The following is a 54341-nucleotide window of genomic DNA, read 5'->3' on the forward strand; positions in this document are numbered from 1 at the left end:
GCTGTGGCTGGAGCACGGGGAGCTGCGGATGGACGGGCCGACGGCGGAGGTCCTGCGGGAGTACGAGAAGTTCTCGGCCCGCTGACGTCGGCGGAGGCGGGGCCCCGGCCGGCCCCTCCGCCCCGGCGCCACCGCCCGGCCCGCCCCGTGCCCCCACCGCGTGACGGCCGCCCCGTCCCGCACCTGACGCTCCGCCCCAGAAAGGCCCCCGATGTCACGCGAACTCGACCCGGGTTCCACCATCTTCTTCACCCTCACCATCGACGGTGAGAGCCTCGGCTACTTCAACGGGTGCGAGGGGCTTTCGTCGACCGTCGAGGTCGAGACGCGGCAGGAGGGCGGGAACAACGGCTTCGTGTGGCAGCTCCCCTCCCGCGTGACCTTCTCCACGATCCGGCTCACCCGGCCGCTCACGCCCGACACCACCAAGGTCGCCAAGTGGATCTCCTCCGTGACCACCGGGATCAAGCGGCCCACCGCGCAGATCGCCGCGCTCCGCGCCGACGGCTCCGAGGTGGCGCGCTGGGGGCTCATCGACGTCCTGCCGGTCAGCTGGCAGGGGCCCTCGCTCGACCCGGCCAATCCCGGTGTCGCCAACGAGGTCCTGGAGATCACCCACCACGGCTTCACGGACTGAACGGACAGAGGGGACACACGTCATGGCTTCCAGCAGCGGCGCCGGGAAGAGTCTCGTCCGCGCCAGTCTCGCCATCCACGAGCCGCCCGTCGGCGACAGCACCTCGCCGGGCGGGCTCATGAAGACCTTCGACTTCGACTTCAACCCCACGGGGCTCCAGCTCCAGCGCCGCACCGTGTGGAAGGCGACCGCGACCGCCGCCGTGCGCGACGGCGCGACACCGGAGTTCATGGGTCCCGAGCCTCGGGAGATGACTGTCGAGATCTTCCTCGACACCTCCGACGAGCCCGGTTCCAACACCGTGCTGCGCAAGGTCGAGTCGCTGCTCGACTGCTGCGAGGTGACGAGCAAGAGCATCGCGGCGAAGCGGCCCTCGCCGCCCTGGGTCGTCTTCCAGTGGGGATCGTTCTCGACGGCGCGGTTCATCGCGTACGTCGCCGCCGTCGACGTCTCGTACTCGCTCTTCGGCACGACCGGCGTGCCCATCCGCGCCACCTGCCGGGTGACCCTGCACGAGATACCCGGCTCCACCGAGGGCCAGAACCCCACCTCGGGGGCGCTCACGGCGCGCCGCGTGCACCGCGTCGTCGCGGGCGACTCGCTCCAGTCGCTCGCCTGGAACGAGTACGGCAACACCGCCGCCTGGCGCGCCATCGCCGAGGCCAACGACATCGACGACCCCTCCCGGCTGCCCAGCGGCACCGAACTCGTCCTGCCCGCCGCCGAGGAGGTGCGTGCCTGATGACCCGCCCCGCCCACTCCGCCGTCCTCCACGTCACGATCGGCGGCGCCCCGCTGCCCCGCGAGGTCGCGCCGCTGCTCGTCGACGGCTGGGTCGACCAGGGCGTCGGCGTCCCCGCCGCGTTCCGGCTGACCTTCCGCGACCCGTACCACAAGGTCCTCGGCAAGCTCGGCGCCGACTTCGGCACGCCCGTCGTCATCGCGCCCGTCGCCGACGGCAAGGGCGCCTCCGAACCGCTGCTCACCGGCGAGGTGACGGGCCTGGAGGCCGATTACGACGGCACCGGGTCCTTCACCGTCATCCGCGGCTACGACGCCGGGCACCGCCTGCTGCGCCAGCGCCGCGTCGCCGCGTACCGCAACCAGTCCGCCTCCGACATCGTGCGCAAGCTCGCCGGACTCGACGGCGTGCCCATCGGGCGCGTCGAATCGACGCGTACCGTCTACGAGTTCATCAGCCAGGCCAACGTCACCGACTGGGACTTCCTCGCCCGTCTCGCCGACGAGAACGAGATGGTCATGTCGGTCGACGCGAAGGGCAAGCTGCAATTCGTCAAGCCCGACCCGGCCTCCGGGGCGCCGCCCGTGAGCACGCCCGGCGACAAGAGCCCGTACGTCCTGGAGGCCGGCACCGACATCCTGCGGCTGCGCACCTCCGTCACCGCCGCCGAGCAGGTCGCCACCGTCCAGGCGCGCGGCTGGGACGTCACGACGAAGAAGGAACTCACCGCCACCGCGCCCGCGAAGAGCAACCCCGCCATCGGCATCGGCACGACGCCGGGCAAGGCCGCGGGGAAGTTCAAGAGCGCCAAGCTCGTCGACGCGCAGGTCCCCTACGACCGCCAGGCCGAGGTCAAGCACGCCGCCGACGCGCTCGCCGACGACGTCACCTCCTCCTTCGCCGAGCTGGAGGTCGTGGTACGCGGAACGCCCAAGCTGCGCCCGGGACTTCCCGTCGCGCTCGCCGACGTGGGCGCCCCCTTCGAGGGCAAGTACACCGCGACCTCGGTGCGGCACGTCTTCGGCGACGGCAAGCACTACGAGGCGTGGGTCACCGTCAGCGGCAGGCAGTGGCGCTCGCTCTACGGGCTCGCCTCCGGCGGGGGCGGCGGCGACCGGCAGGGGCTCGCGCTGCCGGGGGTCGTCAACGCGCTCGTCACCGACGCACAGGACCCGCTCAAGCAGGGCCGCGTCAAGCTGCGCTTCCCCTGGCTCGACGACACCTACGTCAGCGACTGGACCCGCGTCACGCAGTGGGGCGGCGTACGCGGCGGCTCGATCTTCCCGCTCGACGTGGGCGACGAGGTCCTGGTCGGCTTCGACCGGGGCGCGCTCGACCACCCGTACGTCCTCGGCGGCCTCTACAACGGCAAGGACAAACCGACCAAGGTGACCGACGTGCCCCTGCACGACGGGGCACGGCAGAAGGCCGCCCGCCACACCCTCTCCGACCGCACCGGCAACAGGCTCGACCTGCTCAGCCAGCGCACCGGCGGCAAACAGGGCGTGCGCCTGACGAGCGGGGACGGCAAACTCGTCGTCAACCTCGACCGCGCGCAGACCGAGATCACCGTCGACAGCAGGGGCGCGGTGAAGATCAAGGGGAGCAAGTCGGTCTCCGTGGACGCCGGTACCAATCTCTCGCTCAGCGCCAAGGGGAGACTGAGCATCAGCAGCGGCGGGCCGCTGAGCATCAACGGGAAGGGGCCGGTGAGCGTCCGCAGCCTGACCGCGCTCAACGTGGACGGCGGACCCGCGCTCAGCCTCAGCTCCAAGGGCGTGGCCACGCTCAGCTCCCTGGGCACCCTCCAGGTCAACGCCACCGCCAACCTCGGACTGCGGGCCGCCTCGCTGCTCGTCCAGGGGATCGTCATGGTCAACGGGAAGCCGTACCCGATCCCGTGAGCCACCGGCCCCCCTTCCCCGCACGCCCGACACCCCACGACGAGAGCAGGTGCGTCCTCCATGGCTGAACAATTCGTCGGTTCCGGCTGGGCCTTCCCGCTGCGCATCAGCCCCACCGGGGGCATCGCGCTCGTCAGCGGCGAGCGCGAGGTCGAGGAGGCCATCCGGCTCGTCCTCGCCACCGCGCCCGGCGAGCGGCCCATGCGCCCCGAGTTCGGCTGCGCGATCCACGACCTCGTCTTCTCGCCCGTCAACGAGGCGACGGCAGGGCGCATCCAGCACGAGGTGTACGCGAGCCTCGACCGCTGGGAGCCCCGCATCGAGGTCCAGGAGGTCGACGTCACCGCCGGGGCCGAGCAGAACATCCTCTACATCGACGTGCGCTACTCGATCCGCGGCACCAACAACCCGCGCAGCCTCGTCTTCCCCTTCTACGTCATCCCCTCCCACGAGGAACCGGGCACGACCGGTGACTCCCCCGAAAGCGACCGCTGATGGCACTGCCCTCGCCCCACCTCGACGACCGCCGCTTCCAGCAGTTCGTGGACGACGCCAAGCGCTACATCCAGCAGCGCGCCCCCGAGTGGACCGACCACAACGTCTCGGACCCCGGCGTGACCCTCGTCGAGACCGTGGCCCACATGGCCGACCAGGTCGTCTACCGGCTCAACCGCGTCCCCGAGAAGAACCACCTGGCCTTCCTCGACCTCGTCGGCATCACCCTCTTCCCGCCCGCCGCCGCGCGTACCGACGTCACCTTCCGGCTCTCCGCGCCGCAGGAGGACACCGTCCACCTGCCCGAGGGCACCGAGGTCGCCACCCAGCGCACCGAGAGCGAGGAAGCGGTCGTCTTCGCGACCGAACGGGACCTCGCCGTCGTGCCCTGCACGCTCGGCCACCTCGTCACGCAGCGCCAGGGCGCCTCCTTCAGCGACCGCACCACCGACCTCGCCGAGGAGAAGGACGTCCTCTGCTTCGCCGAGTCCCCGCGGCCGGGCGACGCGATGCTCTTCGGCCTCACCGCCGCCGTGCCGCACTGCGTCGTCGCGCTCGAACTCGACAGCCGCGTCGACGGTGTCGGCGTCGACCCCCGCCAGCCCCCGCTCGTGTGGGAGGCGTGGACGGAGGACGGCTGGCAGGAGTGCGAGATCGACGAGGACGGGACCGGCGGCCTCAACCGCCCCGGGGACGTCGTGCTGCACGTACCCGGCGGGCACGTCGTCTCGCGCTCGGGCGGGCAGCCGGGCGGCTGGCTGCGCTGCCGCGTCACCGAACCCCTCACGAACCAGCCCTTCTACACGACGTCACCGACCGTGCGCTCCGCCGCCGCCTGCACCGTCGGCGGCACCGTGCCCGCCGTCCACGCCGACACCGTCACCGACGAAGCGCTCGGCGAGTCCACCGGCCTCCCGGGCCAGCGCCTGCGCCTGGCCCACGCGCCCGTCGTCGGCGACAACCCGCCGCTCCTGCTCCAGACCGCCGAGCAGGACGGCTGGCAGGACTGGCACGTCGTCCCGCACTTCGCCGCCTCGGGCCCCGAGGACCGGCACATCACGGTCGACGCCACGACCGGCGAGCTCGCCTTCGGCCCCTCCGTACGCGAACCGGACGGGACCCTGCGGCAGTACGGGGCCGTCCCGCCCAAGGGCGCGGTCATCCGCGCCCGCCGCTACCGCATCGGCGGCGGACGCGCGGGCAACGTGGCCCGCGGCGCGGTCCGCGTCCTGCGCACGTCCGTCCCGTACGTCTCCGAGGTCGTCAACCGCGAGGCCGCGCGTGGCGGCGTGGACGGCGAGACCGTGCAGGAGGCGAAGGTCCGCGCGCCCATCACGCTGCGCGCGCAGGAACGCGCCGTGACCCTGCGCGACTACGAGGAACTCGCCCGCCGCGCCGCGCCCGAGACGGCGCGCATCACGTGCCTGGAGGGCGAGGAGAACGAGCACGGGGCCTACGCGGTACGGGTGCTGGTCGTCCCGCAGGCCGTGCCCGACCCCGGCGGGCGGCTCCGCTTCGAGCAGCTGGTCCCGGGCGACGCCCTGCTCCAGCGCATCACGCGGCACCTCGACGAGCGGCGCCTGATCGGCACCCGCATCGCGGTGGGGCCGCCGTACTACCAGGGCGTGACGGTCGTCGCGACGGTGCACGCCTTCCGCGGCGTCGACACCGACCGGGTACGGCGCGAGGCGCACGACGCCCTGTACCGGCACCTCGACCCGCTCACCGGCGGCGCGGACGCCAAGGGCTGGCCCTTCGGGCGGCCCGTGCAGGCCGGGGAGGTCTTCGCCGTGCTCCAGCGCGTGCCCGGCGTCGAACTCGTCGACGAGGTCACGCTGCACCCCGCCGACCCGCTCACGGGCAAGCGCGGCGAGGCCACCGACCGGATCGATCTCCGTGAGCCGGCGCTCGTCTTCTCCTACGACCACCGGGTCCGTGTGATCGGGGGCAATTCCTGATGGCAGACTATGAGTTGATGGGGGAGTGGTGAGAGGTTCGATCGACGGGCTCGACTCGTCCGCGCCGCTCGGCGCCATGCTGCCCGCGGTCTTCGCCGACGACGACCTCGCACAGCGCTTCGTCGGCGGGCTCGACGAAGTCCTCGCGCCGATCCTCAACGTCCTCGACTGCCTGCCCGCCTACTTCGATCCCGCGCTCGCGCCCGTCGACTTCACGCGCTGGCTCGCGGAGTGGGTCGGCGCCGAGACCGACGGCGACGCGCCGGAGGACGCGGAGGCGGAGGCGAGGCTGCGGCACGCCGTGGCCGCCGCGGCACGCCTGCACCGGGTCCGGGGCACCCGGCACGGGCTCGCCGAAGCGGTACGGCTCGCCTTCGGCGCGGAACCGGAGATCAGCGAGAGCGGGGGCGCCGACTGGAGCGCCCGCCCGCTCGGCGCCTTCCCCGGCGAACGCCGTCCCTACCTGCACGTGACCCTCCGCCTCGCGGACCCGAAACCCACCGACACGCATCGCCTCAGCGCTCTCGTCGCGGCGGCCCGCCCCGCGCACATGCCGTACACGGTCAAGGTGACCACGGCCGAAAGGACTCCTCGGACATGACGACGACCCAGAACTGCGCCGAGTGCGGAACGCGCGCGGAGCCAGGCCAGTCGTTCTGCGACGGCTGCGGGGCTGTGCTGCGCTGGAAGGACGGGCGTGCGTCCGGTGCCTCCGGTGCCTCCGGCGGGAGTGCTTCCGGCGGGAGTGCTTCGCGTGGGGGCGCTTCCGGCGGGGCTGCCTCCGACGGTGGTGCGGCGGCCTCCGGCGAGGGTACGAGCGGCGGCGGTGCCGGGGTGCCGCGTTCGCGCGGGGTGCGGATGGACCGGCCGCGCGCGGAGGCGAGCGGTGGCACGGGTGCCCCCGGCGGTACGGGGGCGGGCGTCCCCGGTGCCGGGGAGCAGCCCCGTACCCCCACCGGCATGGTCGAGCAGGTCCCGTGGCCCACGGGGGCCGAGACACCGGGGCGCCAGATAGGCGCCGAGGAACTGGAGCCGTCCGGCGGAGCGACGGGGACCGGGGTGTGGGCCCGCGGCCAGGCGGCCGGGAGCCCGGCACCGGAGACACCGGGCGCGGAAACTCCGGCCCCGCACGCCCCGGTCGCGGACTCGCGGACCCCGGCGCCGCACACCCCCGTCGTGGGGTCGGAGGCCCCGACCCCCAGCACCCCGTTCTCCGCGGGCCCGCTGCCCTCCACCCCGGCCTACTCCACCCCGGCCCACTCCACCCCGGCCCCCTCGGGCCCGGGACCGGAGACGCACGCGCGGGCCCGCAACCTCCTCGTGCCCGTCGCCGACGAGGAGCACCCGACCCCCGTGACGCCCTCCGTCGCCCCGGTCCTGCCGGGCCGCCCCGTCGCCGACCGGCCCACGGTCCGCGCCCCGGGGCCCGAGACCGGCGCCGTGGGCGGCCCGCCCTGCCCCTGGTGCGGCACCCCGAACCGCCCCGACCGGCACTACTGCACCCGCTGCGCCATGCCGCTCGCGCGCGCCGAGGAGGAGCACGAGGCGCGGCTGCCGTGGTGGCGCCGCATTCTCGACGGCCGCCGCACCGCGGTCCCGTGGGCGGGGGAACGCCCGCGCCTGCGCCGCACCTTCGACCGGGTCCTGCGCTGGATCGTCGCCGTCGTCGTGATCGGGCTCGTGGTCTTCCTCGGCATGAAGATCCCGGCCGGGGTGCAGGCGACCCGCGACCACTTCTCGAAGCGGTCGCTCGTCACCCCGGACCACTTCGCCGCCTCGCGTTCCTTCGCCGGCCACAAGCCGGACATCGCCTTCGACGGCCTCAGCAACACGTGGTGGGGCCCCGGGGTCTCGGAATCGGGCAACGGCGAGTGGATCGAGGCCCGTTTCGACGAGCCGACGCGTCTGCTCAACCTGATCATCACCCCGGGCGTCTCCTCGAAGTCCAACCGCATCAGGGAATCGGCCCTCCCGCACCGCGTCACCGCCACGATCACCATGAAGGACGGCAAGACCAAGACCCGTGAACTCGTCCTCGACCAGGGCCCCGGCCCCCAGCCCCGCGCCTTCGCCGTCGGCGAGGTGACCAAGGTCCGCTTCACGATCGACTCGGCCTACGGGGCCAGCAAGAAGAAGCAGGTCGCGATAGCGGAGATCGAGTTCTTCGGCCCGTCCGGCGACAACTGACGGGAGCCGCCGGGGGCTACGGGCGCTGCGGGGCAGGGGCGCTGAGGGGTACGGGCGCGTGCGGCGCCCTCACCCCTCGGCGGCCACCGCGTCCCCCCGCACCCGCCCGCGTCCCCGGCCGCGTCCTCTTCCCGGCAGCAGCAGTACCGGCGTCGCCAGCATCGCGAGGCCCGCGAGGCCGAGGGCGGTGCGCGGGCCCGTCCAGGTCGCGAGCAGGCCCCACGCGGCCGTCAGCGCCGCGATCGCCGTGCTCGTGCTCACCGTCCAGGCGGCGAGGGTGCGGGCCACGAGGTGCGGCGGGGTGAGGTCGAGGCGGCGCGTCGCGAGGAGCGGGTTGAAGATGCCGCAGCACGTGATGAGCCCGAACTCGACGAGCATCACCAGCGCGAGCCCGGCGGCCCCCGGCCCCACGAACGCGAGCCCCACCGGCCAGCACACCCGCAGCACCCCCGTCACGCGCAGCATCCGCCGCACCCCGAACCGCCGCGCGAGCGGTCGCGCCACGCGCGCCCCGAGCAGCCCGCCCAGGCACGGCACGGCGAAGGCGAGCCCGTACTCCCACGGCGCGTAGCCGAGCCGCCCGAGCAGCAGCACGGCGAGCAGCGGTTCCGTCGCCATGATCAGCCCGTTGACCGCGAGGGCGTTGAGGAACAGGGGCCGCAGCGCGGGCTCGGAGAGCAAGTGCCGCCAGCCCGCGAGGAGTTCCGCGGCACGCGTCGCCTTCGCCTCCCGTACGGGCTCCGGCTCCCCGCCGCCGATCGCCCGCAGCCCGAGCGCGGACAGGAGGTAGCTCACCGCGTCCGCGAGCACCGTCGTCACCGGGCCGAGCACGCCGATCGCCGCGCCGCCGAGCGGGGGACCGAGCACGGTCGCGCTCCATGTCGTCGCCTCGAAGCGGCTGTTGGCCAGGAGCAGCCCGTCCGGCGGCACCAGCCACTTCAGGTACGCGCCGCTCGCCGCGCGGAAGGCGATGTCGGCCGCCGCCGTCACGACCGACACGAGCAGCAACTGCCCGAAGGAGAGCACCCCGAACCCGTACGCGAGCGGCACGCTCAGCAGCGCTCCGCAGCGCACGAGATCCGCCGCGACCATCACCGGACGCTTGCGCCGGAACTCCACCCACGGCCCCAGCGGCACCGCGAGCAGCGCCCCCACCGCCCGCCCGGCCGCCGCGAGCAGCGCGACCCGTCCGGGCCCCGCGTCGAGCACCAGCACCGCCAGCACGGGAAACGCCCCGAACCCGAACCCGGTCCCGTACGCGCTCACCGCGTACGCGCCCCACAGCCACCCGAACGACCGCCCCAGCCGGTCTGCCACCGCCGCACCCCTCCCTCGACCCCTGTCCCGACCTGCGGCATCCAAGCGGCCGGAGCACGCGCACGGCAAACAACCACCGGGGGAGCGGCGACAACCGGAGGTTGTGTCCGGCCGGACCGGCTGGGGGGTACGGGGCGGTCCGCGGGATGCGCCGGACCGCCCTGCCCCCGCCCGGCGGCCCCGCGCAGCCCCCGGTTGTCCCGGTAGGCTCCCGTGGGTGGATCTCGATGGGGTGCGGACCTTCGTCGCCGTCGTCGACGGCGGGCGGTTCCGGGACGCCGCGGCCGTGCTCGGGGTGACCCAGCAGGCCGTGTCCAAGAGGGTCGCCGCGCTGGAGGGGCGGCTCGGGGTGCGGCTCTTCGCGCGCGCGGCGCGGGGGGCCTCGCTGACGCCGGACGGGGCGGCGTTCCTGCCGTACGCGCGCGAGCTGCTGCGCGCCGAGACGCGCGCGCTCGACGCCGTACGGGCCGGCCGCCGCCCGCTGCGCGTCGACGTGATCGGCCGCAGGCTCGCCCCCGCCGGGCTGCTGCACGCCTTCTCCCTCGCGCACCCCGAGGTCGCGCTCGACGTCGTGACGCTCGAAGACGCCGTGCCCGCGCTGCGCGAGGGGAGCGTCGACGCGAGCTTCCGCGCCGTCCCCGTACCGCTCGCGGGACTCGCGCACGTCCGCGTCCACGACGAACCCCTCGAACTCGTCACGGGCCCCGCGCACCCCCTCGCCGCCGCGCCCGAGGTGAGTCCCGCCATGCTCGCGGGCCACCGCCTGTGGATACCGGGCATCGTCCCCGGCACCGAGTGGGCCACGTACTACGCCGATCTGGCCGCCGCCTTCGGCCTCACGATCGTCCGCTCGGGCCCGGGCGCCGAACCCCTCCTCGACACCCTCGCCCACGAGCCCGCGCTCGCGACCCTCGTCGGCGCGGGCACCCGCCTCCACTGGCCCCCGGACCTCGGCCTGCGCCGCATCCCCCTCACCGCCCCCACCCCCGTCTACCCCCACGCCCTCCTCCGCCGCCGCACCACCCCCCACCCGGACCTGAGCGTGCTGCGGGAGTGGCTGGCGGGCAGGGACCGGAGCGGGGGCGCGGGGGAGACGTGGGCGCCGGGGTGGGCGTAGCCGGGGCACGGGGTGGCGGGGCCCCGGCCGGCGGCCGGGCGTCCCCGGTTCCCCCGGCGGTCTCCTCCGTCGCCGGCCCCCGTTCCCTCACACGTCCACGGCCAGCCCGTACACCCGTGTCACCTGCTGCGGGCTGCCGTTGTCGTCCGAGAGCAGGTACAGCGGGCGCCTTCCCTTGTACGGTCCGCTCGTCCACGGCTCGCCGAGCGTCATGCCCTCGACGTTGTCGACGAGCGCGTTGCCGACCTTGCCCGGCGGTCGGGCGACCTGGCCCGGACTGCCCGCGGGGCATGCGGCGAGGTCGAGGAGCGTGGTGGCCTCCGCGAAGGACTCGGGCGGGAGGCGGAAGAGGGACTCCTTCTCCGTCACGTCCCCGGCGCCGCGCAGCTCGATCTCCACGACCTTGATGGCATTGCCCAGCCCGGCCGTGTACTGCCTTTCCAGCGCGAGCAGTTGGTGGCTGTTCACCGCCGCGAGGTCGACGAGGCCGAGGCCGTCGCTCGCCATGTACCCGTACTGCCGGTCCGGGGTGTACGTACCGCCCGGCGTGCCCCGGTAGCGCTGGATGCGCAGCAGTCCGCGCCCGCGCGTGTCCCCGTCCGAGGCGAGCTGCGCCTCCCAGCCCGCGTACAGGTAGCGGCCGTCCGGCGAGAGCGCGAGCGACTCGATGGTGCGGCCCATCTGAGCGCTGCCCTCGGGCCAGTAGCGCAGCGGCTTCGGGATCTCCAGGTCCTTGCCGACCTGGTGGCCGCTCGCGATGTCGAAGCGGCGGATGGAGGGGTCGGCCTCGGAGGAGACCAGCATCGTGCGGCCGCCCTTCTCGATCGCGAGGCCCTCGGCGTCGTACCAGGAGGGGAAGGAACCGCCGTCCGCCTTCGTCAGGGCGCGGGCCCCGCGCACCGCGACACGGAGCTTGTCCGCCGGGCCGAGGCGGATCGTGAAGTAGCGTCCCGGTTCGTTGTCGGCGACGGCGATCGCGGTACCGGGCTCGCGCGGCAGAAGCCCGAGGGCGGAAAGGCCCCGCACGGCGTCGTAGTCGTCCTCGTTCTTGTTGAGCGCGTCGGAGTGGTCGAGGAGGCTCGCGCGGGCGGAACACCGGCCCTTCGCCGCCTTCGCGGCCTCGGGGAAGAGCCGGTCCGCGCCGTCCGCCACGAGCGGCCGGAGCCCGAGGCCCGCGAGGAGCCCGAGGGCGAGGGCCGCCGCCGCGCAGGCGAGCAGGCGGCGGCGCGAGGCCCCCGGCGCGGCGGGCGCGGGTGGGGCGAGCGAGGGCAGGACGGCCCGGTTGCGGATGAAGGGCACGTCGCCGACGCCGTTCTCCGACTGGTCCTGCGGTTCCTGCGGGATCTCCGGGCGCAGGGTGGCGATCCGGTCCCGTACGGCGAGGAAAACCTCGTGCGGCGACAGCAGTTCGGGGCCCTCCGGCACGCCCTCGCGCAGCACGTCGAGGAGCGCCCCGGTGAAGACCGTGGGGTGCTCGGGGACGGGGGCGTGCGAGGGACGGTCGCGGGGCGTCGAGGCCATCACGTACGAGCCCTCGACGTCCCGCAGCGTCCTGACCGCCGCCGCGCCGCCCTGGCGGCCCGCGTCCCCCGGGGCCATCTCGGTGATGACGTGGCCGCTGTAGCAGCAGTCCAGGAGCAGCATCCGGCGCCGCGCGGCGCCCTGGTCGCGGATCGCGCGGCGCAGGTCCGCGGAGCGCACGCAGGTCTCGGGGCGGTCCTCCTCGGAGCCCGGGAGGGTCAGGTGGAGCTGGCGCTCGTGCCGGTCGTAGAGGCCGTGGCCCGCGTAGTAGACGAGCAGGGTGTCCTCGGCGCGCTCGGCGGCCGTACGGATCGGTCCGGTGAGTGCGGCGGCGTCGCGCGGGTTGCGGACGACGATCACGCGGTCGGCCGGGATGCCCCAAATCTCCGGGTCGGTGAGCGCGGCCCGCAGCCCGGTCAGGTTGTGGCGGACGCTGCGCAGGGCGTCGAGGTGCTGGTAGTCGTCCACGCCGATGAGGACGCACACGGAACGGGCGGGGTCGATACGGTCGACGGAGACGCCTTCGCCCGCGTCCTGGCTCATGGCCGCTCCCGCGAGGGGGCGACGGGGGCGGGGCCCGCCTCTTCGCCGGGTTCCTGATCCGGGCCCGGCTCGTCGGTGGGTTCTTGATCCGGGCCCGGCTCGTCGGTGGGTTCTTGATCCGGGCCCGCCTCGTCGGTGGGCTCTGCGCCGGTCGGCTCCGTCCTGGCCTCCTCCGGCTCGGCGGGGAGGCCCAAGGCCCTTCGTAACGCGGTCACTTGGTCCGTGTCGGAGCCGATCACGAGGAGCTGGGGCGGCCTGGCGCGCCGCGACTGCCGCCATGCGTCGACCGAGAGCAGCAGCGGCGGGAAGGCCATCGCGGTGTTGACGATCGCGAGGACGGCCTCCAGCCCGGGTCCCATCCGGCCCGGCTCCGCCTCCCGCACGGGAGTGAAGCGGGTCTCGCCGCGCAGCGCCCGGTCCGCGCGCAACCAGTCGTACAGCTCGCGCAGTTCCTCCTCGCCGGAGCCGTTCCCGCCCGTCCCGCCCGCCGTCTCGAACCTGAACTCGCTCACACGTCCCCCGTGCCCGCCGCGTCCGTCGTGCTTCGCCGGGGAAACGATAGACGGTGGGCGGTCCGAGCTGAACTCTCTGCGCGGGAAAGGGATTTAACCCCCCCGGGAGGGGTTCTGGGTCCTCCCACGCGGCCGTGAGGAAGCTGCCGGGCGTCCCTGCCGCGCCGAAGACGGAGAGGAGCCGGCCGGTCCCGTGCGCGTCGATGCCCGGGGGCGAGGAGCGGGACGGAGCCTCGCGCGACGCCGCCCGGTGAGAAGGGGTGCCCTTGCGCGGGAAGGGCACCCCTGTGCCCCCCGGCGTCAGCCGATCCGGACGTCCGAGGACCGCGACTCCACGGCGTCCAGCGCCGTCATCGCCGCCTTGTCGAGGACGAGGGAGCCCGCCGCCGTGTTCTCCTCCAGGTGGGCGATGCTCGCCGTGCCGGGGATGAGCAGCGTGTTCGGGTAGTGGTGCAGGAGCCAGGCGAGGCCGACCTGCGAGACCGTGGCGCCGAGGTCGTCGGCGATCCGTACCGCCGCGGCCTCCTCGGAGACCTTCGGGAGGCCGGGGTAGGAGCCGCCGAGCGGGAAGTACGGGACCCACGCGATGCCCTCGGCCGCGCACACCGCGAGCACGTCCTCGTCGTCCCTGCCGACCAGGCTGTACGCGTTCTGCACGCACACGATCCCCGCGGGGAGGGCCTGGCGCAGCACCTCGGCCGTCACGCTGCTCATGCCGATCGCGCCGATCTTGCCCTCGTCGCGCAGCGCGGTCATGACCGCGAGCTGGTCGTCGAGCGGCACGATCTGATCGCCCTCGGCGCGCAGCCCGGGGCCCGTGTCGGGGCGGCGCAGGTTCACGACGTCGAGGCGCTCGCGGCCGAGCGTGCGCAGGTTGTCCTCGACGCTCGCGCGCAGCTCCTCGGGGCGCTGCGCGAAACGGAGCGGGATCGGCCCCTCGGGCTCGGGGTCGGCGCCGACCTTGCTCACGACGACGACGTCCTCGGCGGTGCCGAACGCCTCGCGGATCATCTCGTTGACGAAGCCGAAGCCGTAGAACTGCGCGGTGTCGATGTGGTTCACGCCCAGTTCGCGGGCGCGGTGGAGCAGGGCGACGGCGGCGGCGGGGTCGTCGTGGAGCCGTTCCAGCTGCATCGCGCCGTAGCCGACCCGGGCGACGGTGTGGGTGCCGAGCGCGGCGGTGCCGCCGGGGGTGGGGGAGTGCGGGGTCATGGGTTCCTCCTGCGAGTGGGTGCGGAGAAGGCGGACGTGGGACCATGGAGTGAAGCGGAGGTCCCTCCGCTCTTATGGACGACCGTAACACTCTTACCGGAGGTGCCTCCGCTTTGGCTGCCGCTTCCTCGCCCCGTGCCTCCGCCTCCGGGGCCTCCCGCGCTCCCCGCGCCGATGCCGTGCGCAACCGCGAGAAGCTCCTCGAAGCGGCGCGGAACGCCTACGCCGTCGCCAGCGAGGGCGGCCCCGAGGCGACCCTCGAAGGCATCGCCAGGGCGGCGGGCGTCGGCATCGGCACGCTCTACCGGCACTTCCCCGACCGCGAGGCGCTCGTGGAGGCGGTGTACGCGGCCGAACTCGACGCGATCGTCGCGGCGGCGGCCGGACTCGCCGCGAGCGAGCCCCCCGAGCGGGCGCTGCGGGCCTGGTTCGGGCGGTACGGGGAGTTCGTCGCCGCCAAGCGCGGCATGGCCGGCACGCTGCGCTCCGCGTTCGACGCGGGCCGCCTCGCCCCCTCGACGACCCGCGCCCGGGTCACGGAGGCGGTCGCGGTCCTCCTCGAAGCGGGCGCGAAGGCGGGCGCCCTGCGCACGGACGTCCGCGCGGACGACGTCACCGCCCTCCTCCTCGGCGTCTTCCTCTCGGCAGGCCCCCGCGGCGAACAGACCCCCCGCCTCCTCGACCTCCTGGTGGACGCGGTGCGCGTGCGCGGGTGACGGGGCCCTGTGGCCGTTCCCGCACGGGGCGTCCTCCCGGGGCTCCGCCCCGGACCCCGCTCCTCAAACGCCGGAGGGGCTGGTTCATGTGGACCCGAGTTGCGAAGAACCAGCTCCTCCCGGAGCGGAGCCCCACAGAGGTCACGGGGACCCGTGCGCGACAATGGGCGCATGAGCCTGTTCCGCGACGACGGAGTCGTCCTCCGTACCCAGAAGCTCGGTGAAGCGGACCGGATCATCACCCTCCTCACGCGGGGGCAGGGGCGGGTGCGGGCCGTGGCGCGCGGGGTGCGGCGGACGAAGTCGAAGTTCGGGGCACGCCTGGAGCCGTTCTCCCACGTCGACGTGCAGTTCTTCGCACGCGGCAGCGAGCTGATCGGGCGCGGCCTGCCGCTGTGCACGCAGAGCGAGACCATCGCCCCGTACGGCCGCCACATCGTCACCGACTACGCCCGCTACACCGCCGGCACCGCGATGCTGGAGACCGCCGAGCGGTTCACGGCGAACGAGGGCGAGCCCGCGATACAGCAGTACCTGCTCCTCGTCGGCGGCCTGCGCACCCTCGCCGAGGGCAGCCACGCCCCCGCCCTCGTCATGGACGCCTTCCTGCTCCGCTCCCTCGCCGTCAACGGCTACGCCCCGAGCTTCGCCGACTGCGCCCGCTGCGGACTGCCCGGGCCCAACCGCTTCTTCTCCGTCTCCTCGGGGGGAGCGGTCTGCGGCGACTGCCGGGTGCCCGGTAGCGTCGTACCCTCCTCGGAGACCCTGATCCTGCTCGGCGCGCTGCTGACCGGGGACTGGGCCACCGCCGACGCCTGCGAGGCGCGGCACGCCAGGGAGGGCAGCGGGCTCGTCTCCGCCTACCTCTCCTGGCACCTGGAGCGCGGGCTGCGCTCGCTGCGCTACGTCGAGAAGCGGTAGAGCGGCGGCAGGACGGCAGCGGCGGCCCGCACGGCACCACCGTCGTTCAAGATGCGGAGACACCACACATGGCAGTACGCGGGATTCTCGGACACCAGCGCCGCGAGTACCGGACCCCCGATCCGCACCCCTCCGGCGCCGTCCCGCCGCGACTCCCGGCGGAAATGGTCCCGGGGCACGTCGCGATCGTCATGGACGGCAACGGCCGCTGGGCGAAGGAACGCGGGCTGCCCCGTACCGAGGGCCACAAGGTCGGCGAGTCGGTCGTCATGGACGCCATGAAGGGCTGCCTGGAACTCGGCGTCAAGAACATCTCGCTGTACGCCTTCTCCACCGAGAACTGGAAGCGCTCGCCCGACGAGGTCCGCTTCCTCATGGGCTTCAACCGCGAGGTCATCGCGCGGCGCCGCGACGAGATGGACGAACTCGGCATCCGCATCCGCTGGGTCGGCCGGATGCCGAAGCTGTGGAAGTCGGTCGTCAAGGAACTCCAGATCGCCCAGGAGCAGACCAAGGACAACGACGCCCTCACGCTCTACTTCTGCGTCAACTACGGCGGCCGTGCCGAGATCGCCGACGCCGCGCGCCGCGTCGCGGAGGACGTCGCCGCCGGGCGCCTGGACCCGTCCAAGGTCAGCGAGAAGACCTTCCAGAACTACCTCTACTACCCGGACATGCCGGACGTGGACCTCTTCCTGCGCCCCAGCGGCGAGCAGCGCACCTCGAACTTCCTGCTCTGGCAGTCGAGTTACGCGGAGATGGTCTACCAGGACGTGCTGTGGCCGGACTTCGACCGCCGCGACCTGTGGCGCGCCTGCGTCGAGTACGCCAAGCGTGACCGCCGCTTCGGCGGCGCCGTCCCCAACGAGCAACTGCTCGCCATGGAAGAGGGGATGCGGGGCAACGGCTGAGCCCGCACGGGCCGCCGCGGCGGTACGGGGAGGGGGCGCCGCTCCGTGTGAAGGGCGCCCCCTCCCCGTACCGCCGCGTCCCGAGTCGCCCCGTACCGCCGCGTCCGCAGTAACCCGCCGCGTCCGGCGTCAGCCCCGTACCAGCCCGAACACCGTCCCGTCCGGTGCCCGCAGGGTCGCGCGGCCCGCGCGGGCCGCCGGGGCGTCCTCGACGAGGAGCGTCGCGCCGGCCGCGAGCGCGGCGGCCACCGCCCGGTCCAGGTCGCCCGCGAGGAAGTCCGGCTGCCAGCGCGGGCGGGGCCGCTTGGCCCCCGTACGCAGCGGGGAGACGGAGAACAGCGGACGGGTGCCGCGCAGCAGGAGCGTCGCGTCGGGCGGGGCCGGGTGGGCCTTCGCGCCGAGGACGCGGGTGTGGAAGGCGAGCGCGTCGGCCGGGTCGGGGGTGTGCAGGCGGTAGCGCACCGCCTCGGTGATCCGCGCGTCCGCTCCCGGCTCCCACAGCGTGAGCCCGAGGCCCTGCCGGTCGGCGGCGAGCACGCCCCGGCCGCCTTCGAGCGGCAGCGGGCCCACCGCCACCGTGCCGCACAGCGCGCGTACGTGCTCGGCGGCGGTGCGGGCGTCGGGGACGGTGAGGCAGGGGGACCAGACGCCGGGGCCCGTACCGGTGTAGGCGCGGCCCACGACGAGGACCTGCGCGCCCTGCGCGTCGAGCCCCCGCCACAGCCCGCCGGGGCCGCCGCCGGGCTCGAAGCGGAGGCCGAGGACCTTGGCGTAGAACGCGCGGGCGCGTTCCGGGGTGGGGGACTGGAGGGCGGCCCAGGCCGCGGCGCCGCGCTGCGCCGGGCGGTGGGATCTCGCCGGGCGCGGGATCGCGTCCGTCAAGCTTTCTGTCACAAGGACCTCCGGTAAGGACCGGGATGTGTGGCCCTCGCCTACCCGGCGCCGGAGGTCCTAATCATGTGAAGAGTCCGACAGACGGGTCAACGGCCGGTTTTCTCCCCGGTGCAGCAGTCCCCGCACGTCCCGAAGACCTCCACCGTATGGGCGACCTCCACGAAGCCGTGCTGGGCCGCGACCGTCGCCGCCCACTCCTCGACCGCCGCGCCCTCGACCTCCACGGCCTTGCCGCAGCTGCGGCACACGAGGTGGTGGTGGTGCTGCTCCGTGGCGCATCTGCGGTAGACCGCCTCGCCCTCCGCGTTGCGCAGCACGTCGACCTCGCCCGCGTCGGCGAGGGACTGGAGCGTGCGGTAGACCGTGGTGAGGCCGACCGAGTCGCCCCGGTGCTTGAGCATGTCGTGCAGGTCCTGGGCGCTGCGGAACTCCTCGACCTCGGAGAGGGCCGAGGCCACGGCGGCGCGTTGCCGGGTCGAACGCCCCCGTACCGGGGGTCCAGCGGTGGTCACCGGTTGCCTCCTCACGTCTGCTGGCTGGTCATTGTGCCAGGTGCGGCGGTGCCCGGGCCGCCGCCGACGTCCGCGACGGGCTCTTCCGACCGTACGTCCGTGCCCGCTTCCAACGGGCATCCGGCCGGGTCGGCCGCTGCCTTCGCCCTCGCCTGGCGGCGCGCCAGCGGTGCCGCGAGGAGCGAGAGCGCGACGAAGACGCCGATCGCGAGCAGCACGATCGTGCCGCCGGGCGGCAGGTCCTGGTAGTACGAGAGCGTCGTGCCGCCGAGCGTCGTGACGACGCCGATCGCGACCGCGCCCGCGAAGGTGAACGCGAAGCTGCGGGTGAGCTGTTGCGCCGCCGCGACCGGGATCACCATGAGCGCGCTCACCAGGAGCAGCCCCACGATCCGCATGGCGACGGTGACGGTCGCCGCCGCGGTGACCGCGACGAGCAGGTTGAGCAGCCGCACGGGCAGCCCGGTCACGCGCGCGTACTCCTCGTCCTGGCTCACCGCGAAGAGGTGGCGCCGCAGCCCCACCGTGACGAGCACGACGAAGCCCGCGAGCACGCACACCGCGACGACGTCGCTCGGCGAGACCGTCGAGAGCGAGCCGAACAGGTACGAGGTGAGGTTGGCGTTCGAGCCGGCCGGGGCGAGGTTCGTCAGCACGACGCCGCCCGCCATGCCCCCGTAGAAGAGCATCGCGAGCGCCACGTCGCCGCGCGTGCGCCCGTACCAGCGGATGAGTTCCATCACGATCGCGCCGCCGACCGAGACGGCCGCCGCCGTCCACAGCGGCGAGGCCGAGAGCAGGAAGCCGAGGCCGACGCCGGTGAGCGCCACGTGCCCGATGCCGTCGCCCATGAGGGCCTGGCGGCGCTGCACGAGGTAGATGCCGATGGCGGGCGCGGTGATGCCGACGAGTACGGCCGCGAGCAGCGCGCGCTGCATGAGGGCGGACTGGAGCATGTCCATGGGTTCGCTGTGCCTTCCTCGCCGCTCAGCCGAGCAGCCCGCTGCGGACCGGTTCGGCCGCGCCGGAGTGGGGGTGGACGTGGTCGTGGCCGGGCAGCGCGTGCTGGCCGACCGCACGCGGCGGCGGGCCGTCGTGCCGTACGCAGCCGTCGCGCAGGACGATCGCGCGGTCGATGAGCGGTTCGAGCGGCCCGAGTTCGTGCAGCACGAGGAGCACGGTCGTGCCGCGCTCGACCTGCGCCGCGAGGGTGCGGGCCAGGACCTGCTGGCTCTCCAGGTCCACGCCGGCCATCGGCTCGTCCATGACGAGCAGTTCGGGCTCCGAGGCGAGCGCGCGGGCGATCAGTACGCGCTGGTGCTGGCCGCCGGAGAGCGCCTCGACCGGGTCCTTCGCGCGGTCCGCCATCCCCACCTCTTCGAGCGCCGCGCGTATCGCCGCGCGGTCCGCGCGCCCCAGGAACCCGAGCCTCGCGCGCGAGAGCCGCCCCGAGGCGACGACCTCGGAGACGGTCGCGGGGACCCCTCCGGCGGCGGTCGTGCGCTGCGGTACGTAGCCGACGCGCGCCCAGTCGCGGAAGCGCCGCAGCGGGGAGCCGAACAGCTCGACGCCGCCCGCGGTGACCGGGACCTGCCCGATCGCGACGCGCACGGCCGTCGACTTGCCCGAGCCGTTGGCGCCGAGCAGCGTCACGACCTCGCCGCGCCGCACCCGCACGTCGATCCCGTGCAGGACGGGGCGCGCGCCGAGCCGCGCGGAGACCTCGCGCAGCGCGAGCACGGTCTCCCGGCCGTCGTCGGGCTCCCTGCCGTCGGCCGCGTCGTCGGCCGCGCCGGAGCGGGGTTCGGGGATCATGAGCGCGCCTCCTGGGGCGGGGTGAGGGTGCGGTGGGGCGGGGCTGCGGGGCGTGGCGGGCACCGGAGCGGCGGGGACGGGGCGTACGGGGGCCGCGTACGGGGAGGCCGCTCCCGCGCCGTTCGGCCGCTCAGGACGCCCCCAGTGCCTTCTGGAGCGCCGTGAGGTTCGCGTGCATGACCTCGATGTAGTCGTCGCCGCGCGACTTGTCCGTGATGCCCTCCAGCGGGTCGAGCACATCGGTGCGCAGGCCCGAGTCGCCCGCGACGGTCTTGGCGGTGCGGTCGGAGACGAGCGTCTCGTAGAAGACGGTCGTGACGTGGTCGGCCTTCGCGATCTCGCGCAGGTCCTTCATCCGGGCGAGGCTCGGCTCGCTCTCCGGGTTGAGGCCCGCGATGGCCTCCTCGGTGAGGCCGTAGCGCTCGGCGAGGTAGCCGAAGGCGGCGTGCGTCGTGAGGAAGACCTTCGTCTTGGTGTTCCTGAGGCCCTCGCGGTAGTCGGCGTCGAGCGCGCCGAGCTTGCCGACGAGGGTCTTCGTGTTCTTCGCGTACGTGTCCGCGTGGTCGGGGTCGGCCTTCTCCAGCTCCTTGCCGACGCCCTTCGCGAGCTGCGCGTAGCGGACCGGGTCGAGCCACACGTGGGGGTCCTCGCCCGCCTCGCCGCCGTGGTCGTGGTCGTGGTCGTCGGCGTGCCCGCCGACCTCCGTGCCGTGCTTCTCCAGGGTCGTGAGCGAGGCCGCGTCCAGCTTGTGCTTCACGGCGGACTGCGCGGCCACGTCGTCCACGGAGGGCTGGAGGCCCTTGAGGTAGAGGAGGACGCCCGAGTCCTCGATCGCGACGGTCTGCTTGGCGCTGATCTCCAGGTCGTGCGGCTCCTGCCCCGGCTTCGTCAGGGTGTCCACGTGCACGTGGCCGCCGCCGATCTCCTCGGCGAGGTACGTGAGCGGGTAGAACGCGGACGTGACCTTGAGCTTCCCGTCCTCGTCCGTCCCGGAGGCGCTGGAGGAGCAAGCGGCGAGGGCGCCCGCGCCGAGGAGGGCGGCGAGGGCGCCGGCGGCGGCGCGGAGGGATATGTGGGGGCGGCGGCGGGAGCTGGACTTCATGACAGTCATTTTCAACAAAACTGGAAACGATTGTCAATTACGAAAGCAGTGCGCACCCGGACGCGCTCCGTGACCGAGGCCGGTGAGGCGCCCGCCGGTGCGGCGAGCCCCGGCCCGGAACCGCCCGCCGGGGAACCGATTTGATCCGGGGTACGGGGCCGCCGGTAACCTGAGGTATTCGCTGGGCAGTGGCGGGCTCGCCGGGCCCAGAAGACCGCTTCGTCGTCGTAATGAAGAGAGCACCGTGGCCGCCGACAAGATCGACACCATCGTCAGCCTGAGCAAGCGCCGTGGCTTCGTCTACCCGAGCAGCGAGATCTACGGCGGTCAGCGCGCCGCCTGGGACTACGGGCCCCTCGGCGTCGAGCTGAAGGAGAACATCAAGCGCAACTGGTGGCGCTACATGGTCACCTCGCGCGACGACGTGGTCGGCCTCGACTCCTCCGTCATCCTCGCGACCGAGGTCTGGGTGGCCTCGGGCCACGTCGCGACCTTCAGCGACCCGCTCACCGAGTGCACCTCCTGCCACAAGCGCTACCGCGCCGACCACCTGGAGGAGGCGTACGAGGAGAAGCACGGCCACCTCCCGCCCGGCGGCCTCGCCGACCTCAACTGCCCCAACTGCGGCAACAAGGGCACCTTCACCGAGCCCAAGCAGTTCTCCGGCCTGCTGGAGACGCACCTCGGCCCCACCCAGGACACCGGCTCGGTCGCGTACCTGCGCCCCGAGACCGCGCAGGGCATCTTCACCAACTTCGCCCAGGTCAAGCTGACCTCGCGCCGCAAGCCGCCCTTCGGCATCGCGCAGATGGGCAAGTCCTTCCGCAACGAGATCACGCCCGGCAACTTCATCTTCCGCACCCGCGAGTTCGAGCAGATGGAGATGGAGTTCTTCGTCAAGCCGGGCGAGGACGAGAAGTGGCAGGAGTACTGGATGGAGCAGCGCTGGAACTGGTACACGGGCCTCGGCCTGCGCGAGGAGAACATGCGCTGGTTCGAGCACCCGAAGGAGAAGCTCTCCCACTACTCCAAGCGCACCGCCGACATCGAGTACCGCTTCCAGTTCGGCGGCTCCGAGTGGGGTGAGCTGGAGGGCGTCGCCAACCGCACCGACTACGACCTCTCCGCGCACGCGAAGGCGAGCGGCCAGGACCTCTCCTACCGCGACCAGGAGGCCGGCGAGAACTGGACGCCGTACGTCATCGAGCCCGCGGCCGGTGTCGGCCGCACGATGCTCGCCTTCATGCTCGACGCGTACGCCGAGGACGAGGCGCCCAACGCCAAGGGCAAGCTGGAGAAGCGCGTCGTGATGCGCCTCGACCCGCGCCTCGCCCCCGTCAAGGCCGCGGTGCTCCCGCTCTCGCGCAACCCCGAGCTGTCGCCGAAGGCCAAGAGCCTCGCCGCCGCGCTCCGTCAGCACTGGAACATCGACTTCGACGACGCGGGCGCCATCGGCCGCCGCTACCGCCGCCAGGACGAGATCGGCACGCCGTTCTGCGTCACCGTCGACTTCGACACGCTCGACGACAACGCGATCACCGTGCGCGAGCGCGACACGATGAAGCAGGAGCGGGTCTCGCTCGACCAGATCGAGGGCTACCTCTCGGCGCGCCTCATCGGCTGCTGAACCGCCGCGGTCCGGGCCGCGCCTCTCTCGTACGTACGGGAACGGCGCGGCCCGCCGTCGTTCGTACGCCTCCCGAAAGGCAGCCCGTGCCCGCCGACTCCCCGCCCCTCACCCCCGACTGCGGCTCCTGCGCCGGGCTGTGCTGCGTCGCGCTGCCCTTCGCGAAGTCCGCCGACTTCGCCGCGAGCAAACCGGCCGGGACCCCGTGCGCGCACCTGGCCGACGACTTCCGCTGCGCGATCCACGAGCGCCTGCGCCCCTCGGGCTGGAGCGGCTGCACGGTCTTCGACTGCCACGGCGCCGGCCAGCACCTCACCCAGCACACCTTCGGCGGTCGCGACTGGCGCTCCGAACCCGCCCTGCGCGCCCCCATGTTCCGCGCCTTCCCCGTCCTCCTCCACCTCCACGAACTCCTCCGCTACCTCACGGAGGCGGCCGAGCGGGCACCGCGACGGCTGTACGAGGACACGGAGGCGGCCCGCGCCCGGGTGGCAGCCCTCACGGCGTACGACCCCGACGCGCTCGCCGCCGTCGACGTGTCGGCCGAACGCGCCCGCGCCAACCCGGTCCTGACCCGCGTGAGCAAGGCCGTCCGCGCCACCCTCCCCGGCCCCCGCCCCGACCGCCGGGGCGCCGACCTCCTTGGCGCCCGCCTTCGCGACGCGGACCTCCGCGCCGCCAACCTCCGCGGCGCCCTCCTGATCGGCACGGACCTCCGCGGCGCCGACCTGCGCGGAGCGGACGTGACGGGGGCGGACTTCCGGGGGGCGGACCTGAGGGGGGCGGATGTGCGGGGGGTGCTGTTCCTGCTGCCGGGGCAGTTGAGGGCGGCGAGGACGGACCGGCCCTGAGCCCTCAGCCGGTTTTGTGCCCCGCCCGCAGGAGCAGCAGCTCTTCCCCGGCCCGAAACCGCCCCCAGCCGCCGCCCTCCCAGCCCAGGACGACGAACAACCCCCCGAGGGCGCCGATCCCGGTCCGCACGACCACGACGGTCCGCCAGCGCCCCACGTGCCGCACCTGATCGCCGACGGCGACGAGGGCGGCGACTTTGACGAGGGGGGCGCCCGGTTCAAAGGAAGCGGCGCGGGAGCATGGGTCGACGCCGGGCCGGTCGTTGGCTTCCATGAACGACACGGTAGGGAAGCGGAACTGAGGCGGCGTAGCCTGTTTTCTTGACTTTTCTCGGGCATTGACTTGCTTAGCTCGTTTTTTCGCGTGAAAGTGGGCGGAGTCCGTGGTGAGGCCATCACCGCTGGGCAAGGCTGAGGCTGTCAGCTTCGGCGAAAGGATCTGTGATGGCCCGACGACTGCGATTCAACGGGACGGGGAGCGGCGGTGGTTCCTGCCCGGCCGTACACGAGGACCTTGACACGGGTGAGGTCATCGTGCACGGGCCGCGTCTCACCGACCCGGAAGCCTTGGCGCAACTCCAGCACATCGACGAGGACGAAGTCCCCATCGTGATGCCCCGCAACACGCTGATCGACTTCGGCCCGAAGGACCGCGACGCCGAACCACGCATCCTCGACCCGGAGACGTTCGCGGGGATGTTCCAGAACTTCCGGCACAGCGCCTGGCACCTGGAGATGCGCCGGGGGTACGCGGTCGACCGGAAGGAGAGTACATACGCTCAGTTCCTGCGGGGTGAGACACCCACGTGGAACATGGACTCCTCCTGGTCCCGCACGATCAGCGCCAAGACCCGTGACGGTGTTTACGTCGGACGCGTCCGCGTCGTGGACAACCCGCCGACCGAGGGGCAGCGCTACCTTCTCGCACACGCGGAACACAACGCCGCGCTGGGCGAGGAAGTGCGCAACATGTGGTGTGGGGACGCCGAACGCGTCAACCTTCCGGACGAGGACTTCTGGATCTTCGACTCGCACATCGTTGTCTTGTGCCTGTTCGACGACGACGATGTCCTGACGGGAGCCGAGCTGATCACCGAACCGGCCCGCGTCAACCAGTACAACCGCATCAGGGACGTGGCCCAGCACTACGCCACGCCGTTCAGGAAGTTCGTGGCGGAGCTGGCCGCGAAGGAGGAGTAGCGCAGGGATGTGCCGGTGAGCACCGACTACCAGCAGGCCCGCGAAGCGCTCGGGATACGGCTTCGGGAGCTTCGTCTGTCCTGCCCTGACGGCCGGCTCACCGGCACCGCGCTGGCCCTCAGGCTCGGGTGGCCCAATTCGAAGGTCTCCAAGCTGGAGCTGGGGAAGCAGACGGCGACACCGGAGGATCTGCACGCGTGGGCGCAGGCGTGCGGGCAGGCCGAGGCTGCTGACGAACTCCGGTCCCGGCTGGCCGGGTTCGAGTCGCACATCCGCTCGTGGCGGAGGCAGCTGACCGCAGGACACAAGGCGGTGCAGGACGCCGCCACGGTCGAGCACGAGCGGACCAGGGTCCTCACCATGTGGGAAAACTGCCTCATCCCCGGAATGCTTCAGATCCCCGAATACGCCCGCCATGTCTTCACCAGGCATGCCGACCTCATGCGGTCGCCGCGTGATACCGAGGACGCCGTACGCGCCCGCATCCAGCGCCAGGAGGGTCTGTACCGGCCCGGCAGGAAGTACCGGATCATGATGTGGGAGGGCGCACTGCGTTCCTTGGTGTGCCCGCCGCCCGTATTCGCGGCTCAGCTTCACCACCTTGGCGGCGTCATCGGCCTGGACACCGTGGACCTTGGCATCGTTCCGTTCAGTGCCCCACTGCGGATCTGGCCCGGTAACAGTTTCTGGGTCTACGACGATCGCCTTGCCATCGTCGAGGACTGGCACGCCGAACTCTGGCTCGACGACGCCGATACCGTCGCGCTCTACCTGCGCACCTGGCAGACCCTCCGCGAGTCCGCCGTTTTCGGCCCCGAGGCCCACCGCCTCATCCACGCCGCCCGCCGCGCGCTCGACGCGGGGTGACGGCACCGGCACCGGCTTCCGCTCGGCCGCGCTCCCGCACTTCGGGGACGGCGGTACCGCGCGACGCGCCCGCCGCCACGCCGTCCCGCAGGAACGGCTCGCCTCCCCCCGGGCAGGCGGCGCGCCTCAGCTCGTGATGACGGGCTCCATGCCCGCCGCCGCGTCCGCTGGGACACGGATCGCCCGGTGTGCGCACGCCCGATCCGCCGGGGCCGTCGCGGTTTCCAGGGCCTGGTAGTAGGCCGAGGGGCGTGTGGCGAAGTCGGCGCCTGCGGCGAGGAACTCGGGGTCGGGGTCGGCTCCGCGCAGGAGGTCGACGGAGGTCTGGGCGAAGGTGTGGGCGAGAGCCCCCCGCTCGGCCTGGGCGAGGGTGCGGCGGACGTTCCGGATGGCGGCTGTCCTGGCCTGCCGGTCCGCCGCGCCGTCCGATCCCTCGGCGAGGGCCAGGACTTCCGGGGCGAGCAGCTTCGCCGTCTCGGCGGCCCGGCCGGTCGCCTCGGCCGCTCGGGGCCCGGCCCCGACGAGGACTTCCAGGGCGGCGAGCAGGGCGCCCTCCTGTGCTCCGGGCTGCTCGGCGTCCAGCCGTACGAGTGCTGCGTCGCAGGCCCCCGCCGTGAGCGCGGCGACTGCGCGGAGCACGTCGGCGCTCGCGTCCCTGCCGAGACCGGCGAGCCTGCCGGGGGACTGTGCGGCCGCCTCACGCACCTCGTCCGCCGAGGCGAGGCCCGCGGCTTCCAGCGCCTCGCCGTGCGGAAGGTTCTTGGCGGGGACGCGGGCCAGCACAGCCCGTACCCGTTCCTCGTGGAGCGGCCGCCAGGCCGTGACGACGGCTGCCGTGGCTCGCCGGTGGTCGCCGAGGAGCCGGGCGGCGGCCTCGCCGAGGTCGTGGGCCCTGCGCAGCGCCGAGCGGCTGAGCCGTACCGTGCCGTCGCGGGCCAGGAGCACCGCGCTCCAGACAAGCCCTCCGAGCATGAGGGGGAGCGCGAGGAGGATCAGGGTGTCGCTCGCCCTGACGAGGGGACCCTGCTCCAGCGGGTCGTCGGCGGGGATCAGCCCGCCCTTGTGCTCGCCCAGTGCGTAGGCCCAGCCGTAGTCCGTGCCCGTCGGGTAGTACTCGTCGTCGCCAGGGTGCGGTTTGAGTACCGCGTCGCGCTCGGCGTCGCACTGGTAGTGGCCGGAGTGCTGCTTCTTGGTGAAGGGGTCCGTCCAGCGGACGTCGCAGGCCCCGTCCTTGGCTTCCTTGTCGACGGTCAGCTCGACCTGAACGGAGGGGGACTCGTCCGGCGCCACGGTGTACAACACGCCGGACACCGCGAACAGCGCCACCCCCAGCACCAGCACCCACCGTGCCGCGAGCCGTCCACTCAACCCGACCACCCCTTTCACATCTTCCCCACAGCATCCCCTACGTGTAGGAGCCAAGGAAGGGCGGTCCCCGGCAGCGCCGCGAAGGGACGCGCTGTCGGGGTCCGGCAGCCACGCGGGCGGGGCCCGCCCTCCCGAAGGAGAGCGGGCCCCGCCGCTTGGTGCTTCCGAGCGCTCAGGGAACGATGTTGATCTTGAAGGTCGACGTCGTGTTCCTGATGTCCTGCGCGTTGCCCGAGAGCTTGAGGTTCTTGAAGGTCGCCTCGCCCACCGCCGGGCCCTGGCCCGGTTCGGGGAGTTCGTTGGCCCAGATGCCCCAGCCGGACTTCGCGTCGAACGCGTCGCCGCTCTTCTTGGAGTTGGTGATGGAGATGTCGGTGAAGATCGTGTCCTTGACCGGGAACTGCGGCTGGCCGCCCACGTAGTTGGTCTGGAACATCACGCCGCCGTACGTCGAGTCGTTGATGTCGACGTTGTTGACGCGGATGCCCTGGAAGACCTTCGACGCGGAGAACATCCAGATCGCCGGGAAGACCTGCGAGCCCCAGAAGTGGCCACCGGTGCGTTCCAGTGTCACGTTCTCGACGGTCGTCGGATCGGTCCCGAAGCCGTTCATCGGGTAGCCGAAGTCGAGCGAGGAGATCGTGATGCCGGAGTACACGAGGGTGTCCGCGATCCGGATGTTGCGGAAGGTGTTGCTGTAGCCGCCGTAGACCGCGAGGCCCGCCGCACGCCAGGTGAGCGTGGAGGTCAGGTTCTCGAAGACGTTGTTCTTCTCGTCGGCGCCGCCCGCGTCGATCGCCGAGAACAGCGCGAAGCTGTCGTCGCCGGTGGCCCGCGCGTCGTTGTTGACGACGTGGTTGTCCGTCGATCCGTTGGTCATGTTGATGCCGTCGGCGAACATGTCGCGGATGCGGGAGTTCTTGATCGTCATGTTGTCGGTGTTCGCGCCCCAGTAGAGGCACACCATGTGCTCGACCCAGATGTTGTCGATGGTGATGTCCGAGACGTTCGAGAAGTCGAACACCTTGCCCGGACCGTCGATGCGGGACGTGTAGTTGCCGAAGTAGGCGAAGCCCGCGAACGAGGAGCCCTTGGCGCTCGCCTCGGCGCGGAAGCCGATGTCGGTGTTGTCCTGCGAGGAGGGCGCGTGGAAGCGGGTGAACCAGGGCCCGGCGCCGACGACCTTGACCGCCTTGCCATAGACCTGGAACTTGCTCGACGTCTCGTAGTCACCGGCCGGCAGGTAGACACCGACGAGCTTGCCCGTCGTGTCCATGCGGACCTTGTCCAGGGCGTTCTGCACGTCCTGGTGCGAGAAACCGGCGGGGACGGTGTACGCGGCCGGGTCCGGGTTGGCGGCGGCGGTCGCCAGCTCGGTGTTGACGAAGTCGATCGCGTACGTCGAGGAGTTGGCCGCGTCCTTCTGGAGGCGGATCTTCGCACCGGCCGGCACGGTCTTGCCGAGCTGGAGGTTCGCCTCGTCGTAGATGTGGCGCGGGGCGCCGGAGCCCGCGTCGTTGCCGGGCGCCGTCTCGTTGCCGTACAGCCACGCGTACTTCGACGTGAGGTCGATGGCCTTGAGGAACTGGCCGTCCACGTACACGTTCAGCGTGGTGTTGGTGCCGTCCGGGATCGAGAAGCGGGTGACCAGGGTGTTGGTCGCGGCCCGGGTCGTCCACTCGACGTACTGGCCGGTGCTGGAGAGGGTCACGGCCTTGCGCCCGCTCGCTTCGCCCGCGATGTCGCCGACGGTGCGGTTGGGCCCGACCACCTTGGCGCCGCCGCCGACGGTGCCGTCCTCGGCCTCGTACATGTCGTACGGCATGTTCGCGCCGCGCCCGATGAAGAGCGCCTGCTCGGTGGTGTTGTTGTCGCGCTTGACCGGGAGTTCGTTGGCGTCGGCCGCGATGACGGTCTTGACGGTGAACTTGCCGTTGGCGGCGGTCCAGGAGCCGAGGTTCACGGCGGAGGTCGTGGCCCCGGCGGCGATCGCGCCGTTGTAGGCGCCGGTCAGCGTCTTGACGGTGTTGCCCGAGGCGTCCTGGATCGTCAGCGTCACGTTGTGGGCGCCGGAGGCCGCGGCCTGGGTGCCCTGGTTCTTGATCGCGACGCTGAAGTTGACGTTCTGCCCGGCGGTGGCGCTGCTGGGCGACCAGGAGACCGGGGAGGCGAGGAGGTCGGAGCTGGAGACCGGCTTGACCACGAGCGCGTCGGAACGGGTGAAGGTGTTGTTCGACTCGTTCTGCTCGACGACCTTGTTCGACGGGTCGACCTCGGCGCTCAGCGGGTAGCTGCCCGCGTCACGCGCGCCGATGCTCGCGGTGACCGTCTTCGACTCGCCGGCCGCGAGCGCGGGGACGTCGGCGGTGCCCGCCTTGGTGCCGCCGAGCGAGAAGTTGAGGTCCGTCGCCTTGGCGGCCTTCGTGCCGCTGTTGGTGACGGTCGCGCTCAGGCTGATCGCGTCCGACTCGACCGGCGCGGCGGGCGAGTTGGTGATCCCGGTGACCTTGAGGTCGGGGTTGGCCGCCGGGGAGCCGATGACCTGGAACTCGGCGACCTGCGCGCCCGGGGCGCCCGTGTTCTTGGTGAACTTGAGCTGGACGTCGGCGGCGGAGCCGGTCACCGGGATGGTGACGGTGTTCCCGCTGCCCGGGTCGAAGGTGTAGTCCTTCGCGGCGGCGAGGCTCGTGAAGGCGGAGGAGTCCTGGTCGCGGCCGAGCACCTGGATGTTCTGGGTGCGCGAGGCCCAGGCGGAGTCGGGGCTGAGCTTCACGACGACCTGGTTCACGTCGGCGTTCGCGCCGAGCTTCGTCGTCAGCGTCGCCGGGTACGAGCCGCCCGCGCTCTCCCAGTAGGTGCTGGTGAGCCCGTCGTTGGCGTTCGCCGCGACGAAGGTGAAGGTGTCCGACGAGGACGTGATCGGCTTGCCCTGGGCGAGGTTGGAGCCCGGCCCGCTCGTGGAGCCGGGGCGCGTGACGCTGTTGCTGGCCGTCGAGACGTTGCCCGCCGCGTCCTTCGCCTTGACGTAGTACGTGACGGTCGCGGCGGCCGAGGGCGTGTCGGTGTACGTGAGGACGTCCCCGGCGACGGACTTCACGAGCTTGTCGTTGGCGTAGACGTCGTACCCGGTGACCTTGACGTTGTCGCTCGCGGCCTGCCAGGTGAGCTTCACGTCCGCGCCGGACTGCGTCCAGGCGAGGTTGCCCGGGGCGGTCGGGGCCTGCGTGTCGCCGCCCTGGCCCTTGCGCGTGACGCTGTTGCTGTTCGACGAGACGTTCCCGGCCGCGTCCTTGGCGCGCACGTAGTACGTGACGTCCGTCGAGGCGGGCTGGTTGTCGGTGTACGTCAGGACGTTGCCCGCCACGCTCGCGCGGAGCTGGCCGTTGGCGTAGATGTCGTAGCCGGTGACCCCGGTGTCGTCGCTCGCGGCCTTCCAGTCGAGCTTGATCTGCCCGGAGGCGGGCTCGGTGTAGGCGAGGCCGGAGGGGGCGCTCGGCGCCTGCGTGTCGCCGGTCGCGGGACCGTAGACCTCGACCTCGGAGAACTGCCCTGCGGGCCAGCCGGTGTTGGCGGTGACGAGGACCCGTACGTACCGCGTCGTGGTCGTGTCGAAGGAGATGTCCGTCGACTGGTCGTTGTTCGCGTCGAAGGTGTACGCCTTCGAGGCGGACAGGTCCGTGAAGTTCTGGTTGTCCGTCGAGCCCTGGATCTTCAGCGTCTGCTGGCGGCTCGGCCAGCCGCTCGGCAGCCGCAGGGTCACCTGGTTGACCTTGACGGAGGAGCCGAGGTCGACCTGCACCCACTGCGGGAAGGAGTTGTTCTTGCTCTCCCAGTAGGTGTTCCTGTTGCCGTCCCCGGCGTTGGACGCGCCGTAGACGTCGGAGTGGCCCGACTCGCTGAAGGTCTTGCCCTGGGCGAGGTTGGGGCTCGCGGCGGCGGTCGTGAGGACCTGCATCTCGGCGAGCTGCCCGGTGCCCGTCACCGAGTTGGCGGTGAAGTCGGCGCGGACGTACCGGGCGAGCGTCGCGGGCACGGAGACCTTGACGGTGTTCCCGTTGGCCGGGCCGAAGGTGTACTGCGCCGAGGTCTTGAGCGTCGCCCAGCTCGTGCCGTCCGCGCTGCCCTGGAGGGCGAGCGTCTGCTTGCGGCTCTCCCACCCTGCGGGGAGTTTCAGGACGACCTGCTTGACGCGCTTGGCCTTGCCGAGGTCGGTCTGCACCCACTGCGCCGACTTCTTGCCGGCCTGCCAGTAGGTCGACGCGTCGCCGTCGGTCACGGCGGCGGCGGAGTGCTTGCCGAAGGTGCTGCCTGCCGTGGTCGTGGCGTCGGCGGCGGCGTCGGGTCCTCCGGCCGCCTGGGCGCCGAGGGCCGGCAGCCCGAGCACCATGACGCCGGAGGCGAGCACGGCGGCGGCCGTGCGGCGTCTCCAGCGCCTGGACGCGGATCTTGACATCGCGGGGTCCCTCTCTGCGGGGGCCTCGCACGCGGGGGCGCGCGAGGGCGGCTCATGGAACAGGGGCAGAGCGGTGGCCCCGTCCGGCGCGGGCGGCGGGGAGGCCGCCTGGACCGTACGAGGCCGGGCCGCCGGGCCCGGGGGAGGGCATGGCGGCCCGAGCGGGCTGAACTCGTGTTCTTGCGCTCGATTATTGGAATATTGCAGAGAGTTGTAAGACGGTCTACGGGTCGGACCGAGAAATTTGCCCTGACCAGCCGTCAAGAGAACTGCCGGGCACGGGAGTCGGGAGGCGCTGTAATGCCCTCGGACCGTTCTTTTGTCCATGGTATTGACAAATTCACGCCGCGCTGGCGACGATGCCGAAGCTGTTAATTCCGCGTGAAACCCCTGCGGATGCAAGGCAGTTGATGCACAGCAAGCGCGACCGGCGCGCGCCTTGCCTGACGACCCCCACTTCGGTCAGGAAGGACTCCTCCTCCATGTCACGCTCACCCCACTCCCGCTCCGGGCCCCGCAGACGCGGGCTCCGCGTGCTCACCACTCTCGCGCTGCTGCTCGCCCCCACCGCGGCGCTCGGCACGGCGACGAGCGCGGGCGCCGCGGCCCAGGACATTCCCGCGGGCGACTACCAGCAGGTCGAACTCGCGCGCGGAGCCGCCGAGATCGGTGGCGAGGGCATGTCGCTCTCGGTCCTGCCGGACAGGTCCGTCGTGCACACCTCGCGCGACGGCACGGTCCGCATCACCGACGCGAACGGCACCACGAAGCAGGCGGCCAAGCTCGACGTGTACGACCACGACGAGGAAGGGCTCCAAGGCGTCGCAGCCGACCCGGACTTCGCGCAGAACCGGTGGATCTACCTCTACTACTCGCCGAAGCTCGACACCCCCGCGGGCGACGCCCCGACGACGGGCTCCCAGGCCGACTTCGACAAGTTCAAGGGCCACCTGAACCTCTCGCGCTTCACCCTCAAGGCGGACAACACCCTCGACACGGCGAGCGAGAAGGTCGTCCTGGAGGTCGACAACGACCGCGGCCAGTGCTGCCACGTCGGCGGCGACCTCGCCTTCGACAGCAAGGGCAACCTGCTCCTGACGACCGGGGACGACACCAACCCCTTCGAGTCCTCCGGCTACAGCCCGCGCGACGAACGCACCGACCGCAACCCGCAGTTCGACGCCCAGCGGTCGGCCGGCAACACCAACGACCTGCGCGGCAAGCTGCTCCGCATCACCCCGCAGGACGACGGCACGTACACGATCCCGGACGGCAACCTCTTCCCGCCCGGGACCGACAAGACGCGCCCCGAGATCTACGGCATGGGCTTCCGCAACCCGTTCCGGATGAGCGTCGACAAGGCGACCGACACCGTCTGGCTCGGCGACTACGGCCCCGACGCGGGCGTCACCGACCCGAACCGGGGACCGGGCGGCCAGGTCGAGTTCAACCGCATCACCAAGGCGGGCAACTTCGGCTGGCCCTACTGCACGGGCACCAACACCGAGACCGAGTCGTACAACGCGTACACCTTCCCCGACGGCCCCTCGGGCGCCAAGTCGGACTGCGCGAACGGCCCCACGAACACCTCCCCGCACAACACCGGCCTCGACAAGCTCCCCGCCCCGCAGGCCGCCTGGATCAAGTACGGCGGTGACGCGGGCTCCCCGCCCGAGTTCGGCACCGGCTCCGAGTCCCCGATGGGCGGCCCCGTCTACCGGTACGACGCCGACCTCGACTCGGCGGTGAAGTTCCCCGAGAGCCTCGACGGGCGCTTCTTCGCCGGGGAGTACGGCCGCAAGTGGATCAAGGCCATCGAGGTCAAGGGCGACGGCTCGCCCGGCGCCATCGAGGACTTCCCGTGGAGCGGCACGCAGGTCATGGACATGGAGTTCGGCCCCGACGGCGCGCTCTACGTCCTCGACTACGGCACCGGCGGCGACAACCAGGCGCTCTACCGCGTCGAGTACCTGGCCGGGAGCAACCGCAGCCCCGTCGCCAAGGTGGGCGCCGACAAGACCTCCGGCGCCCTCCCGCTCGCGGTCACGTTCTCCTCGGAGGGCAGCAGCGACCCCGAGGGCGGCGCGATCACGTACCAGTGGGACTTCGGTGACGGCGCCACCTCGACGGACGCCAACCCCAGCCACACCTACACCGAAGCCGGTACGTACTCACCCACCCTCACCGTGACCGACCCCGAGGGCCTGACCGGCACCGCGAGCACCGTGATCACGGCGGGCAACACCGCCCCGACCGTCGACCTGAGCGCCCCGGCGGACGGCCAGTTGTTCTCCTTCGGCGACACCGTGCCCTTCACCGTCACCGGCTCGGACCCCGAGGACGGCCCGCTCGACTGCGCCAAGGTCAAGGTCACGTACTCGCTCGGCCACGACAGCCACACCCACTCCATCACCTCCAAGAACGGCTGCTCGGGCGAGATCAACGTGCCCACCGACGGCGAGCACGACGCGGCGGCGAACCTCTTCGGGGTCTTCGACGCCGAGTACACCGACAGCGCGGGCCTCACGACGCACAGCGTCCGCAAGCTCCAGCCCCGCCACCGCCAGGCCGAGCACTACAGCGACATGTCCGGCATCGAGAAGGCGAGCCACGGCACCGCCGAGGGCGGCGCCACGGTCGGCTTCACCGACGACGGCGACTGGATCGCCTTCACCCCGTACGAGCTGTCCACCGCCAAGACCCTGACGGCGCGTGTCTCCTCGGCGGGTCCGGGCGGCAGCCTGGAGGTACGGGCCGGGTCGGCGACCGGCACCCTGCTCGGCACGGCGGACGTGAGCCCGACCGGCGACTGGGAGACCTTCGTGGACGCGAAGGCGGACCTCGCGGACGCCCCCGCCGGGACGACGGAGCTGTACCTCGTCTTCACCGGGCCCACCGGGCAGGGCAACCTGTTCGACCTCGACTCCTTCACCCTCGGGGAGTGAACGCGATGCGCAAGCACACCGGCAGGCTCGCGGCCCTCGCCGCGCTCGCCCTGGGCGGCGCCCTCCTGACGGGGCCCGTCGCGCAGGCCGGCGCGGCCGAACCGTACGACGTCCTCGTCTTCTCCAAGACCGCCGGGTTCCGGCACGACTCGATCCCCACGGGGATCGCGACCTTCCAGGAACTCGGCGGCGAGCACGGCTTCACCGTCACGGCCACCGAGGACGCGAGCGCCTTCACCCCGGAGAACCTCGCCGGGTACGAGGCCGTCGTCTTCCTCAGCACCACCGGGGACGTGCTCGACGACACGCAACAGGACGCCCTCCAGGCGTACGTGGACGACGGCGGCGGCTTCATGGGCGTGCACGCCGCCGCCGATACCGAGTACGACTGGCCCTACTACCAGCAGCTCGTCGGCGCGTGGTTCAAGAGCCACCCCGCCATCCAGGACGCCGTGGTCGAGACCGAGGACCACGAGCACCCGGCCACCGCCCACTTCGGCCCGACCTGGCTGCACAACGACGAGCTGTACAACTACCGCACCGACCCGCGCGGTCAGGTCCACGTCCTCCAGACCCTCGACGAGTCCAGCTACACGGGCGGCGAGATGGGCGACGACCACCCGATCACGTGGTGCCACCCGCAGGAGACGGGACGCTCCTTCTACACCGGGCTCGGCCACACCAACGAGTCCTACGCCGACCCGGACTTCCGTCAACTGCTGCTCGGCGGACTGGAGTACGCGGCCGGGCAGAAGGACGCCGACTGCACCCCGGAGGGCATCCCCGGCGGCACGCCCGTCGAGGCCGAGTCCTTCACGGACGGGCAGGGCGTCCAGCCCGCCGGGCACGGCGCCGCGAGCGGCGGCCAGACGCTCGGCTACATCGAGGACGGCGACTGGGCGGGCTACGCGCACGTCCCGGTCGACGGCGCGGCCACCTTCACCGCGCGGGTCTCCTCGGCGGGAGCGGGCGGCACGATCCACGTGCGCGCGGGCTCCGCGACGGGCCAGGAACTCGGCACGGTGGACGTCCCGAACACGGGCGGCTGGGAGAACTTCCAGTCGGTGACCACGCCCCTCACGGCAGGCGCCACCGGCCCGCTCCACCTGAGCTTCACGGGCGGCGCGGGCTCCCTCTTCGACATCGACAGCTTCACGCTGACGGCGGCGGGGGAGGGGGACTGAGCGCCGGGTGAACGGCAGGGGCGGGCGGTCCGGGGCCACCGGGGCCGCCCGCCTCCGGTACGCGCGCGGAACGCTCAGCGGGGCCCGCTCCGTCTCAGCGCAGCGCCGATTCCCCCGTCAGCGCCTGGCCGATCATCAGCGTGTGCATCTCCGCGGTGCCCTCGTAGGTGAGGACCGATTCGAGGTTCGCCATGTGGCGCATGACCGGGTACTCGAACGAGACGCCGTTCGCGCCGAGGATCGTGCGACTCGTACGGGCGATCTCCAGCGCCTTGTTGACGTTGTTGAGCTTGCCGAGGCTCACCTGCTCGGGGCGCAGGCCCACCGCGTCCTTGCGGCGGCCGAGGTGCAGCGCGAGCAGCGTGCCGTTGGTCAGCTCGACCGCCATCGAGGCGAGCTTCGCCTGCGTGAGCTGGAAGCCCGCGAGCGGCTTCCCGAACTGCTCGCGCTCCTTCGCGTACGACAGGGCGGTACGGAAGCAGCTGCGCGCGGCCCCCAGGGCGCCCCAGAGAATCCCGTACCGCGCCTCGTTGAGGCACGACAACGGGCCGCGCAGCCCGGTGACTTCGGGGAGCACCGCGTCGGCGGGCAGCCGCACCCCGTCCAGCAGCAGCTCACTCGTCACCGAGGCGCGCAGCGAGCCCTTGTGCTTGATGGGCGGGGCCGAGAAACCGGGCGTGTCCGTGGGCACGACGAAGCCGCGCACCCCGTCCTCCGTCCGCGCCCACACGACGGCGACCGAGGCGACCGAACCGTTGGTGATCCACATCTTGCGCCCGTCCAGCACCCAGTCGGAGCCGTCGCGCCGCGCCCGCGTGCGCATCCCGCCCGGGTCGGAGCCGTGGTCGGGCTCGGTGAGCCCGAAGCAGCCGATCGCCTCGCCCGTCGCCATGCGCGGCAGCCACTGACGCTTCTGCTCCTCGCTCCCGAAGCGGTGGATCGCGTACATCGCGAGCGAGCCCTGCACGCTCACGAGCGAGCGCAGCCCCGAGTCCGTCGCCTCCAGCTCCAGGCACGCGAGGCCGTACTCGACCGCGCTCGTCCCGGCACAGCCGTAACCCTCCAGGTGCATCCCGAGCAGCCCCAAGGACCCCAGTTCCCTGGCGAGTTCCCGCACGGCCGGCAGCTCGCCGCTCTCGTACCACCCGGCGATGCACGGCTCCACGGAGGCGTCGCACAACCGCCGTACCGCCTGGCGCACCGCCTTCTCCTCGGGGCTCAGCAGATCGTCGATCCCGGCGAGGTCCAGCGGGTCGGGCTTCGGAGCGGTCTTCCTGCTCATGCGTCGTCCTCCTGATCCGGATTACGTGCGTCCGCCACCCATCCTCGCGCGCCGGGGCGCCGCGGGGGAGCCCCCGGAAACGTGGTGCGCGGCACGCTCCGGGTCGGCTACCGTCTTCCCCATGTTCTCCATGACGCCGATCTACGAGTGAGCGCGCGCGGGTAGCGCCCGCCCCCCACCCCACCTTCCACACGATCGGAGTTCAGTCATGGCCAAGAGCCGTAACAATCTGCTGGGCGTAGGCGGCCAGCGCGGTCACCTGCCGAAGAACGGCGGCCCGGGTTCGGGCGGCCCGCACGGTTCGGGCGACCGCCAGGCGGCCGAGACCCGCAAGCAGGAACTGGCCCGCCGCATGCGCGAGCGGCTGACGGGGACGGAGCAGGAGACCTCTCCGGACGCCGCCACCGGGACGGGCGCGGACGCCACGGAGCCGGCTGCTGATGCCGCGAAGGCCGGTACGGAGCAGGGCGCCGGGGAGCCGCGCGCCTGACCCCGCCCGCCCCACGCACGACGTGACGAGGCGCCCCGCACACCGCGCGGGGCGCCTCGCCTCGTCGTGACCCCCCGCGTTCAGTCCAGTTGGCGCGGCAGTCGTAGGCTCGCCGCCGCCATCACCACGATCAGGCCCAGTTGGGCGAGGAGCGTCACGCCGAAGGCGTCGCCCGTGCCGAGGTCCGGGCTCAGGGAGAGGAAGAGGGTACCGAGGGTCGCGACGCCCAGCGACATGAAGGTCTGCTGCGCCGTCGTCATCACCCCGCCGCCGACCCCGGCCCGCTCCGCGGGAACGTCCGTGAGGATCGACCGGAGCAGGACCGGGAGCTGGAGCGACTGGCCGAAGCCGCCGAGGATCATCCCCGGCGCGAGCCGCCACACGTCGAGGTCCGGCCAGCCGCCGAACACCGTCACCACGAGGACCGCGAGCCCCGTGCCCTGGATCAGCGCCCCCGCCGTCACGACCCGGCCGCCCCAGCGCCGCACCAGGCGCGGCCCGGCGAGCGCCCCCGCGAAGAAGGCCACCGCCATCGGCGCCACGGCCACGCCCGCCGCGACCGGCGACAGGCGCAGCCCCTCCTGGAGGGCGATCGCCACGACGAACATGAAGCCGCCGAAACCGACGCAGAAGGGCAGGAGCAGCGGCAGCCCGTGCCGCATCGACGGCAGCCGCAGCAGGCTCGGCGGGACGAGCGGCACCCCGCCCCGCGTCTCCTTGAACCGCTCCACGGCCACGAACGCCGCGAGCGCGAAGGGGAAGACGCCGAGCAGCAGCCACGTCCACAGCGGCCAGCCCGCCGCCCTGCCCTCGGTGAGCGGCAGCAGGAGCGCCACGAGGCTCAGCGCGAGCAGGCCCGTACCCGCTCCGTCGACCGGCGCGGGGGTCGTCGAGCGCGTCTCGGGCAGCGCGCGTCCCGCGCACACCAGACCGATGACGACGACCGGCACGTTGACGAGGAAGACGGTCCGCCAGCCGAGCCCCGCCACGTCCGCCGTGACGAGGACGCCGCCGAGGATCTGGCCCGCGACCATCGACAGGCCCGCCGTCGCCCCGTACAGGCTCATCGCACGCGCCCGGCGCGCTCCCGTCGTCGTCGCCTGGATCGTCGCGAGCACCTGCGGCAGCATGAGCGCCGCCGCGGCGCCCTGCGCGATCCGCGCGGCGACGAGCGTGCCCGCGCCGGGGGCGAGCCCGCACAGCAGCGAGGTGACGCCGAAGGCCGCCATGCCCCACAGGAAGAGCCTGCGGCGCCCGAAGAGGTCGCCGAGCCGCCCGCCGAGGACGAGCAGCACCGCGTACGCGACGCCGTAGCCCGCGACGACGAGTTCGAGCATCGCCTCGCTCGCGCCCAGGTCGCGGCCCATGTCCGGCAGGGCGACGTTGACGATGAAGAAGTCCACGAGCGGGAGCGCGGCGCCGAGCAGCACGGAGAAGAGGCCGAAGGCGCCGAGCACCGCGCCGTGCGCGTGGAGGCGGGGGCCTCCGGGGTCCGCGGCGGAGGGGGAGAGGGGACCGGTTCGGGGGGCGGGGGTCACGGTGGGTGTCACGCTGTCTGTCACGCCCTCCACCCTGCGGGCGCTCCCAGACGGGTACCAGAGCCTCCCTATACGGGTACTGGGCGCACCAGGCTGGCAGTACGGGGGCCCTGGCACGGCAGCCCCGGCTGCGGCACCCTTGCGGTATGCGGACGGTCGAGGCAACGAGCACCAGGACGAACACGGGCCGCGCGGCCGTGACGGACGACGCCGGGCGGAGTCCCGGCGGCGGGCTGAGCGACGCCGCCGGGCGGGACACCGCCGCCGAGCGGCGCCGCGAACTCGCCGCCTTCCTGCGCAGCCGCCGCGAGCGGATCACCCCCGAGCAGGTCGGCCTCGCGCGCGGCCCGAGGCGCCGTACCCCCGGGCTGCGCCGCGAGGAGGTCGCGGCCCTCGCCGCCGTCGGCGTCACCTGGTACACGTGGCTGGAGCAGGCCCGCGACATCCAGGTCTCGGCGCAGGTGCTCGACGCGATCGCCCGCGCCCTCCTCCTCGACCCGCACGAGCGCCGCCACGTCTTCGGCCTCGCCCACGCCACCGACCCCGCCCCCGGCACCCGCTGCCCGGTCATCACCGACGCGGTCCGCGCCATGCTCGACCAGCTCGAACCCCTCGCCGCCTGCGTGCAGAACAGCCGGTACGACATCCTCGCCCACAACCGCGTCTACGGGCTCATGCTGTGCGACCTCGAAGCGGTCGCCCCCGAGGACCGCAACTGCATGGTCCTGTCCTGCGTGAACGAGGAGTGGCGCGACTCCTTCACCGACGGCGAGGGCTCCCTGCGCGTCATGGCCGCCAAGTTCCGCTCCACGATGGCCGACCACCTCGACGAGCCCGCCTACCGTGCCCTGCACGCCCGCCTCATGCGGAACCCGCAGTTCCGCGCGCACTGGGAGCGGCAGGAGATCGTCGACTCCGCCTCGCGCACCAAGCACTTCCGCAACCGGCGCGTCGGCCTGCTCACCGTCGTCCACACCGACCTGTGGCTCGGCCCCTCGCACGGCCCCCGCCTCGTCACGTACACCCCGGCGGACGCGGAGACGCGGCGGCGCATGGAGCGGCTGCGGGAGATGGCGCTGGAGCGGGAGGCGGAACGTGAGGCGGCGCGGGAGGCGGGAGGGGGGACGGGGGACGCGGAGGTGTGCGCGGCGTGAGGTGCGCGGGGGCGCGCGTGGCGTGAGGGGTGCGGAGGCGCCCCCGGCGTGACGCGGACGGCGACGCGCGCGGCGTTTCGCCCGCTTTCGCCCGTTCCGCTCGCCACACTGTGCCGGGTGAACGCGTCACGTCAGGGCGGGGACGAGGAATCCGGTCTCCCGCGCCCGTCCGAGCTTCTGCCGCCCCTCGACCCCGAACAGCTCGACGTGCTCGCCGAGCTGGGCCGGCGCTGGCCGCGCCTGGCCCCGTACCGCGCGCGGACGTACGAAGCGCTCCCCGTCGACCCCGACCTCGGCGAGTTCCGGCGCGCCGAGGTGGGCCGGGGCCCCTTCGGCCGCCTCGCCCCGATCGGCCCCCTCGCCCCGCCCCCGAGCGGGGACGGCGAGGAGACGAGTACCGACGAGAGCCCCGAGGCCGGTCCCGGCGGGGCCGCCGCCCCGCACCACCGCGTCCGCAGGCTCCTCCTCGGCGCGCCCCTGCGCAGCACCACGCTCGCCCACGAGAGCATGCGCAAGCTCGTCGCGCTGCCGGTGCTCGCCGCCGACGCGCTCTCCTCGGTCGCCTACGGGCCGGAGGCGCTGCTCACCGTCCTCGTGCTCGCGGGCACGGCCGGGCTCGACTGGGCGCTGCCGATCGCGGCGACGATCGCGTTCCTCATGCTCGCCGTCGGGCTGTCGTACCGGCAGACGATCCGCGCGTACCCGCACGGCGGGGGCTCCTACATCGTCGCGAGCGACAACCTCGGGCGGATGCCGGGGCTGCTCGCCGCCGGAGGGCTCCTCATCGACTACGTGCTGACCGTCGCCGTCTCCATCTCGGCCGGGGTCGCCGCCGTCACCTCCGCGCTGCCCGCGCTGCGCCCCGCGATCGTGCCGCTCGGGCTCGCCGCCGTCGCGCTGCTCCTGCTCGGCAATCTGCGCGGCGTCCGGCAGGCCGGGATGATCTTTGCGGCGCCGACGTACGCCTTCCTGATCGCCGTCGTCGCGCTCGTCGTCTCCACGCTCACCGACGCGGCGCACCGCGATTTCGTGCCCGTGCCGCCCACGCTCCCGCACGCCACCGAGGGCGTCGGCGTCCTCCTCGTCATGCGGGCCTTCGCCTCCGGTTCGACGGCGATGACCGGGATCGAGGCCATCTCCAACGCCGTCCCCGCCTTCCGCCCCGTGCGCTGGCGCAACGCGCGCACGACCCTCACCTGGATGGTCGGGCTGCTCATCGCGCTCTTCGCGGGCGTCGTCGCGAGCGCGCACTTCAGCGGCGTCGTGCCGGGCGGCGACCAGACGGTCCTGTCGCACATGGCGCGGCTGACCTTCGGTCCCGGCTTCCTCTACGGGTACACGCAGGCCGCGACGGCCGCCGTGCTGCTGCTGGCCGCGAACACCGCGTACAACGACTGCCCGCGCGTCCTGCACCTGCTCGCGCGCGACGACCATGCCCCGCACATCTTCCAGCGCCAGGGCGACCGGCTCGCCTTCAACAACGGCATCACCGCGCTCTCGGCGACCGCCGCGCTCGTCTTCCTCGCCTTCGGCGGCGAGACCTCCGCGCTCATCCCGCTCTACGCGGTCGGCGTCTTCCTCGCCTTCACGCTCTCGCAGGCGGGCATGGTCGCGCACTGGCACCGCCGCCGCACCGAGCCGCACCGCCGCAAGAACCTGCTCTTCAACGCGACGGGCTGCGTGCTCTCCGGGCTCGTCCTCGTGACGGCGGCGCTCACGAAGTTCCTCGAAGGCGCCTGGGTCGCGCTCCTCGCCATCGCGGTCTTCGTCGTGCTCGCCTCGCGGGTACGCGGGCACTACGCGACGGTCCGCGCGGCGCTGCGCCTGCGCCCGGGCGCGGTGACGCACGTGGACGCGCGGCTGCCGGTGACGGGCGCGGCGGGGGAGGAGGCCGGCGGGGCGGGGGCGGTACGCGATGAGGGGCCCGCCTGCCGGGGCGAGGAGGAGGAGACGCCGCAGCAGGTACGGCACCTCACCGTCGTCGCCCTCGCCGTGCTCGACCTCTCGGGCCTGCGCGCCCTCGCCTACGCGGCCTCGCTCGGGCAGCCGCTCCTCGCCCTCCACATCAGCCCCGGCGAGGACGAGGCCGACCGCTTCCGCGCGTACTGGGACCGCTGGGGCGACCACGTCCCGCTGCACGTCGTGCTCTCCCCGTACCGCGCCCTGATCGCCCCGCTCGTCCACTACATCGCGACGCTGCACGCCCAGCGCCCCGATCTCACGATCACGGTCGTCCTCCCCGAGATCGTCCCCCGCCACCCCCACCACCGCCTCCTGCACAGCCACGACGCGGCCCGGCTGCGCCGCGCGCTGCGGCCGTTGCCGAAGATCGTGATCACGGAGGTGCCGTTCCACGTGCCGTGAGGCTCAGTCGCAGGTCACGTCCCGGGCCGGGCGCTCACCCGTCACCAGGAACCTCGTCACCGCCTCGTTCCCGCACGCGTTGCCCGCGCCCAGGTACGAGCCGTGCCCCCCGCTGTTTACGGACACGAGCCGCGCCTTGCGCCCCAGCGCCGCGCGCATGCGCAAGGCGTCGGTGTACGGGGTCGCCGGGTCGCGGAGGTTCTGCACCATGAGGATGTTCGACGGGCCCTCGTCCGTGATCCGCGTCGGCGGCTCGGCGGGCTCGTCCTTCCAGTACGAGCAGGGGGTGATGTTCACGGGCATGCCCCCGGTGAGCGGGTGCCGCGCGCGGTCCTTCGCGACGGCCCGCGCGTGGTCCGCGACCGAGCCGGGCCAGTCGACGTCGTTGCAGATCACGCCGATCGTGATGGCCGCGTCCTGCTGCGACATGGGCTGCGCGAGCGCGGCGGGGAGCACGAGCGGTTCCCCCGCCGTGTCGTCGGCGGCCCGTACGAGCGCGGCGAACTGCGGGAAGGCGGCGTCGTCGTAGAGCGCGGTCTGGAGCGCCTGGAGGAGCATGCCGCCGGTGAGGGGGAGGTCCGGGGTCGTGGTGGCGCGCGGGTGCGCGTCGAGCTGTGCGGCGAGGGCGAGTACGCGCGTACGGACCTGAGCGGGCCGCTCGGCGAGCCGTTCCGCTCCGCGTGCCGGGTCCGCCGCCCAGGCGGCGAAGTCGGGGAAGCGGTCCTCGGCGCCGCGCGCCATGTTCGCGAGCCAGCCGCGCTCGACGCGCGCGGGGTCCGGGTCGCCGCTGCTGTCGAGGACGACGCGCGCGGTGCGCTCGGGGTGGAGCTGCGCGTAGACGGCGGCCACGTAGGTGCCGTAGGACGTCGCCCACACCGAGAGTTTCCCGGTGCCGAGCGCGGTCCGGAAGCGGTCGAGGTCGCGGACCTCGTTGGCGGTCGTGAAGCTCGCGAGCGTCGCGCCGCCGTTCGTGCCGCAGGCTTCGGCGGTACGGCGCGAGCGCGCGACGTTCTCCGCGATGTCGCCCCCGGCGCCCGGCCAGGACCGGAGCGTCGCGAGCCGCCGGTCCGCCTCGGGCAGTTCACAACTGGCCGTCGTGCTCCCGCCGACCCCGCGCGGGTCGAAGCTCACGAGGTCGTACCGCCCGCCGGTCGCGGCCATGAGCGCGGGCCCCTTGCTCCCGAGCCGCTGCACCCCGGAGCTCCCGGGCCCGCCGGGGATCACGGCGAGCGTCCCGCGGCTCTCCCCCTCGGCGCGGATGCGGCTGACGGCGAGGCGGACGGTGGGGCCGTGCGGGCGGGAGTAGTCGAGCGGAACGACGAGCGTGGCGCACTCCTGCCGGGCGATCCCGCAGGGCGCCCAGTCGAGGGCGGGGGAGGAGGGGGAGGAGGCGTGGGCGGCGGCGGGGAGGGCGAGGGCGGTGGCGGCCGTCGCGAGGACCAGCGCCGTCGCGCGGCGGTGCGTACGGGGCTTCGCGGTGTGTGTCTTCGTCATGGCCTTGAGCCTGCCGTGTCCGCAGGGTCGCGCCCATGCGGCGAACGGGCCTCCCAGTGGTGGGGAAGTCCCCCTGTGCACAGGGAGGTTGGCCCGTGCGATGGGAGGCCGTCCCGTGCGATGGGAGGCCGGCCCGTACTCCGCCGTCTCGGCTCAGCCGACCGGCGCGCTTGTCTTCGGCGCCGTCGCTTCCTCCAGCCGCGCCGCCGCCCGCACCGCGCTCCTCTGCGCCCGCCGTCCCGAGGACACGAGGCCCAGCACCAGCACGGCGACCCCGCACCCCGTGAGGACCCACCACGCCGGTCGCGCCGCGTCCGTGAAGGTCGCCTCGTACCGCTGCGGGGTGATGCCCGAGGCGAGGATCGCGCCGAGGAGCGCGACGCCGAGCGCCGAGCCCGTCTGGCGGCTCGTGGACGCGACGGCGGCGGCGACCCCGGCCTGCGAGCGGGGCATGCCGGAGACGGCCGTGTTGGTGATGGGCGCGTTGACGAAGCCGAAGCCGAGGCCGAAGAGGACGAAGGCGACGACGAGGGTCACGGTGTGGGTCTGCCCGTCGAAGGCCGCGAAGAGGACACCGCTCGCGGTCATCCCCAGCCCCGCGATGAGCAGCGGCACCCGGGTGCCGCGCGAGCCGACGAGCCGCCCGGACAGCGGCGCGCACACGAAGGTCACGACGGCCATCGGGAGCATCCACAGCCCGGCGTGCAGCGCGCTGTAGTGGCGGACGTTCTGGAGGTAGAGCGTGGAGAGGAAGAGGAAGCCGCCGAGCCCCGCGAAGCCGCACACCGCGATGCCGGTCGCACCGCTGAACGGCAGGCTGCGGAAGAAGCGCGGGTCGATGAGCGGTTCGCTCCTGCGCAGCTCGTACCGGACGAGCAGCACGAGCGCGACGACGAAGAGCGCCGCGCAGCCGAGTACGAGCGGCGAGGTGAGGCCCGCGTCGGGGGCCTCGATGATGCCGAACGTCAGCGCGGCGAGGAGCACGATGACGAGGACCTGGCCGATGGGGTCGGGGCGGCGCCCGTGCGGGGCGCGCGACTCGGGCACGTACAGCGTCAGGAGGATGAGCGCGGCGATGCCGACCGGGAGGTTGAGCCAGAAGATCGAGCGCCAGCCCACGGAGTCGACGAGCAGCCCGCCGACGAGCGGCCCGGCCGCCATCGACAGGCCCACGACGCCGCCCCACACACCGATCGCGCGGGCGCGCTCACGCGGGTCCGTGAAGGTGTTCGTGATGATCGACATCGCGACCGGGTTGAGCATCGAGCCGCCGACCGCCTGCACCATGCGGAAGACGACGAGCAGCCCCAGGTTCGGGGCGACCGAGCAGAGCGCCGAGCCGACCGTGAAGACGATCAGACCGATACGGAAGACGCGACGGCGGCCCACCCGGTCCGCCGTCGAGCCGGAGAGCATGAGCAGCGAGGCGATGACGAGCGTGTACGCGTCGATCGTCCACTGGAGCCCCGAGACGCTCGCGTCGAACTCTTTTTGCAGGTCGGGGAGGGCGACGTTGAGGACGGTGTTGTCCAACGACACGATGAAAAGGCTCATGCAGCAGATGGCGAGGACGGCCATGCGCCGCCGGTGACTCAGCTCGGGCATGAGCAGTATCGTAAGTCATTAGTACGCTTTACTAACTAATGACCGGGCCTGTGGACAACCGGCTTGGTCTCGCGCGGCGGTACGTGACAATGGAGGCATGTCCTCCGCAGTCCCCCTCGCCACCGCGCCCGCCGCATCCGCCGCGCCCACCGGACCCGCCGCGCCCCCCGCCCCGGCGGGCGCGCCCCTGACCATCGGCCCGCACCCGGTCACCCCACCGGTCGTGCTCGCCCCCATGGCCGGGATCACCAACGCGCCCTTCCGCACCCTGTGCCGGGAGTTCAGCGGTGGCAAGGGCCTCTTCGTGAGCGAGATGATCACGACCCGCGCCCTCGTCGAGCGCAACGAGAAGACGATGCGGCTCGTCCAGTTCGGCCCCACCGAGACGCCCCGCTCGATCCAGCTCTACGGCGTCGACCCGGTCACGGTCGGCAAGGCGGCCCGCATGATCCGTGACGAGGACCTCGCCGACCACATCGACCTCAACTTCGGCTGCCCCGTGCCGAAGGTCACACGCAAGGGCGGCGGCTCGGCCCTCCCGTACAAGCGGCACCTGCTGCGCGCGATCCTGCGCGAGGCCGTCGCGGGCGCCGACGGGCTCCCGGTCACGATGAAGATGCGCAAGGGCATCGACGACGACCACCTCACCGCGCTCGACGCGGGCCGCATCGCCGTCGACGAGGGCATCACCGCGATCGCCCTGCACGGCCGCACCACGGCCCAGCACTACGGCGGCACCGCCGACTGGGACGCGATCGCGCGCCTCAAGGAGCACGTCCCCGAACTGCCCGTGCTCGGCAACGGCGACATCTGGACCGCCGAGGACGCCCTGCGCATGGTCCGCGAGACCGGCTGCGACGGCGTCGTCGTCGGACGCGGCTGCCTCGGCCGCCCCTGGCTCTTCGCCGACCTGGTCGCCGCCTTCGAGGGCGCCCCCCGCCCGACCCCGCCCGGCCTGCGCGAGGTCGCCGCCGTCATGCTGCGCCACGCGACCCTCCTCGGCGAGTGGCTGGAGGACGAGGAGCGCGGCGTGATCGACTTCCGCAAGCACGTCGCCTGGTACCTCAAGGGCTTCTCGGCCGGCTCCGAGAAGCGCCGCGCCCTCGCCACCATCTCGACCCTCGCCCAGCTGGAGGAGGGCCTGCACGGCCTCGACCTCGACCAGCCCTGGCCCGTGGCGGCCGAGGGGCCGCGCGGGCGCACCTCGGGCAACAACAGGGTCGCCCTCCCCGACGGCTGGCTCGACGACCCCTGGGACTGCGCCGCCCTCGGCGAGGACGCCGAATCGGAGACCTCGGGGGGCTGAGACCCCGGGGGGCGGGTCCGCGGGGACGGCCGGGTGCGAGGAGTCGCCGCAGGGGCGTGGCGTCTGCCCGGACAGATGCGATCATGAGGTGACGCGAGATCAACGCGATTTCGCCGAACCCCAGTTGCAGAGGAAGGCACGCCGATGAGTTCTCCCCTCGACGACCGTATGCAGCGCCTTGAGCAGGAACTCAACACGAGCGTGCCGCACTCCGCACGCATGTGGAACTACTGGCTCGGTGGCAAGGACAACTACGAGGCGGACCGCAAGCTCGGCCAGTACATGGCCGAGACGTACCCGCAGATCAGGGACATAGCCCGGGCCTCGCGCGCCTTCCAGGCCCGGGCCGTCCGCCACCTCGCGGCCGAGGCCGGCATCCGCCAGTTCCTCGACCTCGGCACGGGCCTGCCCACCGCCAACGCGACGCACGAGGTCGCCCAGTCCGTCGCGCCCACCGCGCGGATCGTCTACGTCGACCACGACCCGATCGTCCTCGCCCACGCCCGCGCCCTGCTCACGAGCGGCCCCGAGGGCGCGACCGACTACGTGCACGGCGACCTCGCCGACGCCCCCACCGTGCTCGCCGAGGCCGCGAAGACCCTGGACCTCACGCAGCCCGTCGCCGTCCTCATCCTCTCCACCCTCGGCCACGTCCCCGACAGCGAGGCCGCCCACGCCCTGCTCCGCTCCTACCTCGACGCGCTCCCCTCGGGCAGCTACCTCGTCCAGTGCGACACCATCGAGACCCCCGAGTCCAAGGCGGCGTCCGACGACTACGAGGAGGGCGGCGCGATGGCCTACCGCTCCCGGCCGCGCGAGGAGATGGAGCGCTTCACCGAGGGCCTGGAGGTCCTGGAGCCCGGCTTCGGCTCCATCGACCTGTGGAAGCCGGAGGCGCCGCTCGACCGCGAGCCCATCGAGCAGTGGGGCTTCGTGGCCCGCAAGCCCTGAGGGCACACCCCCTAGGGAACGGCCGTCGTCGGCGGTACGTGGCACGCTGGCCGCATGACCACTTCACCGCGCACGGGGGACGGCGGGGCCGAGGCGCGCAGACTGCGCGACCTCGCCGTCCTGCGGCGCGTACGGGACCGCATCGACCGCGAGTACGCGAGCCCGCTCGACGTCGAGGCCCTGGCGCGCGGCGCGCACATGTCGGCCGGGCACCTGAGCCGGCAGTTCCGCCTCGCGTACGGGGAGCCCCCGTACGCGTACCTCATGACGCGCCGCGTCGAGCGCGCGATGGCGCTCCTGCGGCGCGGCGACCTCGGTGTCACCGAGGTGTGCTTCGCGGTCGGCTGCGCCTCGCTCGGCACCTTCAGCACCCGGTTCACCGAACTGGTCGGGATGCCGCCGAGCGTCTACCGGGAACGGGCCGCGCGGGCCGCCGGGGCGGCGGGGGAGGAGGCGGCCGGGGGGCCGGGGCGGGAGACGGCCCCCGGCGCGGCGCCGGGCGCGGCGCCGGGCGTGCCCGCCTGCCTCGCCAAACAGGTCACCCGACCGGTCAGGATTCGAGAAGCGCCCGGCCCCGGCCCCGCATAGCGTCGGGGGCATGGATCTCACTCTGCACACCACCGTCCTCCCGCACACCGACCCGGAGGCGTCCCTCCGCTTCTACCGCGACATCCTCGGCTTCGAGGTGCGCACCGACGTCGGCCAGGGCACGATGCGCTGGCTCACGGTCGGCCCGAAGGGCCAGGACAGCATCTCCCTCCTCCTCGCCCCGCCCGCCCTCGACCCCGGCATCACGGAGGAGGAACGCCGCACGGTCACCGAGATGATGGCGAAGGGCACCTACGGCTGGATTCTCCTCGCCTCGAAGGACCTCGACGACACCTTCGCCACGCTCTCGCAGGCGGGCGCCGAGGTGGTCCAGGAACCGGTCGAGCAGCCCTACGGCATCCGCGACTGCGCCTTCCGCGACCCGGCGGGCAACCTGATCCGCATCCAGGAGGTGAGCTGAGGCGGGGGGCCGCCGCCCTCAGCGCCCCGAGCCCCCCTTCAGCTCCGCCTCGATGAGGTCGGCCGCCCGCGACGTCCCGCCCTCCGTCAGGGCGTCCTCGCGAAGGCGCGCCGAACGCCGGGCCACCTCGGGGTCGCCGACCAGGTCGAGCAGCGCCGCGCGCAGTCGCTCCGGCGTCGCGTCCGCCGTGTCGACGCGGTGGGCGATGCCCAGCTCGACGAGGCGGTCCGCGTTCGCGAACTGGTCGACGGCCTGCGGGACAGCGATCATCGGGACGCCCGCGAGCAGCGCCTCGCCGCAGCCACCCATGCCCGCGTGGGTCACGAAGGCGTCGGCGGCGGCGAGGACCGCGCGCTGCGGAACCCAGGAACTGACCTCGAAGTGGTCCGGTACGGGGCCGAGTTCGGCCGGGTCGACGTACTTGCCGATCTGGAGGACCACGTGCCAGCCGGACAGCTCGCCGAAGGCCTCGATACAAGCGCGGTAGAAGGCGGGCTGCCGCGTGTAGGCCGAGCCGAGCGAGACGAGCAGCACGCGCTCCGCGTCGGCGGGACGCGCCCACGTCTCCTCGGAGGCGTCGAAGCACGGCCCGACGAAGGTCACCACGTCCGTGTTCACACGGTCCGCGTGCGGCTGCATGGCGCGCGGCACGAGTGCGAGCGAGCGCGCGGGCGGGCCCATGAACGTATCGACGTCCCGCGTCGTCGCCCCGCACTCCGCGAGCCACGCGGCGAAGCGTTCCTGGTACGCGTCCGCGCCGGGCAACGCCTTGATCTGGGCGCCGACTTCCTCCGCGTACCCCTCCCACCCGACGAACGCGGGCGAGAGCTGCACGAGCGGCCTGCCCTGCGCCTCGGCGAGCGCGCGGGCGTGGTAGGCGCCGATGTCGTAGAGGTACAGGTCGGCCGGGTCGCGGTCGTAGGCGGCCCGGAGCTGCGGGAGCGACTGGACGCCGTCGTCCAGGAAGAGGCCCATGGCCCCGATGGGGTCCTCGGGCCACTCGTTGTCCACGTGCGGCAACACCGAGGTGACGGGGACGAGTTCGGCGCCGGTCGGCTCGACGAGGTGGGCGACGGAGGGAGCCGTCGCGTACGTCACGCGGTGGCCGCGGGCGACCAGCTCGCGCACCACGTCCAGGCTCGGCCGCATGTGGCTCACGAGCGGGGCGCACACCATGGCGATGTGGGTAGGGGCAAGTGGCATGGGAACACACTCGTTTCAGGTCTACGGGTCTACAGGGGCAGCGCGTGCCGACGCACCGGCGCGCGGGGCCGGGCGGCACGTGGCGGGGGAGGGGGCCGGAGGGGGCCCGCTCGCGTCAGCCGTAGATCTGGCGGAAGGACATGGGGGCGACCCTAGGGCCTCGGAGGCGTGACCGCACGTCCTTTTTCACGCCGTACGCCCGAGCCCCCACGTCCGCCCCCCGCCCCGCACCCCTCCCCGCCCCCCGCGCCCCCTACCCCCCGCTCACCGCCGTCAGCAGCGCCAGCGGTGTCGCCGCCGACCGCGACTCGCGCACGCACGCGTACGGGGCCGCCACCGGCAGCGGGTGCCGGGCCCGCTCGTACCCGGCCAGGACCTCCGGGAGGCGGTGCTCCTCGTGCGCCGCGGCCTCGGTGAGGCCGTGGGCGACGCGCAGGGCCTCGTCGTGGAGGCCGTAGCGGGCGAGGCCGAGGGCGAGGAGGGCGTTGTCGTGCGGCCAGACCGCGCCGCGGTGGTAGGCGAGCGGGTGGTACGCGGGCTGACCGGCCGCGAGGGTCCGTACGCCCCAGCCCGAGAAGAAGTCGGGCGCGAGGAGACGGCGGCCCACCGCCTCGCCCCTCTCCTTGTCGAGCAGCCCCGACCACAGCAGGTGTCCCGCGTCCGAGGCGAGCGCGTCGAGCCTGCGCCCGTCCTCGTCGAGCGCCAGCGCGGGGTAGGAGTGCTCCGGCATCCAGAAATCGCGCTGGAAACGGTCGCGCAGGTCGGTCGCCGCCTGGTCGAGCAGGTCCGCGTACACCGGGTCGTCCCACACCTGCCGGGAGAGCCGCGCGGTGCGGCGCAGCGCGTCGTACGCGTACCCCTGCGCGCCCGCCGTCAGGACCGGGCCGCTCGGGCGCGTCCCGTCGGCCGCGCAGATCGCGCCCGGCGTGTCACGCCAGTTCTGGTGCGCGAGCCCGCCCTCGTCCGCGCGGTGCACGAGGTAGCCGCGCGAGGTGAGCCCGCCGTGGTCGAGCATCCAGGTCACGGCGGCGCGCGCGTGCTTCTCCAGGCGCCGCGCCGGGGCCTTGTCCCCGGTCCGCTCGGTGTACGCGCCGAGCAGGACGAGGAAGAGCGGCGTCGCGTCGACCGAGCCGTAGTAGCGGCCGAAGGGCACCTGCCCGAAGTGCGCGAGTTCCCCGTGCCGCACCTCGTGCACGATCTTCCCCGGCTGCGCGACGCGCGCCGCGGTCTCCTCGGTGGCCTGCGCGGCGGCGAGCGCGGCGAGCGTCGCCGCGGCCGGTTCGGGCCGGTACGGGAGGAGGAAGAGCGAGGTGAAGAGCGCGTCACGGCCCAGCAGCGTCTGGAACCACGGCGCTCCGGCGGCCGGGACCCGCAGCGGCTCCCCGTCAGGGCCCGCCGCCGGGACCCGCAGCGCCGCGAGATCGGCGAGCCCCCGCGCGCACGCCGCGCCCAGCTCGGGCCAGCCCGCCGTGAGCGCCACGCCCTCGGCGTAGTCCGCCGCCTCCTCGGCGAGCAGCCGCGCCGCCTCCCGCGGCGAATCCGGCACGACGGGCGGGACGAGATCGCCGTTGCCCAAGGCCCGTACGCGCAAGGTCACTTCGGCGCTGCCGCCCGGCTCGCAGTCGAGCTGCCACACGAGCCGCCGCGCCCCCGTGCCCGTCTCCTCGACGGCGTCCGGGGCCGGGTCGGCGGTCACGGCGGTACGGGCCTGCCAGTCGCCCCGCCGGTAGCGGAACTCCAGCGCCCCGTCCTCGGTCAGCTCCCTGCCCCGCACCGCACCCGGTTTGCTGTACGTGCGATGGTCGGCCCGCAGCTCGAACTGGTCGCTGAAGTCCGCGTCCACGGTGAGCGCGAGCCGGAGGCTGAGCGGCCCCTGGCGGTTGCTCAGGACTCGTACCGTCTCCACGAACGAGCCGTCCACGACGGCCTGTTCGCGGAAGAGCGTGCACGCGGGCGGCTCGGTGCGGCTGCCGTGCGGGCTCAGCACGCTGCGCAGCGTCCCGCTGCCTGCGGCCGGGGCGAGCACCTGCGGCACCCGGCCGTCCACGGTGAGCTGCCAGCGGCTCAGGTGCCGCGCGTCCCGTACGAAGAGCCCGTCCGGGGCCGTGCCCCGCGCCCCCGTGATGTCCCCCGCCGCGTCCACGGCGGCGAAGCTCGCCCCGTGGACGAGCGTCCGCCGCCTGGCGTCTTCCCTGTTCATTCCCCAACCCCTTCCTCGGCCAGCAGGTCGAGACAGAGCGCGGCCGTCCAGCCGAACTCCCGTGCCCCGAGCCCCCGCCCCGTGCCCGGATCGACGTACTCCGCGAATGCCGTCGCACCCGCCGTCCGCACGAACGCGTCCCGCAGCGCCGCCGCGCCCGCCGCGTCCCCGTGCTGCCGCAGCCCGCGCAGCAGAAGCCAGTTGACGTTGAACCAGACGGGCCCACGCCAGTAACGACGCGGGTCGTGCTGGGGTGACGTCAGATCGTGGCTCGGTACGAGCAGGCTGCGCGTCCCGAGCCCGAAGCGCGGCCCGCGCAGGGTCGCCCGCAGTGCCCCCGCGATGCCCTCGGGAAGCCAGGGCAGCAGCAGCGGGAGCAGCCCGGCGGCCCCGTACTCCGGCGGGTCCGCCGCCTTCCCCTCCAGGTCGCGGCTCAGGAACAGCCCCGCCCCCGGCTCCCACAGCCGCTCGACGAGCACCTCCGTGAGCTGCCGGGCCCGCCGGGCGCGCGGCCCCGGGTCCTCGCCCAGCTCGGCCGCGATCGCCGCGAGCGCGTACTCCGAGGCGATGAGGAGTGCGTTGAAGCCCGGGTCCTCGACCGCGAACCGCGCCCCGTCGGGCCGCCCGGCCCGGTCCGCGTAGCCGCTGTCCCGGTAGGCGGCGGCGAGCCGCACGTACCGCCCGTAGTCGAGGTCCGTCGGCCGGTCCGCCGCGCTGCCGTGATCGAGGTCGGCGCGCCGGTACGTCTCGCGCGGGGCCGGGACGACGCGCGCGAGCGGCGCGTCCCAGCACGGGCTGTTGTCCATCCCCGACTCCCACGGATGGACGAGCGCGGCGAGTCCCGCGCCGCCCAGGTCGCGGGACCCGCTCAGGTAGCGGTGCCAGGCCACGAGCCGCGGGTACATGCGCGCGAGGAAGGCGAGCGAGGCGGGGTCGCGGGGCGCCGCGCGGTGCACGAGCCACACCGCGAGCGCGTGCACGGGCGGCTGCACGATGCCCGAGGTCTCGGGGGCCGCCGGCGCGGCGGAGGCGTGCGAGGAGCGCCAGAAGTCCGGGCTCGGGAAGTACGCGTCGAGCGGGACCGCCGGGTTGAAGACGATGTGCGGCACGCGGCCGTCCGCCCACTGCGCCGCGAACAGGGTCTCGATCTCGCGGCGCGCCCGCGCCGCGTCCAGCCGCCGCAGGCCGATCGCGATGAAGGCCGAGTCCCAGGACCACTGGTGCGGGTACAGGGAGCGCGAGGGCACGGTCGAGGCACCCGTCCGGTTCGCGTCGAGCACGGCGGCGGCGCCGCGCCACAGGTGGCGCAGCTCACTCGTACGTTCACCCGTACGAGGACGCGGACGGGATGCGATCCGGGGCGCGGGGACGAGCGGCGCGGGGGAGTGCGGGGGAGGCGCGGAACCCGGGGGAGCCGCCGTCGCGGGGCCCGGCACACCCTGCTGGGGCGGCTCAACGGGCCCCGCATGGCCCGTGATACGGCTGGGACGGCTGGTGACTCGGGAGGTGGGTTCCACGTAGCGCTCCCCGGGGAGTTCCTGGGACAGTCCGGGCACACGACGGCCCGGCCCGCGGTACCGGGTACCGTAGGGTTACGTCTATTTAACACGCGGAACTCACTGTGTAATGCGGATCGAGTGAACACAAGGGGGGAGGGCGAGGTGGCTCAGCAGACGAGCGCGGGCGATCTGCTCCAGTTGGTACGGACGGGCTCCGCGACGACGCGCGGGGACCTCCAGCGCGTCACCGGGCTTTCGCGCGCGACCGTCGGCCAGCGCCTCGACCGGCTCTTCCGCGCCGGCTGGCTCCGCGAGGGCGAGGCGGCGCCGAGCGCGCCCTCACCGCAGGGAGGACGCCCCTCGGTCCGCCTGGAGTTCGACGACCGGCACGCGATCGTCCTCGCGGCGGACCTGGAGACGCGGCACTGCCGGGCCGCCGCCCTCAGCCTCGCGGGGGACGTGCTCGCCGAGTCGAGCGGGCCGCTCCTCCTCTCGGACGGGCCCGAACCCGTCCTCGGCGCACTCGGCGCCCGCTTCGCGCGGCTTCTCAGGGACGAGGGCCTCGCGCCCGCCTCCGTCTGCGGCATCGGCCTCGCGGTGCCCGGGCCCGTGGACAGCGCGAGCGGCACCCTCGTGGACCCGCCGATCATGCCCGGCTGGGGCGGCTTCGACCTGAGCGGCCGCCTCGCGCGCGCCTTCGCCGAGGCGAGCGGCGGCACGGCGGGCGGGGGCGCG

At 73.2% G+C, this 54341-nt stretch carries 44 protein-coding genes and 2 pseudogenes; 26 read left to right on the top strand and 20 right to left on the bottom strand.

The annotated features are described in order from the left end of the window. The 8 genes and pseudogenes from G3I42_RS37295 to G3I42_RS01150 form a co-directional block, all read left to right on the top strand. Positions 1-85, top strand: a pseudogene (locus tag G3I42_RS37295) (ABC transporter ATP-binding protein); the annotation flags it as partial. A 126-nt stretch (positions 86-211) separates the two neighbouring features. Beyond that, positions 212-637: a phage tail protein gene (locus tag G3I42_RS01120; RefSeq protein ID WP_007827257.1), complete on the top strand. Its 426-nt coding sequence runs from the start codon at positions 212-214 to the stop codon at positions 635-637. Positions 638-659: 22 nt separating this feature from the next. After that, positions 660-1379: a LysM peptidoglycan-binding domain-containing protein gene (locus G3I42_RS01125; protein ID WP_164281979.1), complete on the top strand. Its 720-nt coding sequence runs from the start codon at positions 660-662 to the stop codon at positions 1377-1379. Further along, complete coding sequence (locus G3I42_RS01130) at positions 1379-3283, top strand: VgrG-related protein (RefSeq protein ID WP_164281980.1); 1905 nt, start codon at positions 1379-1381, stop codon at positions 3281-3283. The genes G3I42_RS01125 and G3I42_RS01130 overlap by 1 nt, the downstream gene beginning before the upstream one ends. Positions 3284-3343: 60 nt before the next feature. Continuing rightward, positions 3344-3778: a GPW/gp25 family protein gene (locus G3I42_RS01135; protein WP_164281981.1), complete on the top strand. Its 435-nt coding sequence runs from the start codon at positions 3344-3346 to the stop codon at positions 3776-3778. After that, on the top strand, positions 3778-5736 hold the full coding sequence (locus G3I42_RS01140) for a putative baseplate assembly protein (RefSeq protein WP_164281982.1): 1959 nt from the start codon (positions 3778-3780) through the stop codon (positions 5734-5736). The genes G3I42_RS01135 and G3I42_RS01140 overlap by 1 nt, the downstream gene beginning before the upstream one ends. A 28-nt stretch (positions 5737-5764) precedes the next feature. After that, positions 5765-6337: a phage tail protein gene (locus G3I42_RS01145; RefSeq protein ID WP_164281983.1), complete on the top strand. Its 573-nt coding sequence runs from the start codon at positions 5765-5767 to the stop codon at positions 6335-6337. Further along, a complete protein-coding gene (locus G3I42_RS01150; RefSeq protein ID WP_239096186.1) occupies positions 6334-7923 on the top strand; it encodes a hypothetical protein in 1590 nt (529 codons plus the stop codon). The genes G3I42_RS01145 and G3I42_RS01150 overlap by 4 nt, the downstream gene beginning before the upstream one ends. A 69-nt stretch (positions 7924-7992) precedes the next feature. On the opposite strand, the gene G3I42_RS01155 is transcribed toward G3I42_RS01150, so the two are convergent. After that, complete coding sequence (locus tag G3I42_RS01155; RefSeq protein WP_164281984.1) at positions 7993-9240, bottom strand: MFS transporter; 1248 nt, start codon at positions 9238-9240, stop codon at positions 7993-7995. Between the two features lie 217 nt (positions 9241-9457). On the opposite strand from G3I42_RS01155, the gene G3I42_RS01160 reads away from it, so the two are divergent. Then, positions 9458-10357: a LysR family transcriptional regulator gene (locus G3I42_RS01160; RefSeq protein WP_164281985.1), complete on the top strand. Its 900-nt coding sequence runs from the start codon at positions 9458-9460 to the stop codon at positions 10355-10357. Positions 10358-10444: 87 nt separating this feature from the next. On the opposite strand, the gene G3I42_RS01165 is transcribed toward G3I42_RS01160, so the two are convergent. The 3 genes from G3I42_RS01165 to G3I42_RS01175 all read right to left on the bottom strand — a co-directional run bounded on the left by G3I42_RS01165 (position 10445) and on the right by G3I42_RS01175 (position 14145). Next, positions 10445-12421, bottom strand: coding sequence for an esterase-like activity of phytase family protein (locus G3I42_RS01165; protein ID WP_164281986.1), 1977 nt, complete (start codon positions 12419-12421; stop codon positions 10445-10447). After that, complete coding sequence (locus G3I42_RS36795; RefSeq protein ID WP_203606197.1) at positions 12418-12933, bottom strand: hypothetical protein; 516 nt, start codon at positions 12931-12933, stop codon at positions 12418-12420. Before G3I42_RS36795 ends, G3I42_RS01165 begins: the two co-directional genes overlap by 4 nt. Positions 12934-13233: 300 nt before the next feature. Beyond that, positions 13234-14145 carry an aldo/keto reductase gene (locus tag G3I42_RS01175; protein ID WP_164281987.1) on the bottom strand — a complete coding sequence of 304 codons (912 nt, stop codon included), beginning with the start codon at positions 14143-14145 and terminating at the stop codon, positions 13234-13236. Positions 14146-14258: 113 nt separating this feature from the next. Between G3I42_RS01175 and G3I42_RS01180 the strand changes: the two genes are divergently transcribed. The 3 genes from G3I42_RS01180 (at position 14259) to G3I42_RS01190 (ending at position 16693) form a co-directional block, all read left to right on the top strand. Continuing rightward, on the top strand, positions 14259-14861 hold the full coding sequence (locus G3I42_RS01180) for a TetR/AcrR family transcriptional regulator (protein WP_239096187.1): 603 nt from the start codon (positions 14259-14261) through the stop codon (positions 14859-14861). A gap of 171 nt (positions 14862-15032) precedes the next feature. Then, entirely contained in the window at positions 15033-15782 is a 750-nt protein-coding gene (gene recO, locus G3I42_RS01185) for a DNA repair protein RecO (RefSeq protein ID WP_164281989.1), read from the top strand. Between the two features lie 68 nt (positions 15783-15850). Further along, entirely contained in the window at positions 15851-16693 is an 843-nt protein-coding gene (locus G3I42_RS01190; protein ID WP_164281990.1) for an isoprenyl transferase, read from the top strand. A gap of 129 nt (positions 16694-16822) precedes the next feature. Here the strand turns inward: G3I42_RS01190 and G3I42_RS01195 are convergent, their stop codons facing one another. The 5 genes from G3I42_RS01195 to G3I42_RS01215 form a co-directional block, all read right to left on the bottom strand. After that, positions 16823-17587 (bottom strand): VOC family protein, encoded by a 765-nt coding sequence (locus tag G3I42_RS01195; protein ID WP_164281991.1) that lies wholly within the window; start codon positions 17585-17587, stop codon positions 16823-16825. Positions 17588-17673: 86 nt separating this feature from the next. After that, entirely contained in the window at positions 17674-18099 is a 426-nt protein-coding gene (locus G3I42_RS01200; protein ID WP_164281992.1) for a transcriptional repressor, read from the bottom strand. A gap of 11 nt (positions 18100-18110) precedes the next feature. Next, positions 18111-19061 carry a metal ABC transporter permease gene (locus G3I42_RS01205; protein WP_164281993.1) on the bottom strand — a complete coding sequence of 317 codons (951 nt, stop codon included), beginning with the start codon at positions 19059-19061 and terminating at the stop codon, positions 18111-18113. 25 nt (positions 19062-19086) lie between these two features. Beyond that, complete coding sequence (locus G3I42_RS01210) at positions 19087-19914, bottom strand: metal ABC transporter ATP-binding protein (protein ID WP_164281994.1); 828 nt, start codon at positions 19912-19914, stop codon at positions 19087-19089. A 130-nt stretch (positions 19915-20044) separates the two neighbouring features. After that, positions 20045-21016: a metal ABC transporter substrate-binding protein gene (locus tag G3I42_RS01215; protein ID WP_164281995.1), complete on the bottom strand. Its 972-nt coding sequence runs from the start codon at positions 21014-21016 to the stop codon at positions 20045-20047. Positions 21017-21260: 244 nt separating this feature from the next. Between G3I42_RS01215 and G3I42_RS01220 the strand changes: the two genes are divergently transcribed. Together G3I42_RS01220 and G3I42_RS01225 are read left to right on the top strand one after the other, a co-directional pair. Further along, positions 21261-22643, top strand: a complete 1383-nt coding sequence (locus G3I42_RS01220) for a glycine--tRNA ligase (RefSeq protein ID WP_164281996.1) — start codon at positions 21261-21263, stop codon at positions 22641-22643. An 86-nt stretch (positions 22644-22729) separates the two neighbouring features. Continuing rightward, a complete protein-coding gene (locus G3I42_RS01225) occupies positions 22730-23494 on the top strand; it encodes a pentapeptide repeat-containing protein (protein ID WP_164281997.1) in 765 nt (254 codons plus the stop codon). Between the two features lie 4 nt (positions 23495-23498). Here the strand turns inward: G3I42_RS01225 and G3I42_RS01230 are convergent, their stop codons facing one another. Continuing rightward, entirely contained in the window at positions 23499-23768 is a 270-nt protein-coding gene (locus G3I42_RS01230) for a hypothetical protein (protein ID WP_164281978.1), read from the bottom strand. Positions 23769-23938: 170 nt separating this feature from the next. Here G3I42_RS01230 and G3I42_RS01235 point away from each other — a divergent pair, with 170 nt between their 5' ends. Both G3I42_RS01235 and G3I42_RS01240 read left to right on the top strand, forming a co-directional pair. Next, on the top strand, positions 23939-24694 hold the full coding sequence (locus G3I42_RS01235) for a DUF6879 family protein (protein WP_164281998.1): 756 nt from the start codon (positions 23939-23941) through the stop codon (positions 24692-24694). A 15-nt stretch (positions 24695-24709) separates the two neighbouring features. Continuing rightward, positions 24710-25561 (top strand): helix-turn-helix transcriptional regulator, encoded by an 852-nt coding sequence (locus G3I42_RS01240; RefSeq protein ID WP_164281999.1) that lies wholly within the window; start codon positions 24710-24712, stop codon positions 25559-25561. 126 nt (positions 25562-25687) lie between these two features. On the opposite strand, the gene G3I42_RS01245 is transcribed toward G3I42_RS01240, so the two are convergent. The 3 genes from G3I42_RS01245 to G3I42_RS01255 form a co-directional block, all read right to left on the bottom strand. After that, a complete protein-coding gene (locus G3I42_RS01245) occupies positions 25688-26929 on the bottom strand; it encodes a hypothetical protein (RefSeq protein WP_164282000.1) in 1242 nt (413 codons plus the stop codon). A 172-nt stretch (positions 26930-27101) separates the two neighbouring features. Beyond that, the gene (locus tag G3I42_RS01250; protein WP_164282001.1) at positions 27102-31382 is read right to left on the bottom strand and encodes a discoidin domain-containing protein; all 4281 of its coding nucleotides are present in this window, start codon (positions 31380-31382) and stop codon (positions 27102-27104) included. A gap of 340 nt (positions 31383-31722) precedes the next feature. After that, the gene (locus tag G3I42_RS01255; protein WP_164282002.1) at positions 31723-31866 is read right to left on the bottom strand and encodes a hypothetical protein; all 144 of its coding nucleotides are present in this window, start codon (positions 31864-31866) and stop codon (positions 31723-31725) included. Between G3I42_RS01255 and G3I42_RS01260 the strand changes: the two genes are divergently transcribed. Both G3I42_RS01260 and G3I42_RS01265 read left to right on the top strand, forming a co-directional pair. Next, on the top strand, positions 31865-34327 hold the full coding sequence (locus tag G3I42_RS01260) for a PQQ-dependent sugar dehydrogenase (protein ID WP_203606199.1): 2463 nt from the start codon (positions 31865-31867) through the stop codon (positions 34325-34327). The genes G3I42_RS01255 and G3I42_RS01260 overlap by 2 nt on opposite strands. Before the next feature lie 5 nt (positions 34328-34332). After that, entirely contained in the window at positions 34333-35511 is a 1179-nt protein-coding gene (locus G3I42_RS01265; RefSeq protein WP_164282003.1) for a ThuA domain-containing protein, read from the top strand. Between the two features lie 94 nt (positions 35512-35605). Here G3I42_RS01265 and G3I42_RS01270 read toward each other — a convergent pair whose 3' ends face one another. Next, entirely contained in the window at positions 35606-36793 is a 1188-nt protein-coding gene (locus tag G3I42_RS01270; RefSeq protein ID WP_164282004.1) for an acyl-CoA dehydrogenase family protein, read from the bottom strand. Between the two features lie 208 nt (positions 36794-37001). Here G3I42_RS01270 and G3I42_RS01275 point away from each other — a divergent pair, with 208 nt between their 5' ends. Continuing rightward, the gene (locus G3I42_RS01275) at positions 37002-37283 is read left to right on the top strand and encodes a DUF6243 family protein (RefSeq protein WP_164282005.1); all 282 of its coding nucleotides are present in this window, start codon (positions 37002-37004) and stop codon (positions 37281-37283) included. 80 nt (positions 37284-37363) lie between these two features. Here the strand turns inward: G3I42_RS01275 and G3I42_RS01280 are convergent, their stop codons facing one another. Then, on the bottom strand, positions 37364-38845 hold the full coding sequence (locus G3I42_RS01280) for an MFS transporter (protein ID WP_343244413.1): 1482 nt from the start codon (positions 38843-38845) through the stop codon (positions 37364-37366). Between the two features lie 122 nt (positions 38846-38967). Between G3I42_RS01280 and G3I42_RS01285 the strand changes: the two genes are divergently transcribed. Continuing rightward, positions 38968-39975 (top strand): helix-turn-helix transcriptional regulator, encoded by a 1008-nt coding sequence (locus G3I42_RS01285; RefSeq protein ID WP_239096188.1) that lies wholly within the window; start codon positions 38968-38970, stop codon positions 39973-39975. Positions 39976-40092: 117 nt separating this feature from the next. Beyond that, complete coding sequence (locus G3I42_RS01290; RefSeq protein ID WP_164282006.1) at positions 40093-42339, top strand: APC family permease; 2247 nt, start codon at positions 40093-40095, stop codon at positions 42337-42339. 3 nt (positions 42340-42342) lie between these two features. On the opposite strand, the gene G3I42_RS01295 is transcribed toward G3I42_RS01290, so the two are convergent. Both G3I42_RS01295 and G3I42_RS01300 read right to left on the bottom strand, forming a co-directional pair. Further along, entirely contained in the window at positions 42343-43833 is a 1491-nt protein-coding gene (locus tag G3I42_RS01295; protein WP_164282007.1) for an alpha/beta hydrolase, read from the bottom strand. A gap of 153 nt (positions 43834-43986) precedes the next feature. Further along, positions 43987-45438 carry an MFS transporter gene (locus tag G3I42_RS01300; protein ID WP_164282008.1) on the bottom strand — a complete coding sequence of 484 codons (1452 nt, stop codon included), beginning with the start codon at positions 45436-45438 and terminating at the stop codon, positions 43987-43989. 97 nt (positions 45439-45535) lie between these two features. On the opposite strand from G3I42_RS01300, the gene dusB reads away from it, so the two are divergent. From dusB to G3I42_RS01320, 4 genes are all read left to right on the top strand, one after another. Then, complete coding sequence (gene dusB / locus G3I42_RS01305) at positions 45536-46744, top strand: tRNA dihydrouridine synthase DusB (protein WP_164282009.1); 1209 nt, start codon at positions 45536-45538, stop codon at positions 46742-46744. A 168-nt stretch (positions 46745-46912) separates the two neighbouring features. After that, on the top strand, positions 46913-47695 hold the full coding sequence (locus G3I42_RS01310; protein WP_164282019.1) for an SAM-dependent methyltransferase: 783 nt from the start codon (positions 46913-46915) through the stop codon (positions 47693-47695). A gap of 54 nt (positions 47696-47749) precedes the next feature. Next, positions 47750-48283 carry a helix-turn-helix transcriptional regulator gene (locus tag G3I42_RS01315; protein WP_164282010.1) on the top strand — a complete coding sequence of 178 codons (534 nt, stop codon included), beginning with the start codon at positions 47750-47752 and terminating at the stop codon, positions 48281-48283. A gap of 10 nt (positions 48284-48293) precedes the next feature. Beyond that, on the top strand, positions 48294-48704 hold the full coding sequence (locus G3I42_RS01320; protein WP_164282011.1) for a VOC family protein: 411 nt from the start codon (positions 48294-48296) through the stop codon (positions 48702-48704). An 18-nt stretch (positions 48705-48722) separates the two neighbouring features. Here G3I42_RS01320 and G3I42_RS01325 read toward each other — a convergent pair whose 3' ends face one another. From G3I42_RS01325 to G3I42_RS01335, 3 genes are all read right to left on the bottom strand, one after another. Then, the gene (locus tag G3I42_RS01325) at positions 48723-49907 is read right to left on the bottom strand and encodes a macrolide family glycosyltransferase (protein WP_164282012.1); all 1185 of its coding nucleotides are present in this window, start codon (positions 49905-49907) and stop codon (positions 48723-48725) included. Between the two features lie 253 nt (positions 49908-50160). Further along, positions 50161-52107: a glycogen debranching N-terminal domain-containing protein gene (locus G3I42_RS01330; RefSeq protein WP_164282013.1), complete on the bottom strand. Its 1947-nt coding sequence runs from the start codon at positions 52105-52107 to the stop codon at positions 50161-50163. Continuing rightward, entirely contained in the window at positions 52104-53408 is a 1305-nt protein-coding gene (locus tag G3I42_RS01335; protein WP_203606209.1) for a hypothetical protein, read from the bottom strand. The genes G3I42_RS01330 and G3I42_RS01335 overlap by 4 nt, the downstream gene beginning before the upstream one ends. 360 nt (positions 53409-53768) lie before the next feature. On the opposite strand from G3I42_RS01335, the pseudogene G3I42_RS01340 reads away from it, so the two are divergent. Beyond that, a pseudogene (locus G3I42_RS01340) lies at positions 53769-54341 on the top strand (sugar kinase); the annotation flags it as partial.

This window comes from Streptomyces sp. SID11385 (assembly GCF_010548245.1).
Lineage (GTDB): Bacteria > Actinomycetota > Actinomycetes > Streptomycetales > Streptomycetaceae > Streptomyces.

Coding starts and splice junctions, on each gene's coding strand:
- G3I42_RS01120 (WP_007827257.1), top strand. CDS start 212: ATGTCACGCGAACTCGACCCGGGTTCCACCATCTTCTTCACCCTCACC.
- G3I42_RS01125 (WP_164281979.1), top strand. CDS start 660: ATGGCTTCCAGCAGCGGCGCCGGGAAGAGTCTCGTCCGCGCCAGTCTC.
- G3I42_RS01130 (WP_164281980.1), top strand. CDS start 1,379: ATGACCCGCCCCGCCCACTCCGCCGTCCTCCACGTCACGATCGGCGGC.
- G3I42_RS01135 (WP_164281981.1), top strand. CDS start 3,344: ATGGCTGAACAATTCGTCGGTTCCGGCTGGGCCTTCCCGCTGCGCATC.
- G3I42_RS01140 (WP_164281982.1), top strand. CDS start 3,778: ATGGCACTGCCCTCGCCCCACCTCGACGACCGCCGCTTCCAGCAGTTC.
- G3I42_RS01150 (WP_239096186.1), top strand. CDS start 6,334: ATGACGACGACCCAGAACTGCGCCGAGTGCGGAACGCGCGCGGAGCCA.
- G3I42_RS01165 (WP_164281986.1), bottom strand. CDS start 12,421: ATGAGCCAGGACGCGGGCGAAGGCGTCTCCGTCGACCGTATCGACCCC.
- G3I42_RS01175 (WP_164281987.1), bottom strand. CDS start 14,145: ATGACCCCGCACTCCCCCACCCCCGGCGGCACCGCCGCGCTCGGCACC.
- recO (WP_164281989.1), top strand. CDS start 15,033: ATGAGCCTGTTCCGCGACGACGGAGTCGTCCTCCGTACCCAGAAGCTC.
- G3I42_RS01190 (WP_164281990.1), top strand. CDS start 15,851: ATGGCAGTACGCGGGATTCTCGGACACCAGCGCCGCGAGTACCGGACC.
- G3I42_RS01205 (WP_164281993.1), bottom strand. CDS start 19,061: ATGGACATGCTCCAGTCCGCCCTCATGCAGCGCGCGCTGCTCGCGGCC.
- G3I42_RS01210 (WP_164281994.1), bottom strand. CDS start 19,914: ATGATCCCCGAACCCCGCTCCGGCGCGGCCGACGACGCGGCCGACGGC.
- G3I42_RS01215 (WP_164281995.1), bottom strand. CDS start 21,016: ATGAAGTCCAGCTCCCGCCGCCGCCCCCACATATCCCTCCGCGCCGCC.
- G3I42_RS01230 (WP_164281978.1), bottom strand. CDS start 23,768: ATGGAAGCCAACGACCGGCCCGGCGTCGACCCATGCTCCCGCGCCGCT.
- G3I42_RS01235 (WP_164281998.1), top strand. CDS start 23,939: ATGGCCCGACGACTGCGATTCAACGGGACGGGGAGCGGCGGTGGTTCC.
- G3I42_RS01250 (WP_164282001.1), bottom strand. CDS start 31,382: ATGTCAAGATCCGCGTCCAGGCGCTGGAGACGCCGCACGGCCGCCGCC.
- G3I42_RS01260 (WP_203606199.1), top strand. CDS start 31,865: ATGTCACGCTCACCCCACTCCCGCTCCGGGCCCCGCAGACGCGGGCTC.
- G3I42_RS01255 (WP_164282002.1), bottom strand. CDS start 31,866: ATGGAGGAGGAGTCCTTCCTGACCGAAGTGGGGGTCGTCAGGCAAGGC.
- G3I42_RS01265 (WP_164282003.1), top strand. CDS start 34,333: ATGCGCAAGCACACCGGCAGGCTCGCGGCCCTCGCCGCGCTCGCCCTG.
- G3I42_RS01270 (WP_164282004.1), bottom strand. CDS start 36,793: ATGAGCAGGAAGACCGCTCCGAAGCCCGACCCGCTGGACCTCGCCGGG.
- G3I42_RS01275 (WP_164282005.1), top strand. CDS start 37,002: ATGGCCAAGAGCCGTAACAATCTGCTGGGCGTAGGCGGCCAGCGCGGT.
- G3I42_RS01285 (WP_239096188.1), top strand. CDS start 38,968: ATGCGGACGGTCGAGGCAACGAGCACCAGGACGAACACGGGCCGCGCG.
- G3I42_RS01295 (WP_164282007.1), bottom strand. CDS start 43,833: ATGACGAAGACACACACCGCGAAGCCCCGTACGCACCGCCGCGCGACG.
- G3I42_RS01300 (WP_164282008.1), bottom strand. CDS start 45,438: ATGCCCGAGCTGAGTCACCGGCGGCGCATGGCCGTCCTCGCCATCTGC.
- dusB (WP_164282009.1), top strand. CDS start 45,536: ATGTCCTCCGCAGTCCCCCTCGCCACCGCGCCCGCCGCATCCGCCGCG.
- G3I42_RS01310 (WP_164282019.1), top strand. CDS start 46,913: ATGCAGCGCCTTGAGCAGGAACTCAACACGAGCGTGCCGCACTCCGCA.
- G3I42_RS01315 (WP_164282010.1), top strand. CDS start 47,750: ATGACCACTTCACCGCGCACGGGGGACGGCGGGGCCGAGGCGCGCAGA.
- G3I42_RS01320 (WP_164282011.1), top strand. CDS start 48,294: ATGGATCTCACTCTGCACACCACCGTCCTCCCGCACACCGACCCGGAG.
- G3I42_RS01325 (WP_164282012.1), bottom strand. CDS start 49,907: ATGCCACTTGCCCCTACCCACATCGCCATGGTGTGCGCCCCGCTCGTG.
- G3I42_RS01330 (WP_164282013.1), bottom strand. CDS start 52,107: ATGAACAGGGAAGACGCCAGGCGGCGGACGCTCGTCCACGGGGCGAGC.